The organism is Streptomyces sp. NK08204, assembly GCF_020400585.1.
Taxonomy (GTDB): Bacteria; Actinomycetota; Actinomycetes; order Streptomycetales; family Streptomycetaceae; genus Streptomyces.
In genome coordinates this window covers 1-56,734 of sequence record NZ_JAINVF010000009.1, presented here as the reverse complement: position 1 = coordinate 56,734, position 56,734 = coordinate 1, and the positions used below count along the sequence as shown (strand labels likewise).

Here is a 56,734-nt window from a genome sequence, read left to right as displayed (position 1 = left end):
ACTGGCACAAGGCCTGCTGGAACGCGAAGGACCGCCGCACCACGCGGGTGCAGCGGTCCCGTAACGCACCGAGGTTCTGAGGGACTTCGGGTCCGAGGGCCTCCGCCTCCGGCTCGGCTTCCCGCAGGTGCCGCCCTACACGTCCCTGCGCTCCAGCAGTGCGTACGCACCCGCGTACGCCGCCGCCGTCACGCCCAGGATGATCCACAGCGGGTCCCAGCCCGAAGGGCCGGAATCGGTGAGGGAGTTGGCGTAGAAGACGCCCAGCTGGTTGGGGATCGAGTACTCGAACAGCGCCTGACGGACGTCCTCCAGCGAGGAGGAGAACATGAACAGCGCGATGACCAGCGGGGCGAGCACCGTGCCGATCATGATGGTGATGGCGCCCGCCGAGTGCCGGATGATCGACCCGACGAGCAGTGAGAGCAGGCCGAGCAGCGCGATGTAGAGGCTCACGCCGACCGTGCCTTTCAGCCACTGGCCGCTGGAGGGGGTGAACCCGCCGTGGCCCTTGAGCATGGACGTCTGCACCATCGCCACGAAGGAGGCGGCGGCCAGCGTCACCACGAAGGCGACGGAGAAGAACACGATCGCCTTGGCGGCCAGGACCCGGCCCCGGCTCGGGCACGCGGTCATGGTCGTGCGGATCATGCCGGTGCCGTACTCGGAGGCGGTGGTCAGCACACCGAGCGTGATGATGCACATGCTGCCGAGCAGCAGGCCGAAGAAGCCCAGGGACAGCGGGTTGTCGTCGGGGCCCAGGTCCGAGTCGGAGCTGCTGACGACGGCTCCGGCCAGCAGGCCGATACCGACGACGAGCAGCACGAACACGCCGAGCGTCCACACCGTGGAGCGCACCGACTTGATCTTCGTCCACTCGGAGGCCAATGCGTGGCGGAGGTGGGTGCGCACGACCGGGATCGGCGAGGTGTAACCGGCGTACGACCCGCCGGGCGCCGCCTGCCAGTCGGGCGCGCCTGCCGGTGCCTGCGGCATGGGGGGCTGGTGGGTGCTCATCGGGCGTCCTCGGGCTGGGTCGTCGGTTCGGCGGGGGCGGCGGGGGCCGTGGCGGGGACCGCGACGGGGACCGCGACGGGCGGGGCGGAGGGCGGGGCGGAGGGCGCCGCCGGGGCCGCGGCTGCCGGAGCCGGGGGAGCCGCGGGAGCCTGCGGAGCCGCGGGAGCCGCCGCCTGGGGCCGGTCCTGCGGTGGCTGCGGGGCCTGCTGGGCGTACGGGTTCGGGGCCGCCGGGGTGCCGGGAGCGCCGTAGCCGGCCGCGGGCGCGCCGCCGTACGGCGTCGCGGGACCGGCGAACGGCTGTCCGCCCTGCTGGGGCGGCGGCGGGGCGTACCAGCCCGGCTGGCCCTGACCGGGCGCCGGCATGGGCGGCTGGGCGCCCGGCGGCAGCGGCTGCTGCAGGCCCGCCTTCTGGTCGATCGTCGAGCGGTAGTCGACGGCGCCCTGTGTCATCCGCATGTACGCCTCCTCCAGCGAGGCCTGATGCGGCGACAGCTCCCACAGCCGTACGCCCGCCTCGTGCGCGAGGTCGCTGATCCGGGGCAGCGGCAGCCCGGTGACGCGCAGCGCGCCGTCCTGCTCGGGCAGCACATGGCCGCCCGCCTCGGTCAGCGCGGAGGTCAGCTTCTCGCGGAGCTGCGTCTCGGTGTCGGGGGTGCGGACCCGCGCGAAGTCGGCCGAGTTGGCCGAGATGAAGGCGTTCACGCTCATGTCGGCGAGCAGCTGTCCGCGCCCGATCACGATGAGGTGGTCGGCGGTCAGCGCCATCTCGCTCATCAGGTGGGAGGAGACGAAGACCGTACGGCCCTCGGCCGCGAGCGCCTTCATCAGGTTGCGTACCCAGAGGATGCCCTCGGGGTCGAGGCCGTTGACCGGCTCGTCGAAGAGCAGCACCTGGGGATCGCCGAGCAGCGCGGCGGCGATGCCGAGGCGCTGGCCCATGCCGAGCGAGAAGCCCTTGGAACGGTTCTTCGCCACGCCCTGGAGGCCGACGACCCCGAGGACCTCGTCCACCCGGCGGGCCGGGATGCCCGAGAGCTGGGCGAGGCTCAGCAGATGGTTGCGGGCGGACCGGCCGCCGTGCACGGCCTTGGCGTCGAGCAGTGCGCCGACCTGGCGTGGGGCGTTGGGCAGTTTGCGGTACGGGTAGCCGCCGATGGTCACCGTGCCGGACGTGGGGTTGTCCAGCCCGAGGATCATCCGCATGGTGGTCGACTTGCCCGAGCCGTTCGGCCCGAGGAAGCCGGTCACGGCACCCGGTCGCACCTGGAAGGAAAGGTTGTACACGGCGGTTTTGTCGCCGTAACGCTTGGTCAGGCCGACAGCCTCGATCATGCTCCGCACCCATCGAAAGGTTCAGGACAGCGGGGCACACGCCCCCGTAAGGGTTAGGAGGATATCCGGGCGCTGACGGTTCCGCCCAAGGGAAGGTAAAGAGAGAGTGCCGATATTCTCCTCGTGCCGTCTGAACGGCGAAGTCCCCCGCCACCGGAGTGACAGGGGACCTCGGCCGTACGGAACCGCCCGTGCTTACCGGGACTGCTGCGCCGGAACCCCGCGGGAGATCGGCTCGTCCTCGGTCGGGCTGCCGGCCGCGGCGACCGCGGCGCCGGTCAGCGTGGCGAGCATCTCGCGGACGTTCGTCAGCTGGGCGTTGATGCTGTCGCGGCGGTTGGTGAGGGCCGCCAGCTCGCGCTCGGATTCCGAGCGGATCCGGTCCGCCTTGGCGTTGGCGTCGGCCACGATGTCCTCGGCCTGGCGCTGGGCCGTCTCCACCGTCTGACGGGCGCGGCGCTCGGCGTCGGTGCGCAGCTTCTCCGCCTCCAGGCGCAGCTGCTCGGCACGGTGCTCGATCTCGGCGAGGCGCTTCTCGGCCTTCTGCTGACGCGAGGCCAGGTCACGCTCGGACTGCTCGCGGCGCTTGGCCAGGTTGGTCTCGAAGTCGGCGGCGGCCTGCGCGGCCTTGGCGCGGGTCTCCTCGAAGAGGGCGTCCGCCTCCTCGCGCTTGGACTGCGCGTCCTTCTGCGCCTCGGCACGCAGCTGGGTGGCCTCGCTCTGGGCCTTCTCGACGATCCGGACGCCCTCGTCCTCCGCCTTGGCCTTGCGCTCCACGGCGAACGACTCGGCGTCGTTGCGGATCTGCTGGGCCGCCGACTCGGCGAGGTCGCGGTGCTGCTCCGCCGCGCGCCGGGCCTCCTCACGCAGCTCCTTGGCCTCTTCCTCGGCCAGCCGGAGGATCTTCTCGACACGCGCGCCGAGACCCGCGTACGACGGCTCGGCGTCGGAGACCTGGGTCTGGGCGTTCTGCGTCTCGAGGTGCAGCTCCTCGATGCGCTTCTCCAGGGCGGTGATGCGGGCGAGAGCGCTGTCACGGTCGGAGACGAGCTTGGAGATACGTTCGTCCACCTGAGCGCGGTCGTACCCACGCCGCACAAGCTCGAAGCCGTAGGGGGAAGTGTCGCTCATGGGGTTCCTGTCGAATGAGACCGGTGAGGTGATAGGTGGAATCCTAGGGGCCGAAGCGGTGTGTCATCGAGCGGATACGTGTTTGATCTGGAGAATGACACCTCTTTTGAGTGGCTGACCGTCGGAGGGCTTGCCAAAGAATGGGACCAAAGGACCTAGAAGACCCCGGAACCGGCCCCGGACGCTAGCTGTCTGACGACTTGCCACCCGATCGGGGCGGCCCCACGGTCGCGCCGGCCTTGACGGCGCCGTCCTTGCCGGAAGCGGGTGCCTCGAAGGACTCCAACGCCTCCAGGACGTCCTGGACGCGGGAGATCTCGGCGTTGATGTCCTCGCGCCGGCGCATCAGGATCTCCAGCTCGCGCTTGCCCTCCTCGACCGTGCGGCGGGCCTCGCGGATCGCCTCGGCCTTCAGCTCCTCGGCCTCCTTGACGAGCCTGGCCTTCTTCTGCTCGGCCTCCTTGAGCAGGCCCTCCGCCTTCCGCACGGCGGCGATGCGCACCTTGCCCGCCTCCGTGTCGGCGTCGGACAGCAGATCCTTGGCCTTCGCCTCCGCCTTGGCCATCTGCTCCTCGGCGGCCTTGATGAGCGCGTCGCAGCGTTCGCCGGTGGACTTCATGGTCTCGGCGACCTCGCGGCGGGCCCGCTCGTGGAGCTCCTCCACCTCGCTGGTGATCCGGTCGCGCAGCTCCTCCGCGCGCTCCCTGATCGCGGTCGCGTCCCGGCGGGCGCCGACGAGCAGCTCGTCCGCGTCCGTACGGGCCTTCTCCACCAGCCCGTTGCCCTCGACGGTCGACTCGGCGACGATCCGCTCGGCCTCGCTGCGGGCCGCGCCCACCATCGCGTCGGCCTGAGACTCGGCGTCCGCGGTCGTCTTCAGCGCCTGCTGCTGGGCCTCGGAGAGCAGCTTGTCCGCCTCGGCCGCGGTCTCCGTGATGAGCGTGTCGACCTGCTCGGCCGCCTCCGAACGCCGCTTGTTGGCGTCCTTGCGGGCCTCGTCCAGGGTCCGCTCGGCCTCCGCGCGCGCGGAGTTGACCAGATGCTCGGCCGCGGCCTCCGCGTCCGCCGTGAGCTGCTCGGCCTCGGCCCGCAGCCGGTCGGCGCGCTGCTGCGCGGAGCCGACCGTCTCGGCGGCCTCGGCGCGCAGCCGCTCGGCCTCCGCGGTGGCGTCCCCGAGCAACTGCTCGGCCTCGCTGAGGGCCTCGGTACGGACCCGGTCGGCCTCGGCGAGGGCTTCCGTGCGCACGCGTTCGGCCTCGGCGGTCGTCTCGGTCTGGAGGCGTTCGGCCTCGCTGCGGGCCTCGGTGATGAGGGTGTCGGCCTGGGTGGCCGCGTCGGAGCGGATCCGGTTGGCGTCCTTGCGGGCGTCCGCCCGGGTGCGGGCCGCCGCCTGCTCGGCCTCGACGAGCGCGTCCGACGCCTCGGTGCGTACCCGCTCGGCCTCCGTGAGGGCCTCCGTGCGCACCCGCTCGGCCTCCGTGAGGGCCTCCGTGCGCACCCGCTCGGCCTCGGCGGTCGTCTCGGTCTGGAGGCGTTCGGCCTCGCTGCGGGCCTCGGTGATGAGGGTGTCGGCCTGGGTGGCCGCGTCGGAGCGGATCCGGTTGGCGTCCTCGCGGGCGTCCGCCCGGGTGCGGGCCGCCGCCTGGTCCGCCTCGGCGAGCGCGTCCGACGCCTCCGTGCGCACCCGCTGGGCGTACTCGGCGGCGTCCGAGCGCAGCCGCTCGGCCTCCGCGATCGCCTCCGCGACCGTACGCTCGGCCAGCGCCTTGGCGGCCTCCGACTCCTCGGTGGCCTCACGGCGCACGCGCGAGGCGTCCTCGCTCGCCCGCTCCCGCTCGGCGTGGGCGTCGGCGCGGACCCGGTCCGCCTCCTCCTGGGCCTCCCGGCGCGTACGGTCCGCCGCGTGCTCGGCGGCCGAACGCAGCCCGGCGATCTCCTCCTGCGCCTGCTCGTACAGCCCGGACACGGAGTCCCGCACCTGCTGCGCGTGCTGCTCGGCGGCGGAGACCATCTCGGTGGCGTGCCGGTCCGCCTCCTCGACCAGCCGGATCGCCTCGGCCTGCGCCTCCTCCACGCGCTTGCGCGCCGAGGCCAGCAGCTCCTCGCTCTGCTCGCGGGCCCGCCCGCGCTCCTGGTCGGCCTCCTCGCGGGCCGCCCCCAGCAGTTCCTCGGCCTCGCGGCGGCGCCGGGCGGCCTCCTCCTGCGCGGCGGCCAGCGTCTCCGACGCCTCGGCACCCAGCCGCTCCGCCGCGGCCTGTGCCTCGGCACGCACCCGGTCGGCGGTCTCCTGCGCCTCGGTCCTGAGCCGCTCGGCCTCCGCGGCGGCCTCGGAGCGCAGCCGTACGGCGACGGCCTCGCCCTCGGCCCGGGAGGCGGACGCGTCGGACGCGGCCTCGGTGCGCAGCCGCTCGGCCTCCGTCTCGGCCTGCTGCTGGAGCGTACGGATCCGCTCGGCGGCCTCGGTGCGCAGCCGCTCGGCCTCCTCGGCGGCCTCCCGGCGGATGCCGGCGGCCTCCTCGCGGGCGTCCGCGATCGCCCGCTCGGCCGACGCCAGCCGCTCCTGCGCCTCCGTCTGGAGCCGGTTCAGCTCCTCGGTGGCCTCGGTACGGCGGACCTCGACGGTCCGTTCGGTCTCCTCGCGCAGTTCGCGCGCCGCGGTCTCGGCCTCCGCCAGACGCGTCTCGGCCTGTTCGGCGGCCTCCGCGCGCTGCCGTTCGGCCTCGGCGCGGGCGCGCTCCAGGGTCTCCTCGGCCTGCCGGCGCAGGGCCGTCGCCCGCTCGATGGCCTCGGTGCGGACCTTCTCGCTGTCCGTCGTCGCGGTCTTGCGCAGCTCGTCGGCGTCCGCCTTGGCCCTGGCCAGCAGCTCCTCGGCGGACTTGGCCGCCTCCTCGATCTGCGCCACCGTCTCCCGGCGGGCCTCGGCGCGGATGGACTCGCCCTCGGCGACCGCGTCGGCGCGCAGCTGCTCGGCCTCGCCGCGCAGCCGGCGGGCCTCCTCCTGCAGCTCGACCGTCTTGGCGCGGTACTCCTTGGTGTCGTTCTTCGCCGCGCCCTTGAGCTGCTCGGCGATGTCGTGCGCCTCGGCGCGCAGCCGGTCCGCCTCGGCCTCGGCCTCCGTGCGGATCCGTTCGGCCTCCTCGGCGGCGGCCCTGGTGGTCTGCTTGGCCTCCTCGGCCGCCTTGTTGAGGACGTCCTCGGCGGTCTTCGCCGCCTTGGACAGCTGGGAGGCGGCCTCCTCGGCGGTGACGGCGCGGGCCTTCTCGGCGGCCTCGGCGACGAGCTTCTCGGCCTCGGCACGCGCCTCGGCGACCAGCTGCTCGGCCTCCGCCCGGGTGGTCTCGGCCTCCTTGGAGGCCTCGCTGACCAGCCGGGCGACCTGTTCCTTGGCGGTGCGGGTGCGGGCCTCGCCCGCGGCCTCGGCACTCGCGAGGGTCTTGCCCGCGGCGTCCTTGGCCTCGGTGACGAGCTTCTCGGCGTCGGCCTGTGCCTTGCGCAGCGCCTCCTCGGCCGCGGCCATCCGCTCCTCGGCGGCCCGGCTCAGCTCGGCGGCCTGCCGGCGGGCGGCGTCCGACTCCGAGGCGGTGGCGGTACGCAGCTGCTCGGCGTGGTCGGTGGCCTCCTGCGCCTGGGTGGAGGCGGCGTCCAGCAGGCGTTCGGCGTCCGCGCGGGCGCGGCGCAGGATCTGCTCGGCCTCCGCGCGGGCGGCCTCGGCGTCGTTCTGCAGCCGCTCCCGGGCCTCCCGGGTCAGCCGCTCGGCCTCGGCGCGGGCGGCGGCCAGCGCCTGCTCGGCCTCGGCGCGGGACTCCTCCAGCAGCCGGCGGGCCTGCTGTTCGGTGCGGGAGCGCAGTTGCTCCGCCCAGGCCACGTTCTCGTTGACGTGCGACTCGACGGTGGCCCTGCGCTCGGCCAGCTCCTGGTCCAGCTGCTGGCGGCGGGTCACCGCCTCCTGGTGCAGTTCGGCCTGGAGCCGGGCGGCCTGCTCGGCGTGCTCCTGGAGGATGCGCTGGGTCTGCGCGCGGGCCTGGCTCAGCTCCCGCTCGGCGTCCTGCCGCAGCTGGTCGGCCTGGATCTGGGCGTTGCGGAGCATCTGCTCGGCCTGGTAGCCGAGGTCACCGCCGTCGTAGGCGGGCCGGGTCATGAGGGTGCGGCGCGCCTCGTGCAGCTTGGCGCGCAGTACCTCGACCTGGTAGCCGAGGTCCTCGGCGTGCTGGATCGCCTTTTCCCGCTCGGTCCTCAGCCGCTTCATCTCGGCCTCGAACCGAGAGAGGTGGTCGACGTCAGCCGCCGGCTCTCGCTCCTGGCTCTCGTAGCCCCGCACTGCGCGGTCCCATCCGTCCCCTGGTCAGCTTCTGCAACGAGCCTCGTCCATCCGCCGAACGGGGCCCCCGGGGAATGGTGTCAGATGGGCGGCGGAGCAGGGGCTGTTGCCCCGACGCTCGTCCCCCGAAACCCGGACCCCGGCATACGGCCGACCCGGTGAAGGGACGACCGTCCCCAACCCTACCGGCCCTTATGTACGGGGGTCAGTGCTCAGGTGACTCAACAGGGGCCGAAGTGACCAGTTCTGTCAGTACTCCATGGCAGTCCTTGGGGTGCAGGAAGGTGATGCGCGAGCCCATGGAGCCGGTCCGCGGCTCGTCGTAGAGCACGCGCACGCCCTTGCCGCGGATCTGCGCGGCGTCGCCGTCCACGTCCGCCGTACCGAAGGCGATGTGGTGGACGCCCTCCCCGTTCTTCGCGAGCCACTTGCCGACCGCGGAGTCCTCACGGGTCGGTTCCAGCAGCTGGAGGTAGGAGGCGCCACCGTCGGGCGTCTCGTTGATCTTGAGCATGGCCTCGCGCACGCCCTGTTCCTCGTTGACCTCGGTGTGGGACACCTCGAAGCCGTACGTGGACCGGTAGAACTCGACGGTGGCGTCGAGGTCGTGGCAGGCGATCCCGATGTGGTCGATTCGCGTCAGCATGGATTCAGTGCAGCGCTCATGTGATGGTTACGCAACGTGCGCGCCATCACACCGACGGGCCGATGACGGCACGGAGTGCCACTCAGTACATTCGAAGTAAACCCTCGTTCACTCCTCGGCTCTTCGCAGCTGGAAGGGGATCGCACCTCATGTCTTCTGGAACGACAAGCTCGGTGATCGTCGCGGGCGCTCGTACGCCCATGGGGCGGCTGCTGGGCTCGCTGAAGTCCTTCTCCGGGGCCGACCTCGGCGGCTTCGCGATCAAGGCCGCCCTCGACCGTGCGGGGATCGGCGGCGACCAGGTGCAGTACGTGATCATGGGCCAGGTGATCCAGGCGGGCGCCGGCCAGATCCCGGCCCGCCAGGCCGCGGTCAAGGCCGGCATCCCGATGAACGTCCCGGCGCTCACCGTCAACAAGGTGTGCCTCTCCGGCCTGGACGCGATCGCCCTGGCCGACCAGCTGATCCGCGCCGGCGAGTTCGACATCGTCGTCGCGGGCGGCATGGAGTCCATGACCAACGCCCCGCACCTGCTGCCCAAGTCCCGCGAGGGCTTCAAGTACGGCGCGGTCGAGATGCTCGACGCGATGGCCTACGACGCCCTGACCGACCCGTGGGCCAACATCCCCATGGGTGAGTCCACGGAGAAGCACAACGCGCGCCTGGGCATCGGCCGCGCGGAGCAGGACGAGATCGCCGCCCTGTCCCACCAGCGGGCCGCCGCCGCGCAGAAGAACGGCGTCTTCGAGGCCGAGATCACCCCGGTCGAGATCCCGCAGCGCAAGGGCGAGCCCGTGGTCTTCAGCAAGGACGAGGGCATCCGCGCCGACACGACCGTGGAGTCGCTGGCCAAGCTGCGCCCGGCGTTCGCCAAGGACGGCACGATCACGGCCGGCACCTCCTCGCAGATCTCGGACGGTGCGGCGGCCGTGGTCGTGATGAGCAAGGCCAAGGCCGAGGAGCTGGGCCTTGAGTGGCTCGCCGAGATCGGCGCGCACGGCAACGTGGCCGGCCCGGACAGCTCGCTGCAGTCGCAGCCGTCCAACGCGATCCTGCACGCCCTGAAGAAGGACGGCCTGGCGGTCTCCGACCTCGACCTCATCGAGATCAACGAGGCCTTCGCCGCGGTCGCGGTGCAGTCAATGAAGGACCTCGGGGTTTCCACGGAAAAGGTGAACGTCAACGGCGGCGCCATCGCCCTGGGCCACCCCGTCGGCATGTCCGGCGCCCGTATCGTGCTCCACTTGGCGCTGGAGCTGAAGCGGCGGGGCGGCGGGGTCGGTGCCGCCGCGCTGTGCGGTGGCGGTGGCCAGGGCGACGCGCTCATCGTGCGCGTGCCCAAGGGCTGAGTCCCCGGGCTGAGTCCCCGGGCCGGATCCCCGGCCCGGGTTCCCCTGTACGTCTGTGTAGTGAACGGAGCTGTTTGATGCAGGACGTCTCCTCTCTGGTGGCCCAGGCCAGGGAAGGCCGGCCGCGGGCCGTGGCACGGCTGATCTCCTTGGTGGAGGGGGCGTCTCCTCAGCTCAGGGAGGTCATGGCGGCACTGGCCCCGCTGACCGGCAACGCTTATGTGGTCGGTCTGACGGGCTCGCCGGGTGTCGGCAAGTCGACTTCCACCTCCGCCCTCGTCACGGCGTACCGCAAGCAGGGCAAGCGGGTCGGCGTCCTGGCCGTCGACCCGTCCTCCCCGTTCTCCGGCGGCGCACTGCTCGGCGACCGGGTCCGGATGTCGGAGCACGCCTCCGACCCGGGGGTCTACATCCGCTCGATGGCGACCCGCGGGCACCTCGGCGGTCTCGCCTGGGCCGCCCCGCAGGCGATCCGCGTGCTGGACGCGGCGGGCTGCGACGTGGTCCTGGTCGAGACGGTGGGCGTGGGCCAGTCGGAGGTGGAGATCGCCTCCCAGGCGGACACGAGCGTGGTGCTGCTGGCCCCCGGCATGGGCGACGGCATCCAGGCGGCGAAGGCCGGAATCCTGGAGATCGGGGACGTCTACGTCGTCAACAAGGCCGACCGGGACGGCGCCGACGCCACCGCCCGCGAACTGAACCACATGCTGGGCCTGGGCGAGGCCCGCGGCCCCGGCGACTGGCGCCCGCCGATCGTCAAGACGGTCGCCGCCCGCGCCGAAGGCATCGACGAGGTCGTGGAGGCCCTGGAGAAGCACCGCGCGTGGATGGAGGAGCGGGGGGTCCTGGCGGAGCGCCGACTGGCCCGCGCCTCCCGCGAGGTGGAGACGATCGCGGTCACGGCGCTGCGTGAACGCATCGGCGACCTGCACGGCGACCGCCACCTGGGCGCCCTCGCCGAGCGCATCGTCGCCGGGGAGCTGGATCCGTACCGGGCGGCGGACGAACTGGTGGCGGGGCTGACGGACAGCCCCTCCGGCCCGTCCGGCGGCTGAGGCAGGGGCTCGTTCAGGGCCTGACGCGGGGTCTGGGGGCGGCAGCCCCCAGGGGCGGGCCCGGGATGACACCGGCGCCCCGGAGGCTGCCGCTCACTCAGGTCGGCTCAGGGGCGTCCCCGCTGCGCCCGCAGGTGCTCGGCGATCGGCTTCAGGGCCTTGTCCAGCTCCATCAGCGCCTCCGGCGACAGCAGGTCGATGAAGTGCCGCCGCACCGATGCCACGTGGTGGGGAGCGACCTTGTTCATCGTCTCCATGCCGTGCTCGGTCAGCACGGCGTAGAGTCCCCGCCGGTCGGACTCGCAGTTCTCGCGGCGTACCAGGTCGGCGTTCTCCATGCGTGTGATCTGGTGGGAGAGCCGGCTCTTGGACTGCAGCGTGGCAGAGGCCAGATCGCTCATCCGCATCCGGAGGTCCTCGGACTCGGACAGATTCACAAGAATCTCGTAGTCGTTCATTGTCAGGCCGAACGGCTGCAGATCCTTTTCCAGCTGGTATGTCAACAGCATGTTGACTTCCAGGTGGGTGCGCCAGGCGCACTGCTCCGCATCGGTCAGCCAGGGCGTGGCCGTCTCGGTCTCCATGAATGAAGTCTACCTAAGAAGTTGAATGGCGAACTACTTCGGATGGTGTGACTGTGCGCACGCGTTCGATGTCACACTCCGCAGACTACCGCTCACAGCCCGAAGCGACGCTGGAGGTCCCCCAGCTGTCCGGGAAGGCGCGGTACGCCGGACGATTGCGGACCGTGTCCGGCCGGTCCGGCTCCGCCACCGCCGGGCACTCCCGGCTCGGGCGGAACCGCCCCCGTGGCCTGCTCGGCCATGAGGGTCTCCGTCGACTGCAACAGGACCGTGCCGGCTCCTGCGAACTCGAACTGGTGCTCCTCCCCGGAGGCCCCGCCGAGGCCCGTCGTCGCACGTAGACCGCCCCATACGCCCGTCAGGTAGCCGTGGTCGTAGTGATGGCACGGTGACGGGCAGTCGGCCCACCCGACGAGTGCCTGCGGGTCCACCCGGATCGGAGGTTCCATGAACACCACCGGACCGTTAGATGCAGCGACGAACCTGCCGGTTCCGAGAAGGGTCAGAAAACCCGGCACGATCGATTGTTTCAGCGTAAGACTTGGCTGAAAAGCGAGCAGGTTGCCCGCGCGAATGGTCAGGTTCCCGTCGTCCAGGTCGTACGAGTTGACGTCGAAAGCCCGGTCTGCCAGCAGCATCTTGCCCGAGCCCTCGGCCACGACCCAGTCGCTCGCGTGCAGTGGCGAATGGAACGAGGTGCGGACGAGCCGGTCGAGTCGACCGTGCCCGATGCCGTTGAACTCGATCACCCCGTAGTAGGCGATCATCTTCCCCTTCTGGAGGAACCACTGCCCGCCCTTCAGCTCCACGCAGAACGTGTACGCGTTCACGTTGTCGTCGGCGGGCAGCGTCGTCGGGTCGTGCACCACCGGGCCGCCGGGGGTTGCGGACGCGCTCACAGCTTCTCCTCCGAGGCCTGGACGTACACCGTGCCGCTGCCGCTCAGCTCCAGCTGGAAGGCCTCGCCGGAGCCGCGGCCCACCATGTCCCGCCAGCCGAGCGCGGTGGACAGCCTGTTGCGTACGTCGCCGTGATGGGCGACATACGCCTGTGGGTCGACATGGACCGGGTGCTGCGGGGTGACCGGGATCTCGAAGACGCCGCCGTGCGCCATCACGGCCACCGAGCCGTGGCCCTGCAGGGTGGTGGTGAACAGTCCCTGCCCGGTGACCTGACCGCGCACCAGGCCCATGACCCCGCCCTGCGACCCCATGAACATCGTGCCCTGCCGGAGGGTGCCCTCGAAGGCGAGCAGCCGGTCGGCCTCGACGTACAGGGTGTCGCCCGAGAGATTGATGACGTGCGTGTGGTGGCCGCCGTGCCCGAAGAAGACCGTGCCGCTGCCCTCGACGGTCATCAGCGCGGTCGCCTCCCCGGCCACCCGCCGCCCGACCATGGACATCAGCCCGCCCTGGCCGCCCTGGAGGTTGGGGGTGAAGGACACGTCCCCCTTGTAGGCGAGCATCGCCCCGCGCTGGCTGAACAGCCGCTGCCCCGGCAGCACGGTCGCCTCCACCATCTTGGAATTGATCTCCCGGAAGCCCATGTCACAGATCCCCCGCGATCGTGTTCCGCTCGCTCGGCTGCACATAGACCAGCCCGTCGCCCTCGAAGCGGATCTGGAACGCCTCCCCGCCGCCCTCGCCGAGGAGCGTGCGGAAGGTCACACCGGACTGGAAGGTCTGCCGTAGGTTGCCCTGGTGGGCGATGTACGCGCCCGGGTCGACGATCAGCGGGTACTGCGGGCCGACCCGGAGGACGACCGCCGGCCCGTCGGACATGACGGCCGCCTGGCCGTGCCCCTCGACGGTCGTGGTGAACAGGCCGTTGCCCTGCGCGGCCCCGCGCAGCCCCGTGAACGTCGTGCCCGTTCGCAGGCCCGCGTCCGTCGCCAGCAGGTTGCTCGACTCGACGCAGAGTCTGTCCCCCTCGAGGCTGACGAGGTTGATCTCGGACGCCCGGTCCGCGAACCAGCAGGTCCCCTGCCCGCGCACCTCCATCATGGTCATCTGCTCACCGGTCAGCCGCCGGGTCACCATCCCGCGCAGCCCTTCACCGCCGCCGCTCAGTTTCTTGAAGGTCATCTGCCCGTCGTACGCGACCATCGAGCCGTTCTTCGCCTTCACGGCGTCCCCGGTCATGTCGACGGCGAGCACTTTGCTGCCCTGGAGTCGGAACATCGCCACCCTGCGAACGTAGCGGCCGGGCGGGTGGACGGAACAGGGCCTATGGGTGGAGAGCGACCCTGAGCACACCCCGAGGGGCTCCGTTTGCCACAATGGCCGGACGTTTGTGCTTCCGTTCACAAAGCGGATTCACATGACGACCGCCAGCGACAGCGCCGTCGGTGACTCTCCTATCGAAGGTGACCCGTGGACCTCAAGACAGCCTCCGCCATCCGCCGCCTCCGCCTGATCTCCGTACCGGAGGGCATCTCCTGGATCGTGCTCGCGGCCTGCACGATCATCAAGTACACGGTGTCCTCCGGTTTCGACGTCGCTCCGGTGCTCGGCCCGATCCACGGTGTGCTGTTCGTCCTCTACGTGCTCTTCTGGGCGGACGCCTGGAACCGCACCAAGTGGGGCAAGGGCAAGGCCGCGCTGTACTTCGCGTACTCGATCATCCCCGGCGGCGGCTTCGTCATCGAGCGTGCGCTGCGCCACGAGGCCGAGGCCGCCGTCATCGCCGCGCGGGCCCGCAAGGAAGGGATCGTCAACGCATGATCGTCGCCTTCTCCGTGACGCCCCTGGGTGTCGGCGAGGACGTCGGGGAGTACGTCGCCGACGCCGTCCGTGTGGTGCGCGAGTCGGGCCTGCCCAACCGCACCGACGCCATGTTCACCTCGATCGAGGGTGAGTGGGACGAGGTCATGGACGTCGTCAGGCGGGCCGTCGCCGCCGTCGAGGAGCGCGCCCCGCGCGTGTCCCTCGTCCTGAAGGCCGACATCCGGCCCGGCGTGACCGACGGACTCACCTCCAAGGTCGAGACCGTCGAGCGGCACCTGGCACGCTAGCCCAGCCCCGGTCCCTGCGGGCCGGGGTTTTCCCGTCCCCGTTCTTTGAGCGATCGCTCAAAGGGTGTACGTTCCCTCCCAGATATTTTGAGCGATCGCTCAAACACCGTCCGACGTGGGGGAACACATGGGTCTCTACATAGAGACACGCATACGCGCCGACCTGGACGAACTCTGGGCGCGCACCCAGCACCCCGCCCGGCACCGGCGCTGGGACCTGCGTTTCACCGACATCGACTACCTCCCGCGCACCGAGGGCGAGCCGCAGCGCTTCCGGTACGTCACCCGCGTGCTCCCTTTCCTCACCGTGTCCGGCACCGGTGTCGCCGCCGGCGAGAAGGAACGCCCTGACGGCACCCGAACCTCCGCGCTGCGCTTCTCGTCCCCGCACCCCCTCTCCCTGATCGCCGAGGGCAGCGGCTACTGGCGCTACGTGCCCGACGCCCACGGCGTCCGCTTCCTCACCGGCTACGACTACCGCCCCCGCTGGGGCGCCTTCGGCTCCGTCGTCGACCGGCTGGTGTTCCGCCCGCTGATGGGCTGGGCGACCGCCTGGTCCTTCGACCGGCTGCGGCTGTGGCTGGAGCGGGGCATCACCCCCGAGCGCGCCCTCGCCAACTGGCTCACCGAGCTGACCGTCCGGGCGCTCGTGCTCGTCGTGTGCTGCGCCGGGCTGGGCCAGGAGACCCGGCTCGGCTACTTCGGAGGGTTCGCCGCGACCGCCGCCTATCTCCTCCCGCTGCTGCTCCTCACCGCCATCTGCGCCGCCCTCCTGAAGGCTCCGCTCGCCTGCACCCCGGCCGCCCGCCGCTGCCTGCGCGCCCCTGTGATCAACGGTGCCCGCGCGCCCCGGGTCCTGCGCACCCTGGAGAAACGCCGATGACGTCCATCTTCCAGACCGTGCTGGGCGACGACTTCCACCGCCTCCACCCCGAACTGCGGCGCCGTTTCTCGGTGGGCCTGGCGAGCGGGCAGGCGTGCACCGGCCGGGGCGTGATGGAGCGGATCTGGCACGGACCGGCGTTCGTGCGGCCGTTCCTCGCCCTGGGGGCCACCCGCAACATCCTGGTTCCGAGAGCGGGCCGGAACATCCCCTTCGTCATCGAGAACGTGCCGTACACGGACACCTTCGGCCGCGAGACGGTGAGTTTCGTGCGCACCTTCGACCTGCCCGGCCGCCCCCGTCGTTTCGACGCGCAGATGGTGCTCAGCCCCAAGGGCGACCGCATCCTCGACTACCTCGGCACCCACCAGCATCTCGCCAGCGAACTGCACCTCGGCGTCGAACCCGACGGCTCCCTGCTCATCCGCTCGGGCGAGCACCGGTTCCGGGAGGGGCCGGTCGACCTGCGGGTACCCGAGCTCATGGGCGCCACCGCCGAGGTGCGCGAGTCCTACGACGACACCGCGGGCCGCTTCCGCATCCGGGTCCGGGTCGTCAACCGCCGCTTCGGGCCGCTCTTCGGCTACCAGGGCACCTTCACGGCGTCGTACCGGGACGTCCGCACCTGCGGCGTCCGGCCGGGACTGCGGCCCGTGCGGGAGGAGGCCCGCGCATGACCCCGGAGCCGGACAAGTCCCAGGAGACGAAGACCAAGCTGCTGGAGGGCGCCCTGCGCACGCTCTCCGAACAGGGCATCGCCAAGACCTCGGCCCGTACCGTCGCGGCGGCGGCCGGGGTCAACCAGGCGCTGGTCTTCTACCACTTCGGATCGGTGGACGAACTGCTCGCCGCCGCCTGCCGCTACGGCGCGGAGAAGGCCGTCGCCCAGTACCGCACCCGGTTCGCCTCCGTGGGCTCCTTCTCCGAGCTGCTCGCCCTCGGCCGCGAGATCCACGAGCGGGAACGGGCGGGGGGCCACATGGCCCTGCTCGGCCAGCTCCTGGCCGGCGCCCCCACCCACGCGGCCCTCGGCCCCGCCACCGCGACCGGCCTCGACCTGTGGATCACCGAGATCGAACAGGTGCTCCGGCGGGTGCTCGCAGCGACCCCCCTCGGCGCGTTCACCGACCCGGCCGGACTGGCCCGCGCGGTCGCCGCGTCCTTCGTCGGCATCGAGCTGTACGAGGGCGTCGACGAGCGTGGCGCCCACGCGGCCCTGGACGCCCTCGAACAACTCGGCGACCTCGTGACCGCCCTGGACGAACTCGGCCCCGTCGCCCAGCGGGCCGTCCACCGCCACCTGCAGCGCAGGAGACGCCGGGGCTGAGGGCGGGGCCGCACGGCGGCTCAGCCGGCGCAGACCAGTGCCACCCCGAGGGGGGTCCGTCCGTACAGCACCTGGTGTCCGTACCGTCGGGAGGTCAGCAGTCCGGCGTCCCGCAGGACCGCCAGCTGCGCCGACACCGACGAGGGGGCGAGCCCGAGCCGGTGGGCCAGCGCGGTGGTGGACGCGGGCTCGTCCAGCGCGGCCAGCACCGCCGCCCGGTTCCGCCCCAGCAGCCGCACCAGCACTTCGGGAGCCCGCTCGGCGGGCTCGGTCCACAGGCCGGCGATGCCCCGGGCGGGGTAGACGAGGGTGGGCTGCCACGGCGGGTCGAAACCCGAGACGACGTCGGGCCAGGAGAACACGCTCGGCATCAGCACCAGACCCTGGCCGTCGAGGTCCCGGATGTACTCGCCGTGGTACGCGTGCGTCAGCGTCCGCCCGTTCCAGGACAGCCGCGCGTCCAGTTCCGGCAGCAGCGCGCCGAGCCCGACCTCCGCCAGCCGCCGCGAGTGGAAGGCCACGTCCGCCTCCAGCAGCGCCCGCAGCCTCGGCCAGTCCGGCGCGACCAGCACCCGCCAGGCCTCCTCCATCGCGTCCGCCAGCTCCCGCACCATCCGCGCCGGATCCGCCAGCCACGCCCGGCCCCACGGCGACTGCAGCGCTCCCGGGGTGCACGCGAGCGAGCGGGCGGTGTCCTCGCGGGCCGCCTCCGGGTCAGCCGCCCGGACCGCCGCGATCTCCTCCTCGAAGGTCGCCGCCGGGCCGATCGGCGGCGACCCCAGCCAGTCCGGCGAGTGGCCCCGCCTCGGCATCAGCAGCCACAGCGGCGCGAGGTCCAGCCCGCTCGCCGCCGTACGCATCCGGCGCAGCCACGGCGCGTGGTACCCGTGCCGGTCCGGCCGCTTCAGGGTGCGTACCGCCTCCTGGGTCTCCCACAGCGGCGAGACGGCGAACCGGCAGCGCAGGAAGTCGTCCTCGCCGAAGTGCAGCAGTGAGGGCATGCATCACCTCCGGGACCCCGCGATGCCCGCGGCAGGGGTGCCGAGGACGGTGGCCGGACCTCCGCCCGCACGGACAGACAGTCGAACATTCGGCCGGAGCCGAAACTCTACGGCGCCCCACCCTTCCGCGGGCACGCTGCCCCGCATGTCAGCACCGCCCCGGACCCCGGCGCCCGCCCGCACCGGCTACGCCCGCCTGTTCTCCGTGCCCGAGTTCCGGGCCGTCTTCGCCGCCCACCTCCTGTCCATGCTCGGCGTGATCGTCAGCGAGATCGCGCTGTCCGTCCTGGTCTACGACCTCACCCGTTCCGCCCTGCTCAGCGCCCTCACCTTCGCGCTCGGATTCCTGCCCCACGCCGTCGGCGGCACCCTGCTCGCCCCGGTCGCCGACCGCTTCCCGGCCCGGCGCGTGCTGGTGACCTGCGACCTGGTGTGCGCGGGCTGCGTCGCCCTGATGACCACCCCCGGCACGGGCACCGGCACCCTGCTCGCGCTGCGCTGCTGCCTCGCCGTCGTCGCCCCGGTGTTCGCGGGCACTCGTATGGCCACCCTCGCCGACGTGCTCGGCGACGGCGACCTGTTCGTCCTCAGCCGCTCCCTGCTGCGGATCGTCGCCCAGAGCACCCTGCTCGTCGGCTACGGCCTCGGCGGGCTGCTGCTCGCCGCCGTCAGACCGCGCCATGCGCTGCTGATCACCGTCGGCACCTTCCTCGCCTCGGCCACGCTGCTGCGTCTCGGCACCCGCCGGCGCCCTGCCCGCACCCGGTCCGCGGACACCCCGTCCGCCGGTCTCGGCGTCCTCCTCGCCGACCGCCGGATCCGCGTCCTGCTCCTGCTCTTCTGGATCCCGGCGATGTTCTCGGTCGTTCCCGAGGCCCTCGCCGCGCCCTACGCCGACGTGCTCGGCGCCGGCCCCACCGGCCTCGGCCTGCTGATGTGCGCGCTGCCGGTCGGCACCGTGGCCGGGGAGCTGTACGCCGGGGCCCGCCTGCGCCCCGTGGCACGGGAACGCATCGCGCTCCCGCTGCTCTGCCTGGCCCTCCTGCCCTACGCCGGGTACGCGCTGCGTCCGGGGCTCCCGCTCTCCCTGCTGCTCCTGCTGTTGTCCGGCGCGGGCTCGGCGTACACACTGGGCATCGACCAGTGGTTCGTGCGGGCTGTGCCCGAGGAGCTGCGCGGACGGGCCATGACCGTGCTGAGCGCGGGCCTGATGACCGTGCAGGGCGTCGGCATGGCGCTGGCCGGGGTGGCGGCCGAGATCGCGGGGGTGCGTACGGCCGTCGCCGGAGCCGGTGTCCTGGGCGCCCTGAGCTGCTGCGGGCTCGCGCTGGAGGCCCGGTCGACCGAAAGCCGAGACGGTGCAGCCCCGCACATGACCGGCGGGTAGGGTCTGACGACGTGCCGAAGCCTCTCAGCCTTCCCTTCGATCCCATCGCCCGCGCCGACGCACTCTGGAAGCAGCGCTGGGGGAGCGTGCCGTCCATGGCCGCGATCACCTCGATCATGCGCGCGCAGCAGATCCTGCTCGCCGAGGTGGACGCGGTGGTCAAGCCCTACGGGCTCACGTTCGCGCGGTACGAGGCGCTGGTGCTGCTGACCTTCTCGAAGACCGGTGCGCTGCCGATGTCCAAGATCGGCGAGCGTCTGATGGTGCATCCCACGTCCGTGACGAACACCGTGGACCGGCTGGTGAAGTCCGGGCTGGTCGCCAGGCGGCCCAATCCGAACGACGGGCGCGGCACCCTCGCCGTCATCACCGACAAGGGCCGCGAGGTGGTCGACGCGGCCACCCGTGAGCTCATGGCCGTGGACTTCGGCCTCGGGGCGTACGACGCGGAGGAGTGCCGGGAGATCTTCGCGATGCTCAGGCCCCTGCGCATCGCCGCGGGCGACTTCCAGGAGGAGTGACCCGGGGCAAGATCTCCCGGAACGGGCGGTTACGCTCGACGGCATGAAGAAAAGCGTGCTGACCCGCTACCGCGCCATGGCCTACATCACCGGCGTGCTGCTGGTCCTGCTCACCCTGGGCGTGATCGCCAAGTACGGGCTGCACCTCGACGGGGCCGACAAGTTCACCACCTTCGTCGGCATCGCGCACGGCTGGCTGTACGTCGTCTACCTGGTCTTCGCCTTCGACCTCGGGGCCAAGGCGAAGTGGCCGGTCGGCAAGCAGCTGTGGGTGCTGCTGGCGGGGACGATCCCCACCGCCGCGTTCTTCGTCGAGCGCAAGGTCAGCCGTGAGCTGGAGAGCAGGGTCGCCGGCCCCGCCCCGGCCGCCGCGAACGCCTAGCCGACGCCCGGCGACGGAAAATTCTGCCGCCGTACGGATGCCGTACGGCGGTCTGCCATCGACATTTACTAGGACGTCCAAGTAAATTCGATGTATGCACGCTGACGCCATCGAGGAGGGCCGCCGACGCTGGCAGGCCCGGTACGACTCCGCACGCAAGCGCGACGCGGACTTCACCACGCTCTCCGGTGACCCCGTGGAGCCGGTGTACGGGCCCCGGCCGGGGGACACGTACGAGGGCTTCGAACGGATCGGCTGGCCGGGTGAGTACCCCTTCACGCGCGGCCTCCATCCGACGGGCTACCGAGGCCGTACCTGGACGATCCGGCAGTTCGCCGGGTTCGGCAACGCCGAGCAGACCAACGAGCGGTACAAGATGATCCTCGCCGCGGGCGGCGGGGGCCTGTCCGTCGCCTTCGACATGCCGACGCTCATGGGCCGCGATTCCGACGACCCGCGCGCGCTCGGCGAGGTCGGCCACTGCGGTGTGGCGATCGACTCGGCCGCCGACATGGAGGTCCTGTTCAAGGACATCCCGCTCGGCGACGTCACCACCTCCATGACCATCAGCGGGCCGGCCGTGCCCGTCTTCTGCATGTACCTCGTCGCCGCCGAGCGGCAGGGTGTCGACCCCGGGGTGCTTAACGGGACCCTCCAGACCGACATCTTCAAGGAGTACATCGCGCAGAAGGAGTGGCTGTTCCAGCCCGAGCCCCACCTGCGGCTCATCGGCGACCTCATGGAGTACTGCGCGGCCGGTATCCCCGCGTACAAGCCGCTGTCGGTGTCCGGCTACCACATCCGCGAGGCGGGTGCCACGGCCGCGCAGGAGCTGGCGTACACGCTCGCGGACGGGTTCGGGTACGTGGAGCTGGGGCTCTCGCGCGGGCTGGACGTGGACGTGTTCGCGCCGGGGCTGAGCTTCTTCTTCGACGCGCACGTCGACTTCTTCGAGGAGATCGCCAAGTTCCGCGCGGCGCGCCGGATCTGGGCCCGCTGGATGCGGGACGTGTACGGCGCGAAGAGCGAGAAGGCGCAGTGGCTGCGCTTCCACACGCAGACCGCCGGTGTCTCGCTGACCGCGCAGCAGCCGTACAACAACGTGGTCCGTACGGCCGTGGAGGCGCTGGCCGCCGTGCTCGGCGGGACCAACTCGCTGCACACCAACGCGCTGGACGAGACCCTCGCGCTGCCGAGCGAGCAGGCCGCGGAGATCGCGCTGCGCACCCAGCAGGTGCTGATGGAGGAGACCGGGGTCGCCAACGTGGCCGACCCGCTGGGCGGTTCCTGGTACGTCGAGCAGCTGACGGACCGGATCGAGGCCGACGCGGAAAAGATCTTCGAGCAGATCAAGGAGCGGGGCCTGCGGGCTCACCCGGACGCGCGGCACCCCATCGGACCGATCACCTCCGGCATTCTGCGCGGGATAGAGGACGGCTGGTTCACCGGCGAGATCGCCGAGTCCGCCTTCCGCTACCAGCAGGCCCTGGAGAAGGGTGAGAAGAGGGTCGTCGGCGTCAACGTCCACACCGGGTCCGTCACCGGTGACCTGGAGATCCTCCGGGTCAGCCACGAGGTGGAGCGGGAGCAGGTGCGGGTGCTCGCCGAGCGGAAGGCGGCACGGGACGAGGGCGCCGTGCAGGCGGCGCTGAACGGCATGCTCGCCGCCGCCCGGTCCGGCGCGAACATGATCGAGCCGATGCTGGACGCCGTACGCGCCGAGGCGACCCTCGGCGAGATCTGCGGCGTGCTGCGCGACGAGTGGGGCGTCTACACCGAGCCGGCCGGCTTCTGATCCGTCGTCACCGGAAGAGGGCCCGCCGGAACGGAAGATCCGTTCCGGCGGGCCCTCTGGTGCGCCACCGGGTCAGAACTGCTGCACCCAGTAGGGCTCCATGGTCATCCAGCCGTTGCCGCGGGCCCCGTAGTAGGTGCCGTTGTTGCCCTGCGCCAGGGTGTACCAGGAGTCGACGTAGTCGGGGTCGTCGGTCCACCACGAGGTCGGGATGGCGTTCAGGACCGCGTTCACCAACGGGATGTAGGCGCCCTGGTCGGTGATGGTGAGCAGGGCGTCGGCGATCGCCACGGCGAGGTCGTGGTAGTTGGTGTCGCCGTCGTCCTCCATCATCACGGCGTCGGCCAGGTTGTACTTGTAGTACGACCAGTTCACCAGGATCTGGTTGGGCCGGTAGACCGTGCCGTCGTAGTCCAGGTACGGCATGTCCACGGGGTCGACGCGGACCTTGCCGTCCTGGCCGAAGCCGGTGACCAGGGTGTAGATCTCGGCGGCGCCCTTGATCCAGGGCTCCTCGTCGTTCGAGAGTTCGACCGCGTCGATCTTCGTGGTCCAGAAGCCCCCGGTGGTCGCCGTCATCGTCCGGTTCGAGGGCGCGGTGTTCACGGCACCGGGCGCCGCGGACTGCACGCCCTTGGTCACCAGTTCCTTGCGCAGCACGTCCAGGCCGGCCGCCAGCGCCTTGGAGCTGTCGATGTCGACGACGTACACCGGACGTGCGGGCGCCTCGCGGGCGTCCAGCCTGTGGGCGCGGCCGAGGCCGTCGTACGCGGTGACCGTGTTCGTGTCGTCGTCGGAGGTGGCCGCCGCGACCCAGGGGGTGGCGCCGGCGGCCAGCGCGGCGCGCATGGAGCGGTCGCCGAGCCGCAACTGGAGCAGCGGGCCGGCCTTGGCGTCCAGGCCCTTGGCGGTGGCGATCGCACGGTCGGCGGCGGCGAGCCGCGACTGCAGGCCGGGGTTGGCCCGGGCGGCGAGCGGAGTGAGGGCCACGCCGTCGGACTTCAGGGCGGCCGTGCGCAGTCGCGTGCGCCAGGCGCTGTCACCGAGCGAGCGGGCGAGGGCCCGCGCAGCCTGCTCCTGGGCGGTGGCGACCTTCTCGGCGGTGGCGGAGTGGGCGCGGGCCGAATGCGCGGCGGTGGTGGCGGGGGCGGCGGGGGCGGCGCCGGCCGAGGGCGCGGCGGCCAGCGTCTGGGCCGCGCAGAGGGCGAGCAGGGTGGCCGCGGTGGCGGTGAGGGTGCCGCGCCGACGGGTGTGACGAAGTCTCACGAGGATCGGGCCTCCTGGATTCGAATGGTCGGTGACGCACTGTCAGGGGGTCGGTGCCGGGCGGAGCGGGGTGAGCACGGAACCCCGGAACCGGATCCAGCCGATGATCTATGCGAGTAGATCCCGTAGCCGTCATGATGACGGGGCCATGTCATACGTACAAGGTCTTCACGGCGCGGACAGTTGAACTTTTGTCAGGCGGAGGGGAGTTGGCGGATCCGAACGGCCGGTGGTCCTCAGTCCTCAGCCGCCGCGAGGCCGCCCATCAGTACCGTCGTGAAGCGCTGCACCCACGTCGCGTCCACGGGCTGGGCGCTCACCAGCGTGCGGTGGATCACCGCTCCCGCGACCATGTCGAAGATGAGGTCGACCGTGCTCGAGGCCTGCCCGGGGTTCGCCTCCGGCGGCAGCTCGCCGCGCTGCTGTGCCCGGGCCCGGCCCTCCATGACCAGCCGCTTCTGGCGCTCGACGATGGAGCAGCGGATGCGCTCGCGCAGCGCGTCGTCCCTGGTCGACTCCGCCACGACCGACATCAGCCCGCTCCTGGCCTCGGGCCGGGCGAGGATGGCCGAGAACTGAAGGACCACACCTTCGATGTCGGCGGCGAGGGTGCCGCGATCGGGCAGCTGCAGTTCGTCGAAGAGCTCGGCCACCGCGTCGACGACCAGCTCGTTCTTGCCCGCCCAGCGGCGGTACAGCGTCGTCTTCGCAACCCCGGCCCGTGTGGCCACGTCTCCCAGGGTGAGCTTGGACCACCCCAGTTCGACCAGCGCCTCCCGCGTGGCGGCCAGGATCGCGGCGTCCGCAGCGGCACTGCGGGGGCGCCCGGTGCGGCCGGCGGGGGTGCGGTTCTCCATTCCACGACCATAACTGGCGGGATCTGTGCGGCCGTGAGGGAGATCACCGGCGGCTGGTGTCGCGCCCGGTCCCGATGGCATTACGCTACGAGTCGTAGCGAAAGCTCGTGACGGACGTACACGAGCTTCGACCATCGGCGTGGGGTGGGGACCCGGCGCCGTCACCGGCGTTTTTCGTCGCAGCGCGAGATCGGGGGAGGATAGACGCATGCAGCCACGGAACATGTCCATGAATGGCGTCGTCGACCTCGCCGCGGTGAAGGCGGCCCAGGAGGCCAAGGCCAAGGCCGAGCAGACGCGCGCCGAAGCGGCCCGCCAGGGCGGGACGGGGGCCGTCGCCCCGGCCGATCTCGTGATCGACGTCGATGAGGCCGGGTTCGAGCGGGATGTCATCCAGCGCTCCGCCGAGGTGCCCGTCGTCATCGACTTCTGGGCCGAGTGGTGTCAGCCCTGCAAGCAGCTGAGCCCGGTCCTGGAGCGACTGGCCGTCGAGTACAACGGGCGCATCCTCCTCGCCAAGATCGACGTCGACGCCAACCAGTTGCTGATGCAGCAGTTCGGGGTCCAGGGGATTCCGGCCGTCTTCGCGGTGGTCGCCGGGCAGGCGCTCCCGCTGTTCCAGGGCGCCGCCGGAGAGCAGCAGATCCGGCAGACGCTCGACCAGCTGGTGCAGGTCGCCGAGCAGCGGTTCGGGCTGACCGGCCTGACCGTCGACCCGGACGCCCAGCCGGGCGGCGCCGTGCGCGCCGAGGCGCCGGTGGGGCCGCACGAGGGCACGCTGAACGCCGCAGCCCAGGCGATGGACGCGGGCGATCTCGCCGGCGCCATCCAGGCGTACAAGAACGTGCTCGCCGACGACCCGACCCACCCCGAGGCCAAGCTGGGCCTCGCCCAGGCCGAATTGCTCCACCGGGTGCAGGGCATGGACCCGCAGCGGGTGCGCAAGGACGCGGCCGAGAAGCCGGCCGACCCCGGCGCGCAGATCGCCGCGGCGGATCTGGACCTGGTGGGCGGTCACGTCGAGGACGCCTTCGGGCGGCTGATCGAAACCGTGCGGCGCACGCAGGGTGACGACCGTGATGCGGTGCGGCGTCGGCTGCTGGAGCTGTTCGAGGTCGTCGGAGCCGAGGATCCACGGGTCGTCGGCGCGCGCCGGGCGCTCGCCCGGGCGTTGTTCTGACCCTCGCCCGTGGCGGTCGATCTGACCCTCGGTGACCGCCACGGGATGTGAGGCGCGGGCGAAAGGTCTGCCGACGCCTCGTCGCGGAGGCCGCGCTTTACCAAATCTTGGTAATCGCGACTGCTGTTACTCGTAGTAAATCGAAGCCGTTGATCTGTCTGGATTCGTCCAAAGATCAACGGCTTTGTTCTGCCCTGCGATGCGACCCAGCGTCGCCCTTCGAGACCGGCGGGTCGTCCTTCGGTTATCCGGCCGTTACTAGCGAGTAACGAACCCCCTTGTGCAGGCGGCCAGAATGCACCACGATCGGCCACGCTCGGTCCATTCCCGTACCCCCGCAGCCGGTTGGGGCGCGGGAGACTCTGGGTCCCCACCGAGCAGAGCCGGCGGCAGTGGCGCCGGCTCTAGGGCAGGGGGGTCTTCGTCGCCGCGGCGAAGCCTGTCCAGCAAGGTTGTGCGTGATAGGTGTCAGGCGCGACCAGTGGTTGTCGCTCGGGGGTGATCGCCGGTGATTCGGGCGCGATTCGCGCCTTTCGAGTACGGGCGCTCTCCTTCCCGAGGACGTAGCACTTCTCCCATCCCTGTCCGGCCGAGCCGCCCAACCGGCGATGCCGGGCCAGGAGATGTACGTCCGAGAAGGAGGAAACATGGAGTCCCAGGTGCGTGGCGGGACCAGATGGAAGCGGTTCGCTGTGGTCATGGTGCCCAGCGTCGCCGCCACGGCTGCGATAGGAGTGGCCCTCGCGCAGGGCGCTCTCGCTGCCTCGTTCAGCGTGTCCGGCCAGTCGTTCAAGGTGTCTGCCGACCAGCTGGTGGGTACCGGCTTCGAGCAGTACGCCGCCCTGGACAACGGTTACACGCTGTCCGGCGAGAAGTCGGCTCACCCGGTGGCCGTCTCGGCGTTCAAGCACGCCGAGATCACCAACCTCTGCCAGTCCGTGGTCACGCCGAACGTGCCGTTCTTCGGCAACGTCAGCCTGCTCCTGCGGGCCGGCGGCGCGGGCCACGACAAGGTCCAGGCCGACAACATCTACATCGATGTCGCCGACCTCGACGCCGACGCGACCTTCCACAACATCGACATCGGTGTTGCCGCCAAGGACGCCGACAAGGGTCCGGGCATGAAGGGCGGCGGGGAGCAGGCCAACCCGTACGGTTTCGCGCAGCAGGCAGACTCGGCCACGCTGGACAACGTGAAGCAGACGGCGTGGGCGACCACCGCCGGCACCTTCAAGCTCAGCGGCCTGCACATGTCGTTGTCGACGGGTGTCAAGGAGTGCTACTAAGCACTCGATGACGGGCGGGGGAGCCGGTGGCACCCCGCCCGTCCCCACTCCGGCCGCGTCGTCACACGCGGCACACATCACCACCACAGCAACGCCGCACCAGGGAGCTGTTTCCATGAGCGCCGAGACTCCTGCCGCCGTACCCGGCCAGTTCACCACCCGGAGGCTGCAGTTCCGCGCCTGGCGGGGCTCGCGTCCGTTCTGGGCCGGACTGTTCGTCATGCTCGGCGGATTTCCGATCATGTACTTCCCGTACGCCCATCTCCAGCTGGGGCACCTGACGCTGGCGATGTCGACCACCGCGGGAGCGGGATCCCTGATCATCGGCGTGCTGCTCATCGTCCTGGGCATCAGCCTCTGGTTCCAGAAGCACGTACGGGTCTTCGCGGGAGTCGCCGCGATCCTGCTGGCGCTGGTGTCCATCCCGGTGTCCAACTTCGGCGGCTTCGTCATGGGCTTTCTGTTCGCCCTGATCGGCGGGGCGATGGCCGTGGCCTGGGCGCCGGGCGTGCCTGCGCAGCCCCAGCCGCCTGCCGAGGGCAGTGCTGTCGAGACCGCGCCGCTGCCGCAGCAGGACACGGACGGGACGAACGATGAGGGCACCGCCCAGGCCTTTCCGGTGCTGGGGGAGAACGACCTGTCAGGAACGAGCCCGGCCAACGGGGTGAACGGGAGGCACAGTGCCGGCTGACGACGTGGCCCGCGGGGCCGATGCGGACGGGCCCCGGGGAAGAACCGGACCCCGCCACGCGGCACCCAAGAAGCCGCTGTTCACCAGGTTCCACATGCCGGCCGGCAAGGCGATAGCGACGGTGGCGATGCCGACCGCGGTCCTCATGGGGATGGGCCTCACGTCCTCGCTCGCCCTCGCGGACAACGGCAGCACACCATCGACGTCCAACAGTCAGAAGGCCGCGGAGTACCAGGACTGCGTCTCGGCGCTGGACGGCTCCAAGGACGCCTCGGCCTCGCCGTCGCCGTCCGCGAGTGCGTCCGACACGCCCACGCCGACGCCCACGGCGTCCGCCGACACCCCGACGACCCGGCAGACGCAGGACACGCAGAACACGCAGGGACCGAGCGCGTCCCCGTCGTCGGACCCTGGTTCCGCCGGCACGCCCACGCCCGAGCCGACCGCCACCTCGGACTCCGGTTCGGGCTCCGGTTCCTCGGACTCCGGTTCCGGGTCGTCGGACTCCGGTTCGGGTACGTCGACCTCGACAGGCTCGGGCACGTCGACCTCCTCGGGCACCCAGAGCGGCGGAGGTCTGCTGGGCACCGTCAGCGACACGCTGGGCGGCCTGCTCACCGGCGGCCAGAAGGACTCCGGCACGTCGTCGGCGAGCCCGACGCCGTCCGCGTCCCCGTCGTCGGACACGTCCACCTCGTCCTCGTCGTCCTCGTCGTCCTCGTCGTCCTCGTCGGACACGTCGTCCTCGTCGGACACGTCGTCCTCGTCGGACACGTCGTCGTCCGGCTCGTCGACGAGCGGCACGGACTCGGGTACCGGCGTCACCGACACCAGCAAGGACACCGCCTCCAAGGCGGCCGGCACGGTCACGGACACCGCCCAGGGCGCCACCGACACGGCCTCCGGGACGTCCCAGGACACCACCCAGGCGGCCGGGGACGCGGCCGGTTCGGCCACGCCCAGCCCGTCGGCCAGCTCCAGCCCCTCGGCGGACAACTGCGTGGCGGCCACGACCGACGTCGGCGGAGTCGACAACAAGGTGCCGGTGGCGGACGACCCCTGGTACCTGGACGCCAGCTCCCTGCTGCTCAACGGCGCCGACTACCAGGGCATCGTGGACGTGAGGACGGCGAACGGCACCACCAAGAAGGTGCTGAAGTACGTCATCAACAACGGCACCGACATCGGTGACCTGCACCAGACGGTCAAGGACAAGCAGACCGGCAAGATTTACCACGTGCAGGCGTCCTCGGGCTCGACGTCCACCATCCGGGGCGGCTCCACCGTGATGTACACCGAGAAGATCTCCGGGAACCTCTTCGGACTCATCCCGGTGACCTTCAGCCCGGACAGCCCGCCCCCGCTGAACATCCCGCTGATCTACTTCACCCATGTGAAGGTGGTTCAGGCGGCGCAGTTCGGCGGCAACCTGCACGTGCCCGGGATGCACGTGTACACGACCGACTGACCGGTCGCACAAGCCCGTTCGGGAGCCGCAGGAACTGAGGGGCGCCCCCCTTGCCGGGGGGCGCCCCTCAGCGCCGTACAAAACCCTTGCAGCAGATGTCAGCTGACGTCGCCGCCACCGATGTGGTGCACGCGCAGCATGTTGGTGGTGCCGGGGACCCCGGGGGGCGAGCCGGCGGTGATGATGACGGTGTCGCCCGCGTCGAACCGGCCCAGCTTGGCGACCTCCTGGTCCACCAGCTCCACCATCTCGTCGGTGGTGGCCACGAACGGCACGACGTGCGGCTCGACGCCCCAGCTGAGGGTCAGCTGGTTGCGGGTGGACTCGTCCGTGGTGAACGCGACGATCGGCTGGACCGCGCGGTAGCGGGAGAGCCGGCGGGCGGTGTCTCCGGACTGGGTGAAGGCGATCAGGCCCTTGCCGCCGAGGAAGTCGGCGATCTCGCAGGCCGCGCGGGCGACCGAACCGCCCTGCGTGCGCGGCTTCTTGCCGGGCACGAGCGGCTGCAGGCCCTTGGCGAGCAGCTCCTGCTCGGCCGCGACGACGATCTTCGACATCGTCTTCACGGTCTCGACCGGGTAGGCGCCCACGCTCGACTCGGCCGACAGCATGACCGCGTCGGCGCCGTCCAGGATCGCGTTGGCCACGTCGGAGGCCTCGGCGCGCGTCGGGCGGGAGTTGGTGATCATCGACTCCATCATCTGGGTCGCCACGATCACCGGCTTGGCGTTGCGCCGGCACATCTCCACCAGGCGCTTCTGCACCATGGGGACCTTCTCCAGCGGGTACTCGACGGCGAGGTCGCCACGGGCGACCATCACGCCGTCGAACGCCAGCACGACGTCCTCCATGTTGTCGACCGCCTGCGGCTTCTCGACCTTGGCGATCACCGGGACCCGGCGGCCCTCCTCGTCCATCACGCGGTGGACGTCCTGCACGTCCTTGGCGTCCCGGACGAAGGACAGCGCGACCATGTCGCAGCCCATACGGAGGGCGAAGCGCAGGTCCTCGATGTCCTTCTCGCTCAGCGCCGGCACGTTCACGGCCGCGCCGGGCAGGTTGATGCCCTTGTGGTCGGAGACGACACCGCCCTCGATGACGATCGTCCGCACCCGCGGGCCCTCGACGTCCAGGACCTTCAGCTCGACGTTGCCGTCGTTGATCAGGATCTGGTCGCCGCGCGCGACGTCGCCCGGCAGGCCCTTGTACGTCGTGCCGCAGATGTGCTTGTCGCCCGGTACGTCCTCGATCGTGATGACGAACTCGTCACCGCGCTCGAGCTCGACCGGGCCCTCGGCGAAGGTCTCCAGGCGGATCTTCGGGCCCTGCAGGTCGGCGAGGACGCCGATGGCCCGCCCCGTCTCTTTGGAAGCGGCCCGGACGCGGTCGTACCGCGCCTGGTGCTCGGCGTGGGTGCCATGGCTGAAGTTGAACCGGGCCACATTCATGCCCGCCTCGATCATGGCGACGAGCATCTCGTGGGAGTCGACCGCGGGGCCGAGAGTACAGACGATTTTCGAACGGCGCATGGGGCGATCCTATCGGTTTGTTTCCCAGCGGAATATTCCGTCTGGTGGAAGGTACAAATGGGCGGACATGCGCTCAGGCGTGTTACTGCCGTGTATTACTTCGCTCTGCTGCTCGCTCTACTTGCTCAGCTGTACTCCCTTTTGCTCAATTGCTGTTTCCGACCAGAGCGTACGTCTGCGCGGCGATCTCCAGTTCCTCATCGGTGGGCACCACGGCGACCGCCACCCGTGCGGACTCGGGGGAGATCAGCCGCGCTTCGCCGCTGCGTACGGCGTTCAGCTCCGCGTCGACCGCGAGGCCCAGCCCCTCCAGGCCCGCGATCGCGGCCTGACGCACCGGCGCGGCGTTCTCGCCGACTCCCGCCGTGAACGCCACCGCGTCCACCCGGCCGAGTACCGCGTAATAGGCGCCGATGTACTTCTTCAGCCGGTGAATGTAAATGTCGAAGGCCAGCCGGGCCTCTTCGTCGCCCTCGTCGATGCGGCGGCGGATCTCCCGCATGTCATTGTCCCCGCACAGACCGAACAGCCCGCTCCTCTTGTTGAGAAGAGTGTCGATCTCGTCCATGGACATTCCGCCGACGCGCGCCAAATGGAAGATGACCGCCGGATCCAGATCACCCGAGCGCGTCCCCATCACGAGCCCCTCCAGCGGCGTCAGCCCCATGGAGGTGTCCACGCACCGGCCCTTCTCGACCGCGGAGGCCGAGGCGCCGTTGCCGAGGTGCAGCACGATCACGTTGACCTCCTCGGGTGCCTTGCCGAGCAGCTCGGCGGTGGCCCGGGAGACGTACGCGTGGGAGGTGCCGTGGAAGCCGTAGCGGCGGATGCGGTACCGGTCCGCGATCTTCGGGTCGATCGCGTAGCGCGCCGCGGACTCCGGCATCGTGGTGTGGAACGCGGTGTCGAAGACGGCGACCTGCGGCAGGTCGGGGCGCAGCGCCTGCGCGGTGCGGATGCCGGTGAGGTTGGCCGGGTTGTGCAGCGGGGCGACGGGGATCAGCCGCTCGATCTCGGTGAGCACGGCGTCGTCGATGACGGTGGGCTCGGTGAAGAACATGCCGCCGTGCACCACCCGGTGACCGATCGCCGCCAGTTCCGGCGAGTCCAGGCCCAGGCCGTCCCGGGCCAGCTCCTCGGCGACCGCCTTGAGGGCGGCGTCGTGGTCGGCGATCGGCCCGTTCTCCTCACGCGTCTCGTCCGTGGACAGGCAGGTGTGCCTCAGCCGGGAGGTCTGCTCGCCGATGCGCTCGACCAGGCCGACCGCGAGCCGGCTCGCGTCGTGCATGTCGAGCAGCTGGTACTTCACCGATGAGGAGCCGGAGTTGAGGACGAGGACACGAGTCGCGGTCACGGTGTTCAGATGCTCTCTGTGCTGAGTCGGTCGGCGGGTGTCTGGGCCTGGATCGCCGTGATGGCGACGGTGTTGACGATGTCCTGGACGAGCGCGCCCCGGGAGAGGTCGTTGACCGGCTTGCGCAGGCCCTGCAGCACCGGGCCGACGGCGATCGCGCCGGCCGAGCGCTGCACGGCCTTGTAGGTGTTGTTGCCCGTGTTGAGGTCGGGGAAGATCAGAACCGTTGCCTGCCCGGCGACCTCGGAGTCCGGCAGCTTGGTCGCGGCGACGGACGGCTCCACCGCCGCGTCGTACTGGATCGGCCCCTCGATCTTCAGGTCGGGGCGCCGCGAGCGCGCCAGCTCGGTGGCCGCGCGCACCTTGTCCACGTCGGCGCCCGAGCCGGACGTACCCGTGGAGTACGACAGCATCGCGATCCGCGGCTCCACCCCGAACCGTGCGGCCGTGCCCGCCGACTGGACGGCGATGTCCGCGAGCTGCTCGGCGTTCGGGTCCGGGTTGACCGCGCAGTCCCCGTAGACCAGCACCTTGTCGGCCAGGCACATGAAGAAGACGGAGGAGACGATCGCGGAGTCCGGCTTCGTCTTGATGATCTCGAACGCGGGCCGGATCGTGGCCGCCGTCGAGTGCACCGAACCGGAGACCATGCCGTCGGCCAGGCCCTCCTCGACCATCAGGGTGCCGAAGTAGTTCACGTCCGACACGACGTCGTAGGCCACCTCCACGGTCACGCCCCGGTGGGCGCGCAGCCGGGCGTACCGCTCGGCGAAGGAGTCGCGCAGCTCGGAGGTGGCCGGGTCGATCAACTGGCTGTCACCGAGGTCGATACCGAGGTCGGCGGCCTTCTTGCGGATCTGGTCGACCGGTCCGAGCAGGGTGAGGTCGCACACCCCGCGGCGCAGCAGCACCTCGGCTGCGTGCAGCACCCGTTCCTCGGTGCCCTCCGGCAGCACCACCCGCCGCCTGTCCGCGCGGGCCTGCTCCAGCAGCTTGTGTTCGAACATCATCGGGGTGACCCGGTCGCTGCTCGGCGCCGAGACCCGGCGGGCCAGGTCGGCGGTGTCGGCGTACCGCTCGAACAGGCCGAGCGCCCGCTCCGCCTTGCGCGGAGTCGCCGCCGTCATCTTCCCCTCCAGAGAGAACAGCTGCTCGGCGGTGGGGAAGCTGTTGCCGGACACCGAGATCACCGGGGTGCCCGGGGCCAGGCGGGCGGAGAGGGTGAGGATCTCCTCGCTCGGCACCTCGTCCAGGGTCAGCAGCACACCGGCTATCGGCGGGGTGCCGGCGCTGTGCGCGGCGAGCGCGCCGATGACCAGGTCGGCCCGGTCCCCGGGCGTGACCACCAGGCAGCCCGGGGTCAGCGCGGCCAGGAAATTCGGCAGCATCGCCCCGCCGAAGACGAAGCCCAGCGCGTCCCGGGCGAGCCCCGAGTCGTCGCCCAGCAGCACCTTCGCGTCGAGGGACTGGGCGATCTGGGCGACCGTCGGCGCGGACAGGACAGGCTCGTCCGGGAGCACGTACGCGGGCACCGGCAGCCGCTTCGCGAGCCGCTCGGCGATCTCGTCGCGGTCCTCCGGGGCCACCCGGTTGGCGACCATGGTCAGCACGTCGCAACCCCGCCCGTCGTACGCCCGGTACGCGTTGCGGGTCTCCGCCAGCACGGACTCCGCCGTCTGCCTGCGGCCACCCACCACCGGGATCACCGACGCGCCGAACTCGTTGGCCAGGCGGGCGTTGAGGGCCAGCTCGTCCGGGAGCTGGGTGTCGGCGAAGTCGGTGCCGAGGACCAGGACGACGTCGTAGTCCCGGGCCACCCCGTGGAAGCGGTCGACCAGCGCCGAGACCAGCTCGTCGGTGCCGCGCTCGGCCTGGAGCGCGGACGCCTCGTGGTAGTCCATGCCGTAGACCGTCGCCGGGTCCTGGGGGAGGCGGTACCGGGCACGCAGCAGCTCGAACAGCCGGTCGGGCACGTGGTGCACGAGCGGGCGGAACACACCCACTCGGTCGACCTGCCGGGTCAGGAGCTCCATGACTCCCAGCTCGACGACCTGGCGGCCGTCGCCACGGTCGATCCCGGTCACGTACACACTGCGTGTCACGCGTGCTCTCCGATCCGTCTCGCTGCCGTCGACATCATAAAAATCGCCCACCGAGGTGAGCTGAACCCTCTTGACAATACCCCTCACGCTAGATAAGGCGCCCGTCAAAAGTTCGCCCCACCGGCAGACGTGAAAGAATCGGTAGCGGCTCACCGGCATTCGAAAGCGAGCAGGAGACACAGCACGATGCGCATCGGAGTTCTCACCGCAGGCGGCGACTGCCCCGGCCTGAACGCCGTGATCCGGTCGGTCGTGCACCGGGCGGTGACGCAGTACGGCGACGAGGTCATCGGCTTCGAGGACGGCTACCGGGGTCTGCTCGACCGCCACTACCGCACCCTCGACCTGGACGCGGTCAGCGGCATCCTGGCCCGCGGCGGCACCATCCTCGGCTCCTCCCGCCTGGAACGCGACCGGCTGCGTGAGGCCTGCACCAAGGCGACCGACATGGTCGAGGAGTTCGGCATCGACGCGCTGATCCCGATAGGCGGCGAGGGCACGCTGACGGCGGCCCGCATGCTCTCCGACGCGGGCCTGCCGGTCGTCGGCGTGCCGAAGACCATCGACAACGACATCTCCTCCACCGACCGCACCTTCGGCTTCGACACCGCCGTCGGCGTGGCCACCGAGGCCATGGACCGGCTGAAGACCACCGCCGAGTCCCACCAGCGCGTGATGGTCGTCGAGGTCATGGGCCGGCACGCCGGCTGGATCGCCCTGGAGTCCGGCATGGCCGCCGGCGCCCATGGCATCTGCCTGCCCGAGCGCCCCTTCGACCCCGCCGACCTGGTCAAGATGGTCGAGGAGCGCTTCGCCCGCGGCAAGAAGTTCGCGGTCGTCTGCGTCGCCGAGGGCGCCCACCCCGCCGAGGGCACCATGGACTACGGCAAGGGCGAGATCGACCAGTACGGCCATGAGCGCTTCCAGGGCATCGGCACCGCGCTGGCGTACGAGCTGGAGCGCCGCCTCGGCAAGGAGGCCAGGCCGGTCATCCTCGGCCACGTGCAGCGCGGCGGCACGCCCACCGCCTACGACCGCGTCCTCGCCACCCGCTTCGGCTGGCACGCCGTCGAAGCCGCGCACCGCGGCGAGTTCGGCAAGATGACCGCACTGCGCGGCACCGACATCGTGATGGTGCCGCTCGCGGAGGCCGTCACCGTGCTGAAGACGGTGCCGAAGGACCGCATGGACGAGGCGGAGTCGGTCTTCTAGTAGCCGGACCCCTTTCCGTAGCCGGTCCGTCGTCGTAGCCGGATCCGTCGTCGTAGCCGGACCCGTTCTCCTCTAGCCGGTCCTGCTCTCGACCGCCGCCCAGAAGCTCTCGACGATCCGGTCGAGGAACTCCTTCCCGGACTCACTGGCGCTCCTGCTGCCGCCACCCCAGCTGAGGGTGGCGGCCATGTGCCCCTGGTAGTCCTGGTGCAGTTCCTGCAGGACGTCCTCCAGGACACCCGTGTCCACGGGAGCCAGCTTCATCACCGGCCGCACATACGCCTGCCAGCGGGTGCTCACCGCGCTGTGCAGCAGGTCGGCGAGTTTCGCCTCGCGGCCCGTGACGGCCACGAAGTCGGGCAGGGCCAGTTGCAGCGCCTGCGCGAGCGCGGCCGACTGGCGCTCGTTGCCGCGCCAGGTCCCGCTCTCCTCCATCCGCAGATACGCCGCAAGGTCGAGGCCGACGGTGCGGGCCACGTCCTCCGGCGCGATCCCGCGGGCGATGCGGTGCTCGCGCAAGGTGTGGGGGCGCCCGATGAGTTCCCCCGGAGAACACCACAACGCCCCCGCGAGGGCGGTGAGTTCCGGGCTGCTCGGGGAGGCGGTGCCGCGCTCCCAGGCGGTCACGAGGTCGGGCGTGACGTACGGAAGCCCGTACGAGGCCCGCATGCCGTAGGCGACGTGCTCGGGTCCCATGCCGAGCGCGGCACGCAGCCTGCGGGCGGCCGGGGCGTTGAACGGGGGAGCAGCTGAGGGTTGGCGCACCCGGCACAAGGTAGGGGTGCGAGCATGCGGACGACTACCGTCGGTTCTGCCGAGATCACGGACCGTGGAATCGTAGGTTCCCCTCGGACGGCGGAACGTGACACCCGGTGTCACCTGCCGTGACTTTGTCCAGTCAGGTCAATGAGTCTGCGCGGGACAGGGCTACGGCGGCTTCGGCGGGGGCGTTGGCACGGGAATAGGCGTCGGCGGCCTTCAGCCAGTGGGCGCGTGCCGTGGCGGGGTGGCTGAGACCCTCGTGGTTGTGGGCCAGTTGGCTGAGAGCCTGGCCGACCCGATACCAGTCCCCGAACTCCTGGTGTATCTCGCCGGCATGTCCGAATGCCTCGTTCGACTGGTCGATCCGGTCCGATCCCTGCAAGGCGAGGCCGAGATTGTGCCAGGCCACGCCCTCACTGTGGCGGTCGCCGGTGGCCTGGAACAGGTCGAGGGCATGGGTCAGGGCGTCGATGGCCTCGTTCATCCGGTGCCCCTCCCCCAACACGTTGCCGATGTTGAGCCACGTCCTGGCCTCGGCGATGTGGTCGCCGGTGGCCTGGAACAGGTCGCGGGCGCGGGTCAGGGCGTCGATGGCGTCGTCCAGACGGCGCGCTCGTGCCCTGGTGATACCGAGGTTGACCCATGCCATGGCCTCGTCGGTGCGGTCGCCGGTGGCCTGGAACAGGTCGAGGGCATGGGTCAGGGCGTCGACGGCCTCGTCCAGACGGCCCGCCCTGCTCAGGGCGTTACCGAGGTTGCCCCACGTGGTGGCTTCGTCGTAGCGGCTGTCCCCGAGCTGGTGCGCGGCTTCCTGGGCGGCGCGGGTGACGCTCACCAGGTCGTCGAAGTAACGCCGCCAGTCCAGGTATGTGGTCAGGCACTGGCCCAGCGCCATGGCCACGTCCGCGTGTCCCTCCTCCGATGCCCATTGCACTGCCGCCACCAGGGCCGCCCGCTCTCCGTCCAGCCAGGCCAGAGCCTGACCGGGGTCCGCGAACCGCTCCGGCTCCGGCGTCCCCGGCAACCAGCGCAAGCGGGTGTCGGCCGCGTCCGCCCACCGCAGATAGAACCCGAACAACCGGTCCCGTGCCGCTTCCCGCTCCTCGCGGAGGGCCGCGTCCCCGGCGCCCACCCGGGCGGTGAACGCGCGCACCAGGTCGTGCATCCGCCAGCGGTGTTCGGACGACAGCCCGTCCCCGACGACCGGCGTGACGAGATAGGTGGCGGCCAGGTCTTCCAGCACACGCACGGCGTCCAGCAGGTCCAGGCCGCCCAGCGCGGCGACCGCCTCGGTGCTGACGTCCCCGCCGGGAACCAGCGCCAGCAGCCGCAGCAGCCGGGCCTGCTCGTCCGGCAGTCGGCGGTACGACGTCTCCAGCACCGGCCGCAGGGCGAGCGAGCGGCCGTACAGGTCCGCCCCCGGACTGCCGCTGTCCAGAACGCGGCTCGGGTCCCCGGCCTGCTCGATCTCGGCGACCAGGGAGGCGATGCCCCGTATCCGGCGCCGGCGGAGCATCGCCGCGGCGATCTGGAGGGCCAGCGGCAGATGGCCGCACAGCTCGGCGAGCCGGTGCAGGGCCTCCGGCTCCCGTCCCGGCCGGTCGTCGCGCTCGTCGGCGTCCAGCAGCGCCCGGGTCAGCAGGGCCACCGAGTCGGCCGGGTCCAGCGTCTCCAGGTCGATGAGCCGGATCGGCAGGGCGTCCTGGCGGTCCCGCGACGTGATGAGGACCCGGTGGCGGTCGGTGCCGGGCAGCAGCTCACGGAACTGCGCCGGGTCCGACACGTTGTCGAGGACGATCAGCGTCCGGGCCCGGCCGACGAGGGCGTCCCGGTACGCGTCGTGCTGCCGTGCCGTCGTCGTCGGCAGCTCGGGCCCCTGCACGCCGAGCACGTCCAGCAGGGCCAGTACCGCCTGGTCCGCGGTGACCGGGTTCTCGTCGTATCCGCGAAGATCCACGAAGAGCGTGCCGCCGGGGAACCAGCCCTTCCCGCACGCCCGGTGCGCCGCCTCCAGCGCGAGCGCGGTCTTGCCGATGCCGCCCATGCCGGTGAGCGCGGAGATGACGATGGGCGGTGCGCTGTCGTCCGAGGCGGGCGCGAGGCAGGGCAGCAGGCGGTTCAGCTCCTCCCCGCGGCCGGTGAAGCCGAGGGGCCGGAGCGGGAGCGTGGCGCTGGCGCGCGGGACGGGGCCGTGGACGGTGGCCCTGCCGCTACCCGGGGCACTACCGGCCTCCGACCCGCTTTCCGATGACGGGCCCGTGGAAGGTCGAGCCCCGGAAGTCGATGTGGTCGCCCCCGTAGCCTGCTTGGGGCCCCTCCTCAGAGCTGTCGGCAGCCGAACTCCCGCTCTGCCGCCGATACTTGCGCAGGACGGCCATCGCCACGGCCGCCGCCTGCTGGGCCGCCCGCTCCTGCCAGCCTCCGGCGTCGTCCTTGGCCTTGTCGGGATTGGCGTGGTCGCTGATGCCCCGCACCACCAGGGCGTCCCGGCCCTCCAGATGGGCCGCGTGAGCCGCTCCCGAGCCCTCCATCTCGAAGGCGGCGGTGTCGTTGTAGTTCTTGCGGATCAGCCGGGCGATCTCGGACTCGTCGTCGGCCAGGACCACGTCCCCCGTGGCGATCGGCTTGAAGTGCGCCCGTACGTCCGGCATGTCCCGCACCGCTGAACGTGCCGCCTGCACCAGCGCGTTGGCTCCGGACCACGCCTCGGGGCGCACCTGGAGCCCGTCGGGTGTCGCCTTGCCGCCGTGGATGGCGTACACCTTGGTGCCCACCACGACGTCCCCGAGACCGATGTCGTCCTTGAGGCTGCCCGCCACCCCCACGAACAGCACGGCCTGCGGGCGCAGCCAGCCGATGAGCGACGCGGTCAGCGCGGCGGTGATCCGGGCGCCCTCGCCCAGCTCGGCGGCGGCGACGCGCCACGGAGTGCCGGGCAGGCGGCCCACCTCGACGATGGTGCCGTTGCCGGGATGTGTCAGCTCCTCCCGCTCCTCGATGTAGGGGCGCACCGCCGCGTATTCCAACGCGAGCGCGGTCAGGACCAGAACGGTGGGCTCAGTCTGCGGCACACTCATAAGGTACTGCCGGGGGGAAGGGGTTGGAGTGCCGGAACGAGACGTCACCGTGGGGCAGTTGCTGCTCACCGAATACCAGACGATCAAGGACGAGCAGAAGACACGGATCGGGTTCCGGGACAACCTGCTCTACGTCACCCTGACCGTCGTCGCCGCGGTGATCGCCGCCGCCGCCCAGGCCGAGCGGACGGAGATGCTGCTCGCGCTGCCGCCGGTGTGCGTGGTGCTCGGGTGGACGTATCTGGTCAACGACCAGAAGATCTCGGCGATCGGAGCCTATGTGCGCGGCGAGCTGGGACCCCGGCTGGCGGAGCTGGTGCGGGCGGAGGGTGCGCAGGTCTTCCAGTGGGAGGTCGCGCACCGGGGGGACGCCCGGCGGTTCTCCCGGAAGGTCGTGCAGTGCGTGGTCGACCTGCTGGCCTTCTGCGTCGTGCCGCTGAGCGCGCTGGTCGTGTACTGGGCGGGCGGTGAGGTCTCGGCGGGACTGGGGGCCCTGTCCGTGCTGGAGGCGGGCTCGGTTGTCGGGCTGGGGGTGTACATCGTGCAGTACGCCCTGCCCTTCGGGCCGGGGGGCGGCGCAGGGTGAGCGATCACATCGACTTCCAGGGAGGGGGGTTCCACGCGCCGGTCATCGGCAAGGCCGAGTACCGGCAGCAGGCGTCGGCGCCGGCGCCGACGGCGTTGGACGCGCTGCCGCCGAGGGCGACCGGATTCACCGGACGTGACGGGGAGTCGGGGCGGCTGCGAGCCGCGCTGGACCGTCCGAGCCGCGACCAGGCCGCCCTCGTCACCGCCGTGTCCCGGGCTCGGCGGCATCGGTTCCCCGGGGCGTGCTCTTCGTGGACTGCACGGGTACGACGACACGCCGGTCACCGCAGACCAGGCACTCCACTCGCTGCTGCGTGCGCTCGCATCAGGTACGGGCTCCTGCTGCCGGGCGGCAGACGGCACCGGGTGCTGGTGGCTTCGCGGGACCGGCTCCCTCAACCGGGGCCGGGCTCGTGCCGTTCTCACACGCCTAAGCCGTCCAGGCCCGCGTCCGCGCCCAGGCCCTCACCGCCCCTGAGACACCCACCGATAGACCAGTTCCGGCCTCCCCACCTGCCCGTACACCGGCTTCCGCTCGGCCCGCCCCGCCTCCACCAGGTGCTCCAGGTACCGTCGCGCGGTGATCCGGGAGATTCCGACGGTCACCGCGACCCCCGCCGCCGTGAGCCCCTCCTTTGCCTCCCGCAGGGCCGAAGTCACCCGCTCCAGCGTCGGCCCGCTCAATCCCTTCGGCAGCGCCGCAGGTGACGGCGCGCGCAGGGCCGCCAGTGCCCGGTCCACCTCGTCCTGCCCGCTCGCCTCTCCCGCCGCGCCGCGGAACTCGGCGTACCGCGCCAGCCGGTCCCGCAGGGTGGCGAACGTGAACGGCTTCAGGACGTACTGGACGACGCCCAGCGAGACACCCTCCCGGACCACGGCCAGGTCCCGTGCGGACGTCACCGCTATGACGTCGGCATGATGCCCCGCCGCCCGCAGCGACCGCGCCAGCTGCAGGCCGTGCACATCCGGCAGGTGCAGGTCCAGCAGCAGCAGGTCCACCGGCGTACGGTCCAGGAACCTCCGCGCCTCCGCCCCCGTGTGCGCCTTGCCCACCGCCACGAACCCCGGCACCCGGCCGACGTAGAGCACGTGCGCGTCCGCGGTGACCGGGTCGTCCTCCACGACGAGGACCCTGATCGGCCGCGACTGGTCGGCCGTCTGCCGCCCGTTCGTCATGCGCCGTCACCCACCGCCGTGCGCAGCGGCAGCCGCACCTCGAACACCGCGCCGCCCTCCTCGGCCTCCGTCACGCTCAGCGTCCCCTCGTGCCGTGTCACCGCCTGCTGTACCAGGGCCAGTCCCAGGCCGCGCCCGCCCGGCCCGGCGGGCTTCGTCGAGAACCCCCGCTGGAATACCAGGCCGGCGTGGGCCGAGTCGACCCCCGGGCCGGTGTCGGACACGCGCATCACCAGGTCGGTGTCCGACGCGTACGCCGTCACCGTGACCCGTGCCCGTACGCTGCCCTGCGCCGCGTCCACCGCGTTGTCGATGAGGTTGCCGAGGATCGTCACCAGGTCACGCGCGGACAGACTCCCGGGCAGCAGTCCGTCGTCGAGGCGGCTGTCCGGGGACACCACCAGCTCCACGCCCCGCTCGTTCGCCTGCGCCGTCTTGCCCAGCAGCAGAGCCGCCAGCACCGGCTCGCTCACCGCCGCCACCACCTGGTCGGTGAGGGCCTGTGCCAGTTCCAGTTCCGCCGTCGCGAACTCCACCGCCTCCTCGGCGCGGCCCAGTTCGATCAGCGAGACGACCGTGTGGAGCCGGTTCGCGGCCTCGTGCGCCTGGGAGCGCAGCGCCTGCGTGAAACCCCGCTCCGAGTCCAACTCGCCCATCAGCGATTGGAGTTCGGTGACATCGCGCAGGGTCGCCACCGTGCCGCGGCGTTCTCCGCCCGACACCGGTGAGGTGTTCACCACCAGCACCCGGGTCGCGGTCAGGTGCACCTCGTCCACCCGCGGCCCGGAGGCCAGCAACGCGCCCGTCAGCGGGGCGGGCAGGCCGAGGTCCGCCACGGAACGGCCCACCACGTCCTCCTCGTCGCCCACGCCCAGCAGCTCCCGGCCGCCGTCGTTGATCAGCGCCACCCTGTACTGCCCGTCCAGCATCAGCAGGCCCTCACGGACCGCGTGCAGGGCCGCCTGGTGGTAGTCGTGCATCCGGCTCAGCTCGGCCGCGTTCATCCCGTGGGTGTGGCGGCGCAGCCGGGCGTTGATGACGTACGTGCCGACCGCGCCCAGCAGCAGCACGCCGCCCGCGACCCCGAGCAGGGCGGTGACCTGGTCCTGCGCCCGGCGGCTGATCGCCTCCACCCTGATGCCTGCACTCACCAGGGCGACCACACGGCCGTCCTCCTCGACGGGCGTCACCGCGCGCACGGACGGGCCGAGCGTGCCGGTGTACGTCTCGGTGAAAGTGCGGCCGTGCTGGGCGGGGCCGATGTGGCCGAGGAAGCGTTTGCCGATCTGCCTGCGGTCGGGGTGGGTCCAGCGGATGCCGGAGGGATTCATGATCGTGACGAAGTCGACGTCCGCGTCCCGGGTGACCTGGAGGGCGTACGGCTGGAGCTGAGCGCTGGGGTCGGCGGTGCGGACCGCGGTGCGGACCGCGGGGGAGTCGGCGATGGTGCGGGCCACCGCGCTCGCCCGGCCGGTCGCCGCGTGCACCGCCTGCCGCTGGTCGTTGACGTACGTGAACAGCGCGTAGCCGGCCACCACCACCGCGAGCAGCACGGCCTGCATGGCGAAGAGCTGGCCCGCCAGGCTGCGCGGTCGGCGGAGGGTGGGAAAGCGCATGTCAGCAGTGTGCCTCTCCGGCCGGCCGGGAACTAAATGTGCCCCGTGGGCCGCGGGGCACGTGAACTAAATGAACGGAAGGGTGACCGCCCTCACAGGGCGGGAGATAGTCACGGCATTCCCCAGCAACGCCCGGACGTGAGCCGCACGCCGGTTGTTCACCGACGAAGACGTCAAGGAGGGCAGTCGTGGCCGCCAGCACCCCCGACACGGCACCTGCCGCACCCGCTGCACCCGCTGTGCACCGGGACCGCACCCATTACCTGTACATCGCCGTCATCGTGGCGGTCGCGCTCGGTATCGCCGTGGGGCTCATCTGGCCCGACGCCGCGGTGCAGCTGAAGCCGCTGGGCGCGGGCTTCGTGAACCTGATCAAGATGATGATCTCGCCGATCATCTTCTGCACGATCGTGCTCGGCATCGGGTCCGTGCGGAAGGCCGCCAGGGTGGGGGCCGTGGGCGGTATCGCCCTCGGCTACTTCCTGGTGATGTCGCTCGTCGCGCTCGCCATCGGGCTCGTCGTCGGCAATGTGCTGCACCCGGGCGACGGGCTGCACATCACCGACGCCATCAAGGCGTCCGGGCACGACCAGGTCTCCTCCGACGCGCTGCCGCCGGTCGACTTCGTGCTGTCGATCATCCCGAAGACCTTCGTCTCGGCCTTCACCGAGGGCCAGGTCCTCCAGACGCTGCTGGTCGCGCTGCTCGCCGGGTTCGCGCTGCAGGCCATGGGGCCGGTCGGCCAGCCGGTGCTGCGCGGCATCGAGCACGTCCAGCGGCTCGTCTTCCGCATCCTGTCGATGGTCATGTGGGCCGCGCCGATCGGTGCCTTCGGCGCCATCGCCGCCGTCACGGGCTCGGCCGGCCTGGACGCGCTCAAGAGCCTGGCCGTGCTGATGCTCGGCTTCTACGTGACCTGCTTCCTGTTCGTCTTCGTCGTGCTCGGCGCGCTGCTGCGGGTCGTCGCCGGAGTGAACGTCCTGTCGCTGTTCAAGTACCTCGCCCGCGAGTTCCTGCTGATCCTTTCCACCTCTTCCTCCGAGTCCGCGCTGCCGCGGCTGATCGCGAAGATGGAGCACCTGGGCGTCAGCAGGCCGGTCGTCGGCATCACCGTGCCGACCGGCTACTCCTTCAACCTCGACGGCACCATGATCTACATGACCATGGCGTCCCTGTACATCGCCGACGCGCTCGGTACGCCGATGTCCGTCGGCGAGCAGATCCCGCTGCTGCTCTTCCTGCTGCTGGCCTCCAAGGGCGCGGCGGGCGTCAGCGGCGCCGGGCTCGCCACCCTGGCCGGCGGTCTGCAGTCGCACAAGCCCGCGCTGGTCGACGGCGTCGGCCTGATCGTCGGTATCGACCGGTTCATGAGCGAGGCGCGGGCGCTGACGAACTTCGCCGGCAACGCGGTGGCCACCGTGCTGGTGGGTACCTGGACGAAGGAGATCGACCGGGACCGGGTCCGGCGGGTCCTCGCCGGCGAGCTGCCCTTCGACGAGACGACCCAGCTGGACGACGCGGCCGAGCCGACGGCCGCCGAGCTCCCCGAGCCGCGGGACGGAGCGCTGGCGAAGGCCTGACCCGCACAAGCGGGCCTGCCTCGTACAGGTCCGCACATACTCCGGACGCCCGGCCCCGCCTGAACCCGGGCCGGGCGTCCGGTCACCGCCGCCGGGCGGCTGAGTCTGCCCCGTTCACTCAGCCGTCCGGCTTCTTGTCCTCACTCACCCCGGCCGCCGAGCTCCCCGAGCCGCGGGACGGAGCGCTGGCGAAGGCCTGACCCGCACAAGCGGGCCTGCCTCGTACAGGTCCGCACATACTCCGGACGTCCGGCCCCGCCTGAACCCGGGCAGGGCGTCCGGTCACCGCCGCCGGGCGGCTGAGTCTGCCCCGTTCACTCAGCCGTCCGGCTTCTTGTCCTCACTCACCCCGGCCACCAGCGCGGCGGCCGTGGAGGCGGGCACGCCCGCCGCGGTCAGCGCCGTGACCGCGGCCGAGCGGCCCGCCTCCTGCGCTGCCACCAACCCGTCGTTCACCGCCTCCGTCACCGCGAACAGCATCTGCTCGTGGACGTAGGCGAGGGCAGGCGCGGGCAGGGGAGAACGGAAGACGCCCTCGTCCAGGCCGCGCTGCAGCAGCCGGACCGTGTTCTCGCGCAAGGGGGCGAGACGCTCGCGGATGCCCTGCACGGTGACCGTGCGCTGGGCCAGGGCGACCAGCAGCCGGTAACGGTCGGCGATCTCCCAGACGGCGAGCACCGACCGGGCCACCGCCTCCGCCGGGTCGGCGACCCCTTCCCGGGCCCTCGCGTCCGCCTCCGCCAGCGCTTCGACCGCCCCGTCGACCAGCGTGCTGATCAGCGCCTCGCGGCTCGGGAAGTGGCCGTACACGGTCCGCCGTACGACTCCCGCGGCGCGTGCGATCTGGTCCATGGAGGCGTCGGGGTCGCGTAGCAGCTCGGCGAGGGCGACGTCGAGGATGCGGCGCCGGTTGGCGTCGGCGCGGCTGGTGTTGCCCGTGGTCATGACGGCCATTCTGCACGTCCTTCCTGACTTGCACAGTGATGTGCAACGGCGTACATTTGCGCATGGTTGTGTAATTGCACATTGATGTGCAACACCGTCGTGCATCAAGGAAGGCGACCCCTGCCATGCGACTCGTCATGACCGAACCGGTCGAAAGGATGGAGCGCCCCTACGGTCGGCGCTGGTGGGCGCTGCTCGTGCTCTGCCTGAGCCTGCTGATCATCGTGATGGCCAACACCGCCCTCACGGTCGCGGCGCCCGACATGACGAAGGACCTCGGCCTGTCCAGCGCCGACCTGCAGTGGGTGATCGACGGCTACACCGTCCCGTACGCGGCGCTGATGCTGCTGCTCGGCGCGATCGGCGACAAGTACAGCCGCCGCGGCGCGCTCGTGCTCGGGCTGACGGTGTTCGGCGCGGGCGCCGTCTTCGGCTATTTCGCCGGCAGCGCCGCGACCGTCATCGCCGCCCGTGCCGTGATGGGTGTCGGCGCGGCGCTCATCATGCCCGCCACGCTCTCGCTGCTCGCCGCCACCTTCCCGCGGGCCGAACGTGCCAAGGCGATCACCCTGTGGACCGCCACCGCCGGTCTCGCCATCGCCGCCGGGCCGGTGGTCGCCGGAGCCCTGCTGCGCGGCCACGGCTGGTCCTCGACCTTCCTGATCAACGTGCCCATCGCGGCCGTGGCGCTCGTCGCCGCCTTCGTGCTCGTTCCGCCGTCCAGGGCGGGCGGCTCGGAAGGGAAGCACAACCGCATCGACTACGTCGGCGGGCTGCTGTCGGTGATCTGGACCGGCTCGCTGGTCTACATGATCATTGAGGGCCCGCACTTCGGCTGGGGCGCCAAGGCGATCACGGCGGCGGTCGTCGCGGGCGTGGGCCTGGCCGCCTTCATCGCCTGGGAGCTGCGCCACCCCCGCCCGATCCTGGACGTGCGCCGCTTCACCGCCCGCCGCTTCGCGGGCTCCAACCTCGCCGTCGCGCTGTTCTTCCTCGCCGTCTTCGGCGCGTTCTACTACCTGACCCAGCACCTGCAGTTCGTCCTCGGCTACGACGCCCTGGAGACCGGCGTCCGCATGCTGCCGCTGGCCGGCGCGGTCTTCGTCGGTTCGGCGCTGACCGGCGTGCTCACCCCGCGCTTCGGCATGAAGTGGACCGTCACCGCGGGCATGGTCGCCGGTACGACCGCGCTGGCCCTGCTGGCGCGGGTGGACGCGGCTTCGACGTACGCCGACTTCGTGACACCCCTGATCATCCTCGGCCTGGCCATCGGCCTCGCCCTCTCGCCCTGCACCGACGCGATCATGGGCGCCTTCCCGGAGTTCGAGCTGGGCGTCGGCGGCGCGGTCAACGACACCTCGCTGGAGCTGGGCGGCTCCCTCGGCATCGCGATCCTGGGCTCGCTGCTCGCCACGTCGTACAGCAACCACCTGAGCGACGCCACCGCCGGCAGCAGGCTCCCGGCGAGCGCCCGGGACACCGCGCAGGACTCGGTCGGCGCCGGGTACGCCGTCGCCCAGGGCATCGGCGAGAAGGCCCACCGACTCGCCGCGCAGGCGGCGCACGCAAAGGACCCGCAGCAGGCCGCGCAGCTCAAGCAGCAGGCCGCCGAACTCGCCGTCGGCGCCCGGCAGATGGCCGACGCGGTCGGCTCCTCCTTCTCCGACGCGGTGGCCCGCACCAGCCTGGTCGGCGCGGTGGTCCTCGGCATCGGCACCGTCCTGGTCGCGGTCCTGCTGCCGCGCCGGGAGGCCGCCGCACCCGAGGTGCCCGAGGTGCCCGAGGTGAAGGAAGAGCGGAGGGAAGGCGGCAAGGAACCGGCGCGGACCCCGGCCGGCTGACCGCCCCCGTTCCCATCAGCTAACGTGCCGCTCCGGATCAACCGGAACGGCACGTTCGTGCGTGGCGTCAGTACGTGTGAGTCAGTACCTGCATGGAGGCACGGGGGATGAAGATCGACTGGGACCGGCGCACCTGCGCGCGCAAGGGGCACGTCACCTACGCGCCGGACGACCCGCGGCTGCGGATAAGGCTGCACGCCCAGACCGCGCTCGGCGAGGTGTGGCGCTGTCTGCGCTGCGGCGACTTCGTGCTGGGCGAGCCGCACGGCTCGGGGCCGGCCGCGGACGCGCCGCTGGTGCCGCGCGGCAAGGTCCTGCGCGACCTGTTCATCCTGCGCTTCCTGGCCGTCGAGCGGGCCGTGCGGGGCGTGTTCATCGTCCTGGTCGCGGCGGCGGTGTGGAAGTTCAGCAACAGCCAGGACGCGGTGCGCCGCCTGTTCAACGAGTACCTGGACGCCCTCCGCCCGGTCTTCAAGCACTTCCACTACGACCTGGACCACTCCCCGGTCGTCGGGTCCATCCAGAAGGCCTTCGGCTACAAGCACAGCACCCTGCTCCTGGTGGCGGCCGTGCTCCTCGCCTACGCGCTCGTCGAACTGATCGAGGCGGTCGGCCTCTGGTACGCCAAGCGCTGGGCGGAGTACCTGACGGTGGTCGCGACGGCCGCCTTCCTCCCGCTGGAGATCTACGAACTCACCGAGAAGATCAGCTACCTGAAGATCGCCACCCTCGTCCTCAACATCCTCGCGGTCCTCTACATCGCCCTCACCAAGCGCCTGTTCGGCCTGCGCGGCGGTCGCAGGGCCTTCGAGGCGGAGCGGCACAGCGCGTCCCTGATGGAGGTGGAGGAGTCGGCGGGGGTGATGGTCTAGGGCAGCCTCGCCAGTTCCTCCTCGGTCAGCTCCAGTTCCGCCGCCAGAGCCGAGTCCCGGATCGTCTGCGGGCGGCTGGCGCCCGGGATGGGGATCACGGTGGGGGAGAGGGACAGCAGCCAGGAAAGACAGACCTGCTGGGGGCTGACGGCGCGGTCGTGGGCCACCTCGTGGAACGCGGCGTAGCGCGGGTCCGGCCCCTGCCCCGACGGCCCGTCCAGCGAGCTGCGCGAGATGCCGCCCAGGGGGCTCCAGGGCAGGAAGGCCAGTCCCAGCTCCGCGCACAGGCGCAGCTGCGGGTCACTGTCGCGGATCTCGGGGGAGTAGCGGTTCTGCACGGACACCAGGCGGTCGCCGAGGATCGCGTGGGCGCGGCGGATCTGCTCCGTGGTGACGTTGGAGAGGCCGGCCAGGCGGATCTTGCCCTCGTCGAGGAGGTCGCGCAACGCGCCCACGGAGTCCTCGAACGGCACGGCAGGGTCGGGCTTGTGGAGTTGGTAGAGGCCGATGGCCTCGACGCCGAGCCGCTTCAGGGAGGCCTCGGCCGCCGCCCTGAGATGGGCCGGTGTGCCCGTCACCGTCCAGCTGCCGTCCGCCGGTCTGCCCCGGCCGCCCTTGGTCGCGACCAGCACGCCGTCGGTGTCGCCGCCGTACGCGGCGAGCGCGCGGGCCAGCAGGAGTTCGTTGTGGCCGGGGTCCTGGCCCGGAAGGTGGTAGGAGTCGGCGGTGTCGAGCAGGGTCACGCCCGCCTCCAGCGCCGCGTGGACCGTGGCGAGGGCGCGTTCCTCGTCCGGGCGGCCCTCGATCGACAGCGGCATGGCGCCCAGCCCGACCGCGCTCACCTTCAGGCCGCCAAGGGTGCGGTACCGCACGTCAGTTGTCCTTTCCGAGCGTTTCGGCGATGGCCTTCGGCAGCCACAGCCGTGCGTGGTCGAAGCCGAAACCGAGTCCGGCGGCACGGGAGTTGTCCATGGGGTAGCTGCGGCGGAAGGCGAAGGGGGAGACCTCCCCCGACTCGGTCTCCTCGAACACCAGCTTCCCGCCGGGGATCTGTGCCGCCACCTCGGCGCACAGCTCCCGGACCCCGAGCTTCCCGTGCGAGGCAGCGTTCACCGGGCCCGTGAACTCCTGCCCCACCGCCCAGAACAGGAAGTCGGCGACCTCCTCCACGTGGATGTACGTCGCGGGCCGGGGAAGCGGCGGCACCAGGATCGGTGCACCGGTGCGGATGCGGTCGGCGTAGTGGGCCAGGCGGCCGGTGAAGTCGTCGTCGCCGCCCAGGACATGGGCGAGGCGGACGGACGCGAACGGCAGTTCCGGGCCGGCGGCGGTGAACACCGCCTCCGCCTGCCGCTTGCCCTCGCCGTAGTTTCGCTCGATGAACTCAGCATCGTCCCAGGGCAGCTCCAGGTCGACCGCGACCGTACGCGGATCGACCGTGCTCTCCGGCACCAACGCGTCGGTGTCCTCCTGCTCGTACACCTCCACGGTCGAGGTCATCAGATAGCGGCCGGTGCGGCCCGTGAAGACCCGGCGGGCGATGCCGGCGTGGCGCGGGCTGTAGCAGACCTGGTCGACGACGACGTCGAAGGTACGGGTGCCCAGCGCCGCGACGAGGGCGCCTTCCCCGGCCCGGTCGGCCACCAGGTGTTCCGCGCCCGGCGGCGGGGCCAGCGACCCCCGGTTCAGGACCGTGACCCGGTCGCCCGCCGCCAGCAGCCGGGTGATCAGCCGCTTGCCGAAATAGCGGTTGCCGCCGATGACCAGTACCTCTCGTGCCTTTGTCATGGCCATAATTCTCCGTTCGCAGCACGACGCTCTGAAGGGGGAGACATGGGAGATACGGCAGCCGCGCCGAAAGAACCGCGGCATCTGCGCGCCGTCGCCAACGAAACACCGGTGGCCTTCGACGCGGTGGACCGGGAGATACTCCGGCTGCTGCAGGCCGACGGGCGGATCAAGCTGAGCGAGCTGGGCCGGCGGGTCAGTCTGAGCCCGGCGGCCGTCGCGGAGCGGGTGCGCCGGCTGGAGGCGGCCGGGGTGGTCGAGGGGTACGGCGCCCGGGTCGCACCCGCCCGCCTCGGCTACGGCATCCAGGCCTTCATCCGGGTGAACCCGCACGGCGGCTACAACCTCATGCACCCCAGGACCCGGGAGCTGACCGACCGCCCGGAGATCGTCGAGGTGCATCACACGGTCGGCGAGGACTGCTGGATCCTCAAGGTCGCCGTCGCCGACACCGTGCACCTGGAGGAGATCCTGGAGCAGACCTCGGCGCTGGGCCGTACGACCACGTCGATCGTGCTGTCCTCGCCGGTGCGCCACAAGCCGCTGCTGCCGCCCGACCGTCCCGGCTTGCCTTGACGCCGACGTCAACGCCTACGGTCGTGGACATGCGAATCGGCGAGCTGGCCGCACGGGCCGGTACCACCACCCGCACCCTGCGCTACTACGAGGCGCGGGGGCTGCTGCCCGCCCGGCGCGACGACAGGGGACACCGCCGTTACGACGAGAGCGATCTCAGGCTGCTCCGGCAGATCCGGACGCTGCAGGACTTCGGGTTCGACCTGGAGGAGACGCGGCCGTTCGTGGAGTGCCTGCGGGCCGGGCACCCGGAGGGCGACTCCTGCCCGGCCTCCCTCGTCGTCTACCGGCGCAAGCTGGCGGAGCTGGACGCGCTCATCGGGCAGCTGACGGCGGTGCGCGAGCAGGTGGCGGGACAGCTGCGGCGGGCCGAGCGGGCCCGGGACGAGCTGGCCGCCGAGGCGCTGGTTCCGGGGGGTCCGGAACCCGTGTGCGAGCTTGGAGGGCTGACACGGTGAGCGTGACGGACGGACTGGCCGAGGTGACGGACGCGGACTTCGAGACGGAGGTTATCGGCGCGGATCTGCCGGTGCTGGTGCAGTTCACGGCCGACTGGTGCGGGCCCTGCCGGCAGATCGCGCCGGTGCTGAAGGACATCGCCTTCGAGGAGGGCGACCGGCTGAAGGTCGTCCAGCTGGACGTGGACCGCAATCCGCAGACGACGGTCGCCTACGGCGTGCTGTCGATGCCGACCCTGATGGTGTTCCGGGACGGTGAGCCGGTGCGCTCCATGGTGGGCGCACGGCCCAAGCGGCGGCTGCTGGAAGAGCTGGCGGACGTGCTGTAAAGGAAACCCGGCCCACGAAAAAATCCCCTGAGCAATTGTGCTCGGGGGATTTCTCGGCGTATATTCAGTGATTCATGACTTCGTTCCAGCGGAGCCATGAAGAAGTTCACTGAACACAGTATATGCGGGCGGGAGTGGCATTGTCAAACACCGAATTTCCGGACGATGAATTGCGGCACGAGCAGGAATTCATCGACGGCCTGTACGCACGCGTCGACATGCTGCGCGGAGAGGCCGAACTCTCCGTCGCGGACGCACTCGCCCAGGGCGACAAGCCCATGCAGGCCCGGCTGGAGCGGGACATCCTGGTCGCCGAACGCTCGGGGCTGCTCGCCGCGCTGAACGCCGTCGACGGCTCGCTCTGCTTCGGCCGGATCGACCTGTCCGACGGCACCAGCCACCACATCGGCCGGATCGGGCTGCGCGAGGACAACACCGAGCGCACCCCCGTCCTGATCGACTGGCGGGCCGACGTCGCCCGCCCGTTCTACCTGGCCACCGGCCACACCCCGCTGGGCCTGCGCCGCCGCCGGCACATCGCCACCGAGGGCCGGACCGTCACCCACCTGCACGACGAGATCCTGGACCTCGGTGAAGCCACCCGCACCGGCCACGAGGACCACAACGGCGACGACGTGCTGCTGGCGGCGCTCAACGCGGCACGTACCGGCCGCATGAGCGACATCGTGCAGACCATCCAGGCCGAGCAGGACGAGATCATCCGGGCGCCCCACCGCGGGGTGCTGGTCGTCGAGGGCGGTCCCGGCACCGGCAAGACCGCGGTGGCGCTGCACCGGGCCGCCTACCTCCTCTACGAACACCGCGACCTGCTGGCCCGCCGGGCCGTGCTCATCGTCGGCCCGAACCCGGCCTTCCTCGGCTACATCGGCGAGGTGCTGCCCTCCCTCGGCGAGACCGGCGTCCTGCTGGCCACGGTCGGCGAACTGTTCCCCGGTGTGAAGGCCACCGCCACCGACACCGAACGGGCCGCCGCGGTGAAGGGCCGCGCCGGCATGGCCGACGTGCTCGCCGCCGTCGTACGCGACCGGCAGGAGCTGCCCGACCCGGTCATCGCGATCGAGCACGATCGCGAGGTGCTGATGCTGGACGACGGTCTCGTACGCGTCGCCCGCGAGCGCACCCGCGCGACCACTCTGCCGCACAACGTGGCCCGCGAGTACTTCGAGGGCCACATCCTCAACACGCTCACCGATCTGTACGCCGAGCGCGTGGGCACCGACCCGTACGACGGCAGCAACCTGCTCGACGCCTCCGACCTCACCCAGATCCGCGACGAACTCGCCGAGAACCCCGAAGTCTGGTCCGCCATCGACCGGTTGTGGCCCCGGATCACCCCGCAACGGCTGGTCGCGGACTTCCTCGCCGAGCCCGACGGCTACCTGCCCGAGGAGGACGCGGACGCGATCCGCCGCCCGGTGACCCGGACCTGGACCGTCGCGGACGTCCCGCTGCTGGACGAGGCGGCCGAGCTCCTCGGCGAGGACGACCGGGTGGCACGGGAGCGCGCCGAGCGGGAACGCGAGACGCAGATCGCCTACGCGCAGGGTGTGCTCGACGTGTCGTACGCGTCCCGGACGTACGAGTTCGAGGACAAGGAGGAGGGCGACCCCGAGGCCTCGGAGGTGCTGTCCGCGCACGACATCATCGACGCCGAGCGGTTCGCCGAGCGACACGAGGAGGCCGACCACCGCAGCGCCGCCGAGCGGGCCGCGGCCGACCGGACCTGGGCGTTCGGGCACATCATCGTGGACGAGGCGCAGGAGCTGTCGCCGATGGCCTGGCGGCTGCTGATGCGGCGCAGCCCGACCCGTTCGATGACCCTGGTGGGCGATCCGGCCCAGACGGCTCAGGCGGCGGGCGCCGGCTCCTGGTCGGAGATCCTCGAGCCGTACGTCGAGGACCGCTTCGAGCACACCCGGCTCGGCGTCAACTACCGCACCCCGTCCGAGATCATGGAGCTGGCCACCGCCGTGGTCCGCGCCGAGAACCCGCACTTCGAACCGCCGAGTTCGGTCCGCTCGACCGGGGTACGGCCCTGGGTGCGCGACGCCGGCGGCGACCTGCCCGGCGCGGTCGCCGAGGCGGTCACCGAACTCACCCCGGCCGAGGGCCGGCTGGCGGTGATCGCCCCGCGCGCACTGCACCGCCGGCTGGCCGCCCGCCTGGACGGCGTCACCCCCGGCGCCGAACCCGACCTCACCCGCACCGTCGTCCTCCTCGAGCCCCGCCAGGCCAAGGGCCTGGAGTTCGACTCGGTCCTGGTGGTCGAACCGGGCGCCTACGGCACGAGCGACCTGTACGTCGCCCTCACCCGGGCCACGCAGAGGCTCGGGGTGCTGCACACGGGCCCGCTCCCCGAGGGGCTCAAGCAGGCCGCAGCCACACCGTAGCCAGCGGCGGAAGGGTCAGCCGGATGCCCGCCGGGCGGCCGTGCGCGCCCGGTGGTTCCGGTTTGACCGGGTCGGGGTGGACCACGTCGCTGCCCCCGTAGCGTGCCGCGTCGGTGTTGAGGACCTCCCGCCAGGCCGGGACGTCCTCGGGAACGCCGAGGCGGTAGTCGTGCCGGACCACGGGGGCGAGGTGGGAGACCGCGAGCAGCGGGCGGCCGGCGGCGTCGAGGCGCAGGAACGCGAAGACGTCGCCGTCCGCCGCGTCCCCCGCGATCCATTCGAACCCCGCCGGGTCGGTGTCGCGCTGCCACAGGGCCGGAGTGGCGCGGTAGAGGGCGTTCAGGTCGCGGACCAGATCGCGCACGCCCCGGTGGTCGGCCGCGGCACCGTACGCCGGGTCGAGCAGCCACCAGTCGGGGCCGCATGCCTCGGACCACTCGGCGCCCTGCGCGAACTCCTGGCCCATGAAGAGCAGTTGCTTGCCGGGGTGGGCCCACATGAAGCCCAGGTAGGCGCGGTGGTTGGCGCGCCGCTGCCACCAGTCGCCGGGCATCTTCGACACCAGGGACCGTTTCCCGTGCACGACCTCGTCGTGGGATATGGGCAGGACGTAGTTCTCGCTGTAGGCGTACACCATCGAGAAGGTCATCTCGTCGTGGTGGTGCGCGCGGTGCACCGGATCGTGACTCATGTACTCCAGCGAGTCGTGCATCCAGCCCATGTTCCACTTCAGCCCGAACCCGAGCCCGCCGAAGCCGCTCGGACCCCGGTGGTGGGTGGGCCGGGTGACCCCGTCCCAGGCCGTCGACTCCTCGGCGACGGTCACCACGCCGGGGCAGCGCCGGTACACGGTGGCGTTCATCTCCTGGAGGAAGGCCACCGCGTCCAGGTTCTCCCGGCCGCCGAACCGGTTCGGCGTCCACTGCCCCGGCCGGCGCGAGTAGTCGAGGTAGAGCATCGAGGCGACCGCGTCCACGCGCAGGCCGTCGATGTGGAACTCCTCGCACCAGTACACGGCGTTCGCCACCAGGAAGTTGCGCACCTCCCGGCGGCCGAGGTCGAACTCCAGGGTTCCCCAGTCGGGGTGGGCGGCCCGCAGCGGGTCGTGATGCTCGTACAGCGGACGCCCGTCGAACTCGGCCAGCGCCCACTCGTCGCGCGGGAAGTGCGCCGGGACCCAGTCCATCAGCACCCCGATGCCGGCCTGGTGCAGCCGGTCCACCAGGTACTTGAAGTCGTCGGGAGTGCCGAGGCGGGCCGTGGGGGCGTAGAAGCCGGTGACCTGGTAGCCCCACGAGCCGCCGAAGGGATGCTCGGCCACCGGCATCAGCTCCACGTGCGTGAAGCCCAGGTCGGTGACGTAGTCCGTGAGCTCCTCGGCCAGCTGGCGATAGGTCAGTCCAGGCCGCCACGAGGGGAGATGCACCTCGTACACCGAGAACGGCGCCTCGTGCACGGGGATGTCGCCCCGGTGCGCCATCCACTCGGCGTCGCCCCACTCGTGGTGCGAGGCGTGGACGATCGAGGCGGTGGCGGGCGGGGCCTCGGTGCGGCGGGCCAGCGGGTCGGCGCGCAGGGTGCGTGAGCCGTCCGGGCGGGTGATCTCGAACTTGTACAGCTCGCCCTCGCCGACACCCGGCACGAACAGCTCCCACACCCCGGACGCGCCGAGCGAGCGCATCGGGTACCCGGTGCCGTCCCAGAAGTCGAAACCGCCCGCGACCCGCACCCCTCGCGCGTTCGGTGCCCACACCGAGAACCGGGTGCCCCGCACGCCCTGGTGGGTCATGACGTGCGCACCGAGCACCTGCCACAGCTGCTCGTGCCGGCCCTCGCCGATCAGGTGCAGGTCCAGCTCACCGAGCGTGGGCAGGAAGCGGTAGGGGTCCTCGGTGTCGTGGACCGTGCCGCCGTGTTCGCCGTACCCGACGAGCAGGTGGTACGCGGGGACCTCGGTGAGCGGCAGCAGCCCGGAGAAGAACCCGTCGCCGTCGTCGTGCAGGGCCGTCCGCGCGTCGCCGTAGACCACGGTGACCGACCGGGCGTGCGGGCGGAAGGCACGGACGGCGACGGCGCCGGGCACCGGGTGGGCGCCCAGGACGGCGTGCGGATCGTGATGGGTGCCGCGCAGCAGCCGCTCCCGGTCGTCGTGGTCCATGGCGGCGGACCCGTGCGGCGCGGCCTTCGGCCTCTTCCGCGCGGTGGCGGGTTTCCTGCTCTTGTTCGTGGTGACCGGATTCCTGGACGTCACGTTGGGGTCTCCCGGGCGAGGGTCGGGTCGGACGAGGCGAGGCGGCGCACGGCCGAGAGCGGCACGGGGAGCCAGTCGGGGCGGTGCCGGGCCTCGTAGACGACCTCGTAGACCGCCTTGTCGGTCTCGCAGGCCCGCAGCAGCACCGGGTCGCCGCGCGGGTCGCGGCCGGTGACCTCCGCGTACCCGCGGCAGTAGGCGGCCCGGCACGCCCGCGCCCAGTCGGGCGCGGGCGGGGCCCCCGAGTGGGCCGCGTAGTCGAAGGAGCGCAGCATCCCGGCTATGTCCCGCAGCGGCGGCTGCGGTATGCGGCGCTCGGCCAGCGGCCGGGCCGGCTCGCCCTCGAAGTCGATCAGCGACCAGTCGCCGGACGGTGAGCGCAGACACTGCCCGAGATGCAGATCGCCGTGGACGCGCTGGGCGGTCCAGGTGGTGCCCTCGGCCGCGAGGTCCGCCAGCGCCGTGTAGGCCGAGCGCAGCCCGGGCGCGTACGGCCGCAGCGCCGGCACCGACCGGGTGGCCGCGCCCAGCCGCTCGGCCATGCCGTCGGCCAGCTGCCGCAGCTGGGCGTGGCCGAGGGTGACCGTCGGCAGGGCACGGGCGAGCGCGGTGTGCACCTCGGCGGTGGCCCGGCCCAGCGTCCGCGCCTCGGCGGTGAAGTCCTCACCCTTGGCCCGCTCGCGCAGCGCCAGCTCCCAGCCGTCGGTGGCGCCGTGCACATACGGCTGGAGCACGGCCAGGAGATACGCCTCCGCACCCGCCGCCGTACTCGTCCCGGCATGCAGCCAGGCCGTCGGCGCGGGCACCCGGGTGCAGCCCTCACGGGCGAGCGCCAGCGGGATCTCCAGGTCGGGGTTGACGCCGGGCACGACCCGGCGCAACAGCTTGAGGATGAACGTATCTCCATAGACGACGGAGGAGTTGGACTGCTCGCCGGTGACCGGCCGGGCCACCAGGCCGTCCCGGATCTCCTGCTGCGGGTCCCGCTCGAAGCGCAGCCTGCCGATGCGGGCCCGGCTGCGCAGGGCCTCCAGGAGCAGCTCGGCGGGCCGGGGGTCGTTCAGGGCCTCGTACACCGTGCGTCCGGCGAGCGGTCCCTCGTCGACGTGCCCGATCAGCGCGGGTGCCAGCCGGGGCGGCAGCGCCTCGCGCACGCCGATCAGCAGCTGGTAACAGTCACCCGGGTGGGGCGGCGCGCCGATCGCCGCCGGCTGGTGGACCCGCAGCAGCAGGTGGTAGAGGCCCAACCGGCCTTCCGGCGGCAGCAGTCGGGTGACCGACACCGGTGTGAATCCGGTGACCGGGCGCCCCTTGCCCGCGAACCAGCGCTGTCTGGGCAGCCACTCGCGCAACAGAGGGTCGAGAGAAGCGAGGAGGTGACTGCTGGAAGTGGTGATGCCATAGGGGCCGACCGTTTCCGCCATGGGCGTCACGTCCTTTCCCCGGAGGGTCGGGGTGTCACTGATGCGTGCCCCGGGCAGGACGGCCGAAACCGCCCCACCGGGCAGGGGCTACGCGGCGTTCCGGCGCAGCCGGAACCAGTAGAAGCCGTGGCCCGCCAGCGTCAGCAGGTACGGCAGCTCGCCGATCGCCGGGAACCGGACCCCGCCGGACAACTCGACCGGGTGCCGCCCGGTGAACCGCCGCAGATCCAGCTCGGTCGGCTGGGCGAACCTGGAGAAGTTGTTGACGCACAGCACCAGGTCGTCCTCGTACTCCCGCAGGAAGGCGATCACCGCGGGGTTGGAGGACGGCAACTCGGTGTAGGACCCCAGA

General features: G+C 71.4%; 51 protein-coding genes (1 of these 51 cut by a window edge). 25 read left to right on the top strand and 26 right to left on the bottom strand.

Features of this window, described 5'->3' with window-relative positions:
- Positions 1-80: the 3' end of an ATP/GTP-binding protein gene (locus K7G59_RS16225; protein ID WP_225834757.1), read on the top strand. 253 nt of this gene lie to the left of the window's left edge; the window shows 80 of its 333 coding nt (coding positions 254-333); its start codon lies off the left edge, out of view; it ends in the stop codon at positions 78-80.
- A 55-nt stretch (positions 81-135) separates the two neighbouring features.
- Here the strand turns inward: K7G59_RS16225 and K7G59_RS16220 are convergent, their stop codons facing one another.
- From K7G59_RS16220 to mce, 5 genes are all read right to left on the bottom strand, one after another.
- The gene (locus K7G59_RS16220; RefSeq protein ID WP_225834756.1) at positions 136-1,017 is read right to left on the bottom strand and encodes an ABC transporter permease; all 882 of its coding nucleotides are present in this window, start codon (positions 1,015-1,017) and stop codon (positions 136-138) included.
- Positions 1,014-2,351, bottom strand: coding sequence for an ABC transporter ATP-binding protein (locus K7G59_RS16215; RefSeq protein ID WP_225834755.1), 1,338 nt, complete (start codon positions 2,349-2,351; stop codon positions 1,014-1,016). The genes K7G59_RS16220 and K7G59_RS16215 overlap by 4 nt, the downstream gene beginning before the upstream one ends.
- A gap of 195 nt (positions 2,352-2,546) precedes the next feature.
- Complete coding sequence (locus K7G59_RS16210; protein WP_225834754.1) at positions 2,547-3,482, bottom strand: cellulose-binding protein; 936 nt, start codon at positions 3,480-3,482, stop codon at positions 2,547-2,549.
- 184 nt (positions 3,483-3,666) lie between these two features.
- Positions 3,667-7,800, bottom strand: a complete 4,134-nt coding sequence (gene scy, locus K7G59_RS16205) for a polarized growth protein Scy (RefSeq protein WP_225834753.1) — start codon at positions 7,798-7,800, stop codon at positions 3,667-3,669.
- A 205-nt stretch (positions 7,801-8,005) separates the two neighbouring features.
- Positions 8,006-8,446, bottom strand: coding sequence for a methylmalonyl-CoA epimerase (gene mce, locus K7G59_RS16200; protein WP_225834752.1), 441 nt, complete (start codon positions 8,444-8,446; stop codon positions 8,006-8,008).
- 149 nt (positions 8,447-8,595) lie between these two features.
- Between mce and K7G59_RS16195 the strand changes: the two genes are divergently transcribed.
- Positions 8,596-9,795 carry an acetyl-CoA C-acetyltransferase gene (locus K7G59_RS16195; protein ID WP_225834751.1) on the top strand — a complete coding sequence of 400 codons (1,200 nt, stop codon included), beginning with the start codon at positions 8,596-8,598 and terminating at the stop codon, positions 9,793-9,795.
- Between the two features lie 77 nt (positions 9,796-9,872).
- Positions 9,873-10,850, top strand: coding sequence for a methylmalonyl Co-A mutase-associated GTPase MeaB (gene meaB / locus K7G59_RS16190; protein ID WP_225834749.1), 978 nt, complete (start codon positions 9,873-9,875; stop codon positions 10,848-10,850).
- Between the two features lie 107 nt (positions 10,851-10,957).
- Here meaB and K7G59_RS16185 read toward each other — a convergent pair whose 3' ends face one another.
- The 4 genes from K7G59_RS16185 to K7G59_RS16170 form a co-directional block, all read right to left on the bottom strand.
- On the bottom strand, positions 10,958-11,434 hold the full coding sequence (locus tag K7G59_RS16185) for a MarR family winged helix-turn-helix transcriptional regulator (RefSeq protein WP_225834747.1): 477 nt from the start codon (positions 11,432-11,434) through the stop codon (positions 10,958-10,960).
- A 92-nt stretch (positions 11,435-11,526) separates the two neighbouring features.
- Entirely contained in the window at positions 11,527-12,333 is an 807-nt protein-coding gene (locus K7G59_RS16180; RefSeq protein ID WP_225834745.1) for an AIM24 family protein, read from the bottom strand.
- The gene (locus K7G59_RS16175; RefSeq protein ID WP_225834742.1) at positions 12,330-12,980 is read right to left on the bottom strand and encodes an AIM24 family protein; all 651 of its coding nucleotides are present in this window, start codon (positions 12,978-12,980) and stop codon (positions 12,330-12,332) included. Before K7G59_RS16175 ends, K7G59_RS16180 begins: the two co-directional genes overlap by 4 nt.
- Position 12,981: 1 nt before the next feature.
- Positions 12,982-13,614 (bottom strand): AIM24 family protein, encoded by a 633-nt coding sequence (locus K7G59_RS16170; protein ID WP_225835103.1) that lies wholly within the window; start codon positions 13,612-13,614, stop codon positions 12,982-12,984.
- Between the two features lie 192 nt (positions 13,615-13,806).
- Between K7G59_RS16170 and K7G59_RS16165 the strand changes: the two genes are divergently transcribed.
- The 5 genes from K7G59_RS16165 (at position 13,807) to K7G59_RS16145 (ending at position 16,657) form a co-directional block, all read left to right on the top strand.
- Complete coding sequence (locus K7G59_RS16165; protein ID WP_225834740.1) at positions 13,807-14,157, top strand: DUF3817 domain-containing protein; 351 nt, start codon at positions 13,807-13,809, stop codon at positions 14,155-14,157.
- Positions 14,154-14,447 (top strand): MTH1187 family thiamine-binding protein, encoded by a 294-nt coding sequence (locus K7G59_RS16160; protein WP_225834738.1) that lies wholly within the window; start codon positions 14,154-14,156, stop codon positions 14,445-14,447. The genes K7G59_RS16165 and K7G59_RS16160 overlap by 4 nt, the downstream gene beginning before the upstream one ends.
- A 127-nt stretch (positions 14,448-14,574) precedes the next feature.
- A complete protein-coding gene (locus K7G59_RS16155) occupies positions 14,575-15,330 on the top strand; it encodes a hypothetical protein (RefSeq protein WP_225834736.1) in 756 nt (251 codons plus the stop codon).
- Positions 15,327-16,007: a DUF4166 domain-containing protein gene (locus K7G59_RS16150; protein WP_225834734.1), complete on the top strand. Its 681-nt coding sequence runs from the start codon at positions 15,327-15,329 to the stop codon at positions 16,005-16,007. The genes K7G59_RS16155 and K7G59_RS16150 overlap by 4 nt, the downstream gene beginning before the upstream one ends.
- On the top strand, positions 16,004-16,657 hold the full coding sequence (locus tag K7G59_RS16145; RefSeq protein ID WP_225834732.1) for a TetR/AcrR family transcriptional regulator: 654 nt from the start codon (positions 16,004-16,006) through the stop codon (positions 16,655-16,657). Before K7G59_RS16150 ends, K7G59_RS16145 begins: the two co-directional genes overlap by 4 nt.
- 20 nt (positions 16,658-16,677) lie before the next feature.
- On the opposite strand, the gene K7G59_RS16140 is transcribed toward K7G59_RS16145, so the two are convergent.
- The gene (locus tag K7G59_RS16140; protein ID WP_225834729.1) at positions 16,678-17,658 is read right to left on the bottom strand and encodes a DUF5937 family protein; all 981 of its coding nucleotides are present in this window, start codon (positions 17,656-17,658) and stop codon (positions 16,678-16,680) included.
- Between the two features lie 145 nt (positions 17,659-17,803).
- Here K7G59_RS16140 and K7G59_RS16135 point away from each other — a divergent pair, with 145 nt between their 5' ends.
- The 4 genes from K7G59_RS16135 to K7G59_RS16120 all read left to right on the top strand — a co-directional run bounded on the left by K7G59_RS16135 (position 17,804) and on the right by K7G59_RS16120 (position 21,743).
- Positions 17,804-19,045 carry an MFS transporter gene (locus tag K7G59_RS16135; RefSeq protein WP_225834727.1) on the top strand — a complete coding sequence of 414 codons (1,242 nt, stop codon included), beginning with the start codon at positions 17,804-17,806 and terminating at the stop codon, positions 19,043-19,045.
- A gap of 11 nt (positions 19,046-19,056) precedes the next feature.
- Complete coding sequence (locus tag K7G59_RS16130; protein ID WP_225834725.1) at positions 19,057-19,566, top strand: MarR family winged helix-turn-helix transcriptional regulator; 510 nt, start codon at positions 19,057-19,059, stop codon at positions 19,564-19,566.
- A gap of 43 nt (positions 19,567-19,609) precedes the next feature.
- The gene (locus K7G59_RS16125; RefSeq protein WP_225834723.1) at positions 19,610-19,948 is read left to right on the top strand and encodes a DUF3817 domain-containing protein; all 339 of its coding nucleotides are present in this window, start codon (positions 19,610-19,612) and stop codon (positions 19,946-19,948) included.
- A 94-nt stretch (positions 19,949-20,042) separates the two neighbouring features.
- Positions 20,043-21,743 (top strand): methylmalonyl-CoA mutase, encoded by a 1,701-nt coding sequence (locus K7G59_RS16120; RefSeq protein WP_225834722.1) that lies wholly within the window; start codon positions 20,043-20,045, stop codon positions 21,741-21,743.
- 72 nt (positions 21,744-21,815) lie between these two features.
- On the opposite strand, the gene K7G59_RS16115 is transcribed toward K7G59_RS16120, so the two are convergent.
- Together K7G59_RS16115 and K7G59_RS16110 are read right to left on the bottom strand one after the other, a co-directional pair.
- Entirely contained in the window at positions 21,816-23,009 is a 1,194-nt protein-coding gene (locus tag K7G59_RS16115) for a DUF3103 family protein (RefSeq protein ID WP_308295052.1), read from the bottom strand.
- A gap of 236 nt (positions 23,010-23,245) precedes the next feature.
- Entirely contained in the window at positions 23,246-23,866 is a 621-nt protein-coding gene (locus tag K7G59_RS16110) for a TetR/AcrR family transcriptional regulator (RefSeq protein ID WP_225834721.1), read from the bottom strand.
- A gap of 208 nt (positions 23,867-24,074) precedes the next feature.
- Between K7G59_RS16110 and K7G59_RS16105 the strand changes: the two genes are divergently transcribed.
- The 4 genes from K7G59_RS16105 to K7G59_RS16090 all read left to right on the top strand — a co-directional run bounded on the left by K7G59_RS16105 (position 24,075) and on the right by K7G59_RS16090 (position 28,491).
- A complete protein-coding gene (locus K7G59_RS16105) occupies positions 24,075-25,046 on the top strand; it encodes a tetratricopeptide repeat protein (protein ID WP_225834720.1) in 972 nt (323 codons plus the stop codon).
- A gap of 647 nt (positions 25,047-25,693) precedes the next feature.
- Positions 25,694-26,332, top strand: a complete 639-nt coding sequence (locus K7G59_RS16100) for a DUF6230 family protein (RefSeq protein ID WP_225834719.1) — start codon at positions 25,694-25,696, stop codon at positions 26,330-26,332.
- Between the two features lie 115 nt (positions 26,333-26,447).
- A complete protein-coding gene (locus K7G59_RS16095; RefSeq protein ID WP_225834717.1) occupies positions 26,448-27,023 on the top strand; it encodes a DUF6114 domain-containing protein in 576 nt (191 codons plus the stop codon).
- Positions 27,013-28,491: a hypothetical protein gene (locus K7G59_RS16090; protein WP_225834714.1), complete on the top strand. Its 1,479-nt coding sequence runs from the start codon at positions 27,013-27,015 to the stop codon at positions 28,489-28,491. The genes K7G59_RS16095 and K7G59_RS16090 overlap by 11 nt, the downstream gene beginning before the upstream one ends.
- Positions 28,492-28,589: 98 nt before the next feature.
- Here K7G59_RS16090 and pyk read toward each other — a convergent pair whose 3' ends face one another.
- The 3 genes from pyk to pta all read right to left on the bottom strand — a co-directional run bounded on the left by pyk (position 28,590) and on the right by pta (position 33,476).
- Positions 28,590-30,020 (bottom strand): pyruvate kinase, encoded by a 1,431-nt coding sequence (gene pyk / locus K7G59_RS16085; RefSeq protein ID WP_225834711.1) that lies wholly within the window; start codon positions 30,018-30,020, stop codon positions 28,590-28,592.
- 145 nt (positions 30,021-30,165) lie between these two features.
- On the bottom strand, positions 30,166-31,374 hold the full coding sequence (locus K7G59_RS16080; RefSeq protein WP_225834709.1) for an acetate kinase: 1,209 nt from the start codon (positions 31,372-31,374) through the stop codon (positions 30,166-30,168).
- Between the two features lie 5 nt (positions 31,375-31,379).
- Positions 31,380-33,476 (bottom strand): phosphate acetyltransferase, encoded by a 2,097-nt coding sequence (gene pta, locus K7G59_RS16075; protein WP_225834707.1) that lies wholly within the window; start codon positions 33,474-33,476, stop codon positions 31,380-31,382.
- Between the two features lie 186 nt (positions 33,477-33,662).
- Between pta and K7G59_RS16070 the strand changes: the two genes are divergently transcribed.
- Entirely contained in the window at positions 33,663-34,688 is a 1,026-nt protein-coding gene (locus tag K7G59_RS16070) for an ATP-dependent 6-phosphofructokinase (protein ID WP_225834705.1), read from the top strand.
- Between the two features lie 72 nt (positions 34,689-34,760).
- Here the strand turns inward: K7G59_RS16070 and K7G59_RS16065 are convergent, their stop codons facing one another.
- The 3 genes from K7G59_RS16065 to K7G59_RS16055 all read right to left on the bottom strand — a co-directional run bounded on the left by K7G59_RS16065 (position 34,761) and on the right by K7G59_RS16055 (position 38,527).
- The gene (locus K7G59_RS16065) at positions 34,761-35,462 is read right to left on the bottom strand and encodes a helix-turn-helix transcriptional regulator (protein WP_225834703.1); all 702 of its coding nucleotides are present in this window, start codon (positions 35,460-35,462) and stop codon (positions 34,761-34,763) included.
- A 124-nt stretch (positions 35,463-35,586) separates the two neighbouring features.
- Entirely contained in the window at positions 35,587-37,494 is a 1,908-nt protein-coding gene (locus K7G59_RS16060; protein ID WP_374114238.1) for a tetratricopeptide repeat protein, read from the bottom strand.
- 178 nt (positions 37,495-37,672) lie between these two features.
- Positions 37,673-38,527: a 5'-methylthioadenosine/S-adenosylhomocysteine nucleosidase gene (locus K7G59_RS16055; RefSeq protein ID WP_225834701.1), complete on the bottom strand. Its 855-nt coding sequence runs from the start codon at positions 38,525-38,527 to the stop codon at positions 37,673-37,675.
- 28 nt (positions 38,528-38,555) lie between these two features.
- Between K7G59_RS16055 and K7G59_RS16050 the strand changes: the two genes are divergently transcribed.
- The gene (locus tag K7G59_RS16050; protein WP_225834699.1) at positions 38,556-39,113 is read left to right on the top strand and encodes a hypothetical protein; all 558 of its coding nucleotides are present in this window, start codon (positions 38,556-38,558) and stop codon (positions 39,111-39,113) included.
- A 467-nt stretch (positions 39,114-39,580) separates the two neighbouring features.
- On the opposite strand, the gene K7G59_RS16045 is transcribed toward K7G59_RS16050, so the two are convergent.
- The gene (locus tag K7G59_RS16045) at positions 39,581-40,291 is read right to left on the bottom strand and encodes a response regulator (RefSeq protein WP_225834697.1); all 711 of its coding nucleotides are present in this window, start codon (positions 40,289-40,291) and stop codon (positions 39,581-39,583) included.
- Positions 40,288-41,907, bottom strand: coding sequence for a sensor histidine kinase (locus tag K7G59_RS16040; protein ID WP_225834695.1), 1,620 nt, complete (start codon positions 41,905-41,907; stop codon positions 40,288-40,290). Before K7G59_RS16040 ends, K7G59_RS16045 begins: the two co-directional genes overlap by 4 nt.
- A gap of 188 nt (positions 41,908-42,095) precedes the next feature.
- Between K7G59_RS16040 and K7G59_RS16035 the strand changes: the two genes are divergently transcribed.
- Positions 42,096-43,487, top strand: coding sequence for a cation:dicarboxylate symporter family transporter (locus K7G59_RS16035; RefSeq protein ID WP_308295050.1), 1,392 nt, complete (start codon positions 42,096-42,098; stop codon positions 43,485-43,487).
- Positions 43,488-43,805: 318 nt separating this feature from the next.
- On the opposite strand, the gene K7G59_RS16030 is transcribed toward K7G59_RS16035, so the two are convergent.
- Positions 43,806-44,441, bottom strand: a complete 636-nt coding sequence (locus K7G59_RS16030) for a TetR/AcrR family transcriptional regulator (RefSeq protein ID WP_225834693.1) — start codon at positions 44,439-44,441, stop codon at positions 43,806-43,808.
- Positions 44,442-44,557: 116 nt separating this feature from the next.
- On the opposite strand from K7G59_RS16030, the gene K7G59_RS16025 reads away from it, so the two are divergent.
- Together K7G59_RS16025 and K7G59_RS16020 are read left to right on the top strand one after the other, a co-directional pair.
- Positions 44,558-46,273, top strand: coding sequence for an MFS transporter (locus K7G59_RS16025; protein ID WP_225834691.1), 1,716 nt, complete (start codon positions 44,558-44,560; stop codon positions 46,271-46,273).
- 107 nt (positions 46,274-46,380) lie between these two features.
- Positions 46,381-47,145 carry a DUF2127 domain-containing protein gene (locus K7G59_RS16020; RefSeq protein ID WP_225834689.1) on the top strand — a complete coding sequence of 255 codons (765 nt, stop codon included), beginning with the start codon at positions 46,381-46,383 and terminating at the stop codon, positions 47,143-47,145.
- Here K7G59_RS16020 and K7G59_RS16015 read toward each other — a convergent pair.
- Together K7G59_RS16015 and K7G59_RS16010 are read right to left on the bottom strand one after the other, a co-directional pair.
- A complete protein-coding gene (locus K7G59_RS16015) occupies positions 47,142-48,017 on the bottom strand; it encodes an aldo/keto reductase (protein ID WP_225834687.1) in 876 nt (291 codons plus the stop codon). The two genes, K7G59_RS16020 and K7G59_RS16015, sit on opposite strands and share 4 nt — an antisense overlap.
- Position 48,018: 1 nt before the next feature.
- Positions 48,019-48,933, bottom strand: coding sequence for an NAD-dependent epimerase/dehydratase family protein (locus K7G59_RS16010; RefSeq protein ID WP_225834685.1), 915 nt, complete (start codon positions 48,931-48,933; stop codon positions 48,019-48,021).
- A gap of 45 nt (positions 48,934-48,978) precedes the next feature.
- Here K7G59_RS16010 and K7G59_RS16005 point away from each other — a divergent pair, with 45 nt between their 5' ends.
- The 4 genes from K7G59_RS16005 (at position 48,979) to K7G59_RS15990 (ending at position 52,707) form a co-directional block, all read left to right on the top strand.
- Positions 48,979-49,509 (top strand): Lrp/AsnC family transcriptional regulator, encoded by a 531-nt coding sequence (locus tag K7G59_RS16005; RefSeq protein WP_225834683.1) that lies wholly within the window; start codon positions 48,979-48,981, stop codon positions 49,507-49,509.
- A 29-nt stretch (positions 49,510-49,538) separates the two neighbouring features.
- A complete protein-coding gene (locus K7G59_RS16000) occupies positions 49,539-49,967 on the top strand; it encodes a MerR family transcriptional regulator (RefSeq protein WP_225834681.1) in 429 nt (142 codons plus the stop codon).
- Positions 49,968-49,981: 14 nt separating this feature from the next.
- Entirely contained in the window at positions 49,982-50,296 is a 315-nt protein-coding gene (gene trxA, locus K7G59_RS15995) for a thioredoxin (RefSeq protein ID WP_225835098.1), read from the top strand.
- 122 nt (positions 50,297-50,418) lie between these two features.
- Positions 50,419-52,707 (top strand): UvrD-helicase domain-containing protein, encoded by a 2,289-nt coding sequence (locus tag K7G59_RS15990; protein WP_225834679.1) that lies wholly within the window; start codon positions 50,419-50,421, stop codon positions 52,705-52,707.
- Here the strand turns inward: K7G59_RS15990 and glgB are convergent.
- The 3 genes from glgB to K7G59_RS15975 all read right to left on the bottom strand — a co-directional run.
- Entirely contained in the window at positions 52,682-54,865 is a 2,184-nt protein-coding gene (gene glgB, locus K7G59_RS15985; protein ID WP_225835096.1) for a 1,4-alpha-glucan branching enzyme, read from the bottom strand. The two genes, K7G59_RS15990 and glgB, sit on opposite strands and share 26 nt — an antisense overlap.
- An 89-nt stretch (positions 54,866-54,954) precedes the next feature.
- Positions 54,955-56,382, bottom strand: coding sequence for a phosphotransferase (locus K7G59_RS15980; protein WP_225834677.1), 1,428 nt, complete (start codon positions 56,380-56,382; stop codon positions 54,955-54,957).
- Between the two features lie 87 nt (positions 56,383-56,469).
- Positions 56,470-56,734 (bottom strand): alpha-glucosidase C-terminal domain-containing protein (locus K7G59_RS15975; RefSeq protein ID WP_225834675.1); only part of this gene is annotated, 265 nt, incomplete at its 5' end.

Coding starts and splice junctions, on each gene's coding strand:
- K7G59_RS16220 (WP_225834756.1), bottom strand. CDS start 1,017: ATGAGCACCCACCAGCCCCCCATGCCGCAGGCACCGGCAGGCGCGCCC.
- K7G59_RS16215 (WP_225834755.1), bottom strand. CDS start 2,351: ATGATCGAGGCTGTCGGCCTGACCAAGCGTTACGGCGACAAAACCGCC.
- K7G59_RS16210 (WP_225834754.1), bottom strand. CDS start 3,482: ATGAGCGACACTTCCCCCTACGGCTTCGAGCTTGTGCGGCGTGGGTAC.
- mce (WP_225834752.1), bottom strand. CDS start 8,446: ATGCTGACGCGAATCGACCACATCGGGATCGCCTGCCACGACCTCGAC.
- K7G59_RS16195 (WP_225834751.1), top strand. CDS start 8,596: ATGTCTTCTGGAACGACAAGCTCGGTGATCGTCGCGGGCGCTCGTACG.
- meaB (WP_225834749.1), top strand. CDS start 9,873: ATGCAGGACGTCTCCTCTCTGGTGGCCCAGGCCAGGGAAGGCCGGCCG.
- K7G59_RS16185 (WP_225834747.1), bottom strand. CDS start 11,434: ATGGAGACCGAGACGGCCACGCCCTGGCTGACCGATGCGGAGCAGTGC.
- K7G59_RS16175 (WP_225834742.1), bottom strand. CDS start 12,980: ATGGGCTTCCGGGAGATCAATTCCAAGATGGTGGAGGCGACCGTGCTG.
- K7G59_RS16170 (WP_225835103.1), bottom strand. CDS start 13,614: ATGTTCCGACTCCAGGGCAGCAAAGTGCTCGCCGTCGACATGACCGGG.
- K7G59_RS16160 (WP_225834738.1), top strand. CDS start 14,154: ATGATCGTCGCCTTCTCCGTGACGCCCCTGGGTGTCGGCGAGGACGTC.
- K7G59_RS16155 (WP_225834736.1), top strand. CDS start 14,575: ATGGGTCTCTACATAGAGACACGCATACGCGCCGACCTGGACGAACTC.
- K7G59_RS16150 (WP_225834734.1), top strand. CDS start 15,327: ATGACGTCCATCTTCCAGACCGTGCTGGGCGACGACTTCCACCGCCTC.
- K7G59_RS16145 (WP_225834732.1), top strand. CDS start 16,004: ATGACCCCGGAGCCGGACAAGTCCCAGGAGACGAAGACCAAGCTGCTG.
- K7G59_RS16140 (WP_225834729.1), bottom strand. CDS start 17,658: ATGCCCTCACTGCTGCACTTCGGCGAGGACGACTTCCTGCGCTGCCGG.
- K7G59_RS16135 (WP_225834727.1), top strand. CDS start 17,804: ATGTCAGCACCGCCCCGGACCCCGGCGCCCGCCCGCACCGGCTACGCC.
- K7G59_RS16125 (WP_225834723.1), top strand. CDS start 19,610: ATGAAGAAAAGCGTGCTGACCCGCTACCGCGCCATGGCCTACATCACC.
- K7G59_RS16120 (WP_225834722.1), top strand. CDS start 20,043: ATGCACGCTGACGCCATCGAGGAGGGCCGCCGACGCTGGCAGGCCCGG.
- K7G59_RS16110 (WP_225834721.1), bottom strand. CDS start 23,866: ATGGAGAACCGCACCCCCGCCGGCCGCACCGGGCGCCCCCGCAGTGCC.
- K7G59_RS16105 (WP_225834720.1), top strand. CDS start 24,075: ATGCAGCCACGGAACATGTCCATGAATGGCGTCGTCGACCTCGCCGCG.
- K7G59_RS16100 (WP_225834719.1), top strand. CDS start 25,694: ATGGAGTCCCAGGTGCGTGGCGGGACCAGATGGAAGCGGTTCGCTGTG.
- K7G59_RS16095 (WP_225834717.1), top strand. CDS start 26,448: ATGAGCGCCGAGACTCCTGCCGCCGTACCCGGCCAGTTCACCACCCGG.
- pyk (WP_225834711.1), bottom strand. CDS start 30,020: ATGCGCCGTTCGAAAATCGTCTGTACTCTCGGCCCCGCGGTCGACTCC.
- K7G59_RS16070 (WP_225834705.1), top strand. CDS start 33,663: ATGCGCATCGGAGTTCTCACCGCAGGCGGCGACTGCCCCGGCCTGAAC.
- K7G59_RS16060 (WP_374114238.1), bottom strand. CDS start 37,494: ATGGGCGGCATCGGCAAGACCGCGCTCGCGCTGGAGGCGGCGCACCGG.
- K7G59_RS16055 (WP_225834701.1), bottom strand. CDS start 38,527: ATGAGTGTGCCGCAGACTGAGCCCACCGTTCTGGTCCTGACCGCGCTC.
- K7G59_RS16045 (WP_225834697.1), bottom strand. CDS start 40,291: ATGACGAACGGGCGGCAGACGGCCGACCAGTCGCGGCCGATCAGGGTC.
- K7G59_RS16040 (WP_225834695.1), bottom strand. CDS start 41,907: ATGCGCTTTCCCACCCTCCGCCGACCGCGCAGCCTGGCGGGCCAGCTC.
- K7G59_RS16030 (WP_225834693.1), bottom strand. CDS start 44,441: ATGGCCGTCATGACCACGGGCAACACCAGCCGCGCCGACGCCAACCGG.
- K7G59_RS16025 (WP_225834691.1), top strand. CDS start 44,558: ATGCGACTCGTCATGACCGAACCGGTCGAAAGGATGGAGCGCCCCTAC.
- K7G59_RS16020 (WP_225834689.1), top strand. CDS start 46,381: ATGAAGATCGACTGGGACCGGCGCACCTGCGCGCGCAAGGGGCACGTC.
- K7G59_RS16010 (WP_225834685.1), bottom strand. CDS start 48,933: ATGACAAAGGCACGAGAGGTACTGGTCATCGGCGGCAACCGCTATTTC.
- K7G59_RS16005 (WP_225834683.1), top strand. CDS start 48,979: ATGGGAGATACGGCAGCCGCGCCGAAAGAACCGCGGCATCTGCGCGCC.
- K7G59_RS16000 (WP_225834681.1), top strand. CDS start 49,539: ATGCGAATCGGCGAGCTGGCCGCACGGGCCGGTACCACCACCCGCACC.
- K7G59_RS15990 (WP_225834679.1), top strand. CDS start 50,419: ATGCGGGCGGGAGTGGCATTGTCAAACACCGAATTTCCGGACGATGAA.
- glgB (WP_225835096.1), bottom strand. CDS start 54,865: ATGGACCACGACGACCGGGAGCGGCTGCTGCGCGGCACCCATCACGAT.
- K7G59_RS15980 (WP_225834677.1), bottom strand. CDS start 56,382: ATGGCGGAAACGGTCGGCCCCTATGGCATCACCACTTCCAGCAGTCAC.